Source organism: Halomonas sabkhae (assembly GCF_030409265.1).
Classification (GTDB): Bacteria; Pseudomonadota; Gammaproteobacteria; order Pseudomonadales; family Halomonadaceae; genus Halomonas; species Halomonas halmophila.
Genome location: NZ_JAUFPM010000008.1, coordinates 259,658 through 315,721 on the forward strand (window position 1 = coordinate 259,658; position 56,064 = coordinate 315,721).

Here is a 56,064-nt window from a genome sequence, read left to right on the forward strand (position 1 = left end):
GGCACCGGCCGCTTTTTATATAGCGTCGCATGGATCGCTCAGAGGGTGTTCAGCAACGATTGTGCGCCCTGTGACGTCCTCAGGGACGCAGAACCTGCCGGTCGCTGACGATGGCATCCAGCGGCACGTCCCAGGGCTCGACCGGCAGGCGTTCGACCCGCTGGCACTCATGAGCGACACCGATCAGGCTCGGGCGTGGTCCGGGGCGGCGGGTAAAGGCCAGGGTGCGGTCATAGAAGCCGCCGCCCATGCCGATGCGTTGGCCTTCATCATCGAAACCGACCAGCGGCAGCAGGATGGCATTCAATGTCCAGGCCGGCTGGCGATGGGCCCGATGGGCGGCGTAGCGTCGGTCCGGCTCGGAAATGCCGAAGCGGTTGGTCACCATGGGTGTGTCGGCATGGTAATGCACGAACCACAGGCTATTGCTGGCCAGCGGACGCAGGACCGGCAGATAGGCGTTGGCGCCGCGCCGGGCGAGCCAGGGCAGCAGGGGCGTGGGGTCGATTTCCCCGTCATTGGGGAGATACAGGGCGACGCGACGGGCCCGGAAGAGTTCCGGCAGCTGTCGCAGGCCATGGCAGAGGCGTCGGGCGGCAAGCTGTTGCTGGCGCGAATCCAGCTGGCGTCGGCGACGGCGGAGTTCTCGCCGTAGTGTGCGTCGATTGGTGGGTGCGACGGTATCCGACATGCTGTTCATGATGGATGAAGTTCCCCAGAGTGCCGCTGTCATTCTGGCCCTTGAACCCACAGGTTCAAGGTGGGTGGCCGCAGCCGAGCCGTCAGGCTTTCCGTCTCACGGACATGCACACGGGCCCGGCTAGCAATTGGCCCCCTGGGTAATGCGCATAGGCTCGAGGGACGATAATGACTGGCGAACACCCCAGGGAACGTCTCCATCCTAGCAGAGGCAGGCGCCTGGCCAAAGCCGGGAACCAGAGAATTCATGTTCGAATACCCAGAGTCGTGAAACATTCGGCGCCTCACCGGCTCGTACCCGTTATTCGCTATTGCCTTCACGCTTGCCGGGGGCGTGATTCAGCGCCTTGTCCAGGCGCTCGCCCAGTTCGCTCAGGCTCTGCTCGCCGGCACGCTGATGGTCCTGGGTCTCGAGCAGTTCGTTGGCGATGTTCAGGGCCGCCATGATGGCGACCCTTTCGCGATCCATGACCTTGCCCTGGGCGTGTATGCCCTGCATGGCACGATCGAGGTAGCGAGCGGCTCGCTCGAGCTTGTCTTCTTCCTCCGGCGGGCAGGCAATGGTGTACTGCCGCTCCAGCAGGGTGATGTCGATGGTAGGCCTAGAAGAGTCGCTCATGGGTGCTCCGGCGGGCCGAGGGCGCGTCTTGGGGGGACGATGCGTTAACATCGGGCATGCATACGAATTTCAGTCACTATAAGAGAGCCGCTCAAGCGCGGTCAACGCGCACGATTGCTCCAGGATCGCGACATGTCACTGATCAACGAACGCCAGGACTTCTCCACCATCGCCGATATCTTCCTGCTGCATGGCAGCATGCAGGCCCCGTCGTTTCTCGATGGCCGCCTGTGTGCCTCCCTGGCCCTGCACGATCTGGATGCCGAGGGCTGGCTGCAGATGGTCTGTTACAACCTGGGAGTCGAACAACCCCGGGATGCAACCTCCGCTGAACACCTTCTGGGCTGGCGCCGCCAGACGCTGGAGGCCCTCTCGGCGGCGGAAATGAATTACGAGCCTCTGTTGCCGGATGAGCTGTTTTCGCTGGGAGAGCGCGCTCAGGGCCTGCAGGACTGGACGCTGGGCTTTCTCGAGGTGGTCCGGGATGCCGGCGAGGAGCCGCGCAAACAGTGGTCCGAGGCCCTGCGTGAGGCCATCGATGACCTGGCAGGACTGACCGACATCGAGACCGACATCGACGACAGCACCGAAAACGAGAACGATCTCTTCGCGCTGACCGAGCATGCCCGGATGGCGGCCATGATGCTGTATACCGAGCAGCACCCCGGCCAGCCCCAGGTCGAGCAGACCGAACAGCAGGGCCCCGCCCACTGAGTCGCGTCGGCCCTGCCGTTGCCGCGCCCGAGGATGATGGCCCCGGCACATGCCGGGTGCGGCCCGACCGGGTGGCGGACAAGATGCCGCCACTGCGCTACGCTTATCGGAGTGTCACGGGCCGCACGCCTCGAGCTGGGGCGTGGTACGGGGATGATGGGCAATACCTGTGTTGCCGTCGCTGTGTGCTTGCCCTGCCGGCCTGTGACGCGGCAGCACGGCGGCCGCCGGCACTCCTCTGTCAGTGCGACAGCATTCCGCGTGCCCTGCCGGGTAACGAGCCGTCTGCTTCCAATCTGCACGAATCCCATTGATGTCCCGAGCCGACTGGCCGCCCCGACGGCCAGTGCTTGGCTCGTGGGTGGGTGGCATCCATCGGGGAGCGCGATGGATGTCGAGGCAAAGGCGCCGATACATGAGTTCCACCGGGCTGTATCGGCAGGGTGGATGATCAATAATTGACCACTTCCGAGATGCGTGAAGCATGCTTTATGTAATGTACATTATGGAATTACGGGGTGCCGCATGAGTCATTCCTCCTCCCGCACGGCGCCGCAACAGGCGGATGTCGTGATCATCGGCGGCGGGCTGGTCGGCGCCAGCCTGGGCGTGGCGCTGGCGCCCGCGATGCAGGAGCATGGGCTCAGGGTGGCGGTGGTCGAAGCGGCCCCCTTGCCCGCGGACCTGGAGACTCCCTGGCAGCCCAGCTTCGATGCGCGGGCCAGTGCCATTTCCCGGGGCACGGCCAACCACTTCGCCGGCCTGGGCGTGTGGGACGCAATGGCTGAACGCGGCGCGCCGATTCGCCGCATTCATGTCAGTGAGCAGGGCCGCCTGGGGGCGACGCGATTGCGTGCCGAAGAGTTCGGCGACGACGCCCTGGGCTATGTCATGCCCAATGCCTGGATGGGCCGGGTACTGCATCATCAACTCGCCGAACTGCCGCTGGACTGGCACTGCCCGGCCAAGGTGGAGGCGATTGACGCCACCGATGCCGGCCATCGTTTGACGCTCTCCACTGGCGAGTGCCTCGAGGCCGGCCTGACCGTGCTGGCCGATGGCGGTCGCTCCGGCCTCAAGGAACGGCTGGGGATCGAGAGCCGGGAATCGCCCTACGAACAGGTCGCGGTGATTGCCAGTGTGGAAGTCGACCGTGATCATCGTGGAACGGCCTATGAGCGCTTCAGCCATTCGGGCCCGATCGCCCTGTTGCCCATGGACGGCCAACGCATGGAGCTGGTCTGGACCTTCGCCGCAGGGTCCGAAGAGGAAGCCCTGGCGCTGAGCGATGCCGACTTTCTGGCGCGCCTCCAGCGCAGCTTCGGGGATCGGGCGGGGCGTTTCCGGCGCCTCGGCAAGCGGCATGCCTATCCGCTGTCTCTGGTCACGGCCAGCGAGAGCATTCGTCCCGGGCTGGCGGTGATGGGCAATGCGGCGCATGCGTTGCATCCGGTGGCCGGTCAGGGCTTCAATCTGGCCCTGCGTGGGGTGATGGACCTGGTGGCGGCCATCGAGGCCGGCCGCGTGCGAGGGGATGCCCCGGGCGCGATGGCCACGCTGAATGATTTCGAGGCGCGTCGCCGTGGCGATCGGGATAACGTGATTCGCTTCAGCGATGGGCTGGTGCGCCTCTTCGGCCGCGACCACCCCGTGTTGTCTCACGCGCGAGCGGCGGGGCTGATCGGACTCAACCTGGTCGGCCCGTTGCGGCGCACCCTGGGCCGGCGGGCCATGGGCCTGGAACGTTGAGCGCGAATACCGAAATATATCCTTGGAGAGGGTGTTTACAAAAGTCACGAGCGACGGCCAGGCCAGGCGAAATCAGCCGACAAATCGTCAGGATTGACGATTTGGACAGCTTTGCTGCTCGAAGAGCGAGTGACAAGGATGTCACGAGTCAGAAAGCGGAGTTTACGAGCTGGTAAATGAGCATTTTGAGGCTGATTTCAACGCCGCATGGGCGAGCGCAGTAGTTTGTAAACATCCTCTGAGCGAGAGTAAGGAAAGCAGATGAAGCCCGAGGCGGCAGAGAGTGATGTCATCATCGTCGGTGCGGGCATGGTCGGCACTGCCCTGGCGTGCCTGCTGGGACAGGCGGGCGTGAGCGTCAGACTGGTGGATGCCCGCAGCGGCCCCGTGGAGGCCGACACGGCCGGGCGTGGCGCGGCCGATCGGCGTGTCAGTGCCCTGACCCCTGTCTCGCAACGCCTGCTGGAAGGCCTGGGTGTCTGGGAGCGGATGCAGCAGCGCCGGGTCACGCCCTATCACCACATGCAGGTCTGGGATGGTGAAGGGTCCGGTGAGGTGAGCTTCTCGGCCGATCAGGCGGGCCTGCCGGTGCTCGGTCATATCGTCGAGAATGACGTGGTGGTCGCGGCACTGGAGGCTCGGCTCTCGGAGTTGCCCAGCGTGCAGTGTCACTTTGCGGCTAGAGTGGCCGGCCTGGAGCGGCGCTCGGGGGCATCGGTGCTGACGCTGGAGGAGGGCGGCCGCCTCGTGGCCCCGCTGGTGGTGGCCGCCGACGGGGCGCGCTCGCCGCTGCGCGAGCTGGCCGGAATTGCGACGCAGTGCGGTGAAACCGGTCAGGTGGCGGTGGTCACCTCGGTGCGCAGCGAGCGGCCCCATGGTGGAGTGGCGCGGCAAGCCTTCCTGGCCGATGGGCCCCTGGCCTTTCTGCCGTTGACGCTGCAGGGAGATGCCCGGCACTGCTCGATTGTCTGGTCGACCTCGCCGGCGCACGCCGAGCATCTGGTGGCGCTGTCCCCGCAGGCACTGGGTGCGGAGCTGGAAGCCGGCATCGGCGGCCGTCTGGGCGCGGTCACGCCGACCGATCGGGCCGTGAGCTTTCCCCTGACCCAGCGCCATGCCGAGCGATATACCCAGCCCGGGCTGGCGCTGGTCGGTGATGCGGCCCACAGCATTCACCCGCTGGCGGGCCAGGGGGCCAATCTGGGCCTGATGGACGTGGCCGTGCTGGCCGAAGAGCTGCTGACGGCCCGCCGTCGGGGGCTGGCGCTGAGCGATGAAGCCTGGTTGGCGCGCTATGCACGCCGGCGGCGCGGTGACAATGCCGTGATGCTGCGCCTGATGGATGCCTTTCGGGTACTGTTCGGTACCCGGCAGCCGGCACTGACGCTGGCGCGCAACCTGGGCTTATCGAGCGTCGATCGCCTCGGACCGCTCAAGCGTCTGCTGATGCAGCAGGCGGCCGGGCGCCGTGGCCGCCTGCCCGCCAGCTGTCGGTGAACGGCCTCAGCGCTTGCGCTTCTCGAGAACGTTGAGTGCCTTGAGCAGGTTCAGCGCCTCGCCGAGCTGATAGTCATCGCGCAGACGAGCATTCAGCTGGCTGGCGTCGTCGTCATCGCCGTTGCCGGTCAAATGGCCCTCCAGGTCGGCCTCACGGACCTGCAGGCCATTGTCCTGGGCCACCTCGAGGCGACCCCGCACCACCCTGACATCCGGCTCGATGCCCTGGGCCTGGATGGAGCGGCCATTGGGAGTGAAGTAGCGCGCCGTGGTCAGCTTGAGGGCTTCGCTGTCGCCGAGGGGCATGATCTGCTGCACGGATCCCTTGCCGAAGCTCTGGGTGCCCATCACTACACCCCGCCGCTGATCCTGGAGAGCGCCGGCGACGATTTCCGCGGCCGAGGCGCTGCCGCCATTGATCAGGATGACCAGCGGCACGTCCGGGGCCGCGGTTTCACTGCCGGCCGAGAAGCTGAGCTCGCTGTCGGGCAGCCGGCCTTCGGTATAGACGATGCGGCCGCTCTCGAGGAAGGCGTCGGCGACATCGACCGCGGCCTGCAGCACGCCGCCGGGATTGTTGCGCAGGTCGAGCACCAGCCCCTGCAGTGGTTGCTCGTCGGTCAGTTCGTTGAGGGCATTGAGGACCTGGTCGCCGGTGCGGGTCTGGAACTGGCTGATGCGCAGGTAGCCGTAACCCGGTGACAGGATGTCGTGCTTGACGCTCTGGGTGCGGATGATCTCGCGCTCCAGGGTGATATTGCGTGGTGCATCCTCGCCGGTCCGCAGGATGGTCAGACGAATCTGTGTGCCCGGCTCGCCGCGCATCAGCTCGACGGCATCCTGCAGCGACAGGCCCTCGGTGGGCGTGTCATCGATGCGCAGGATGCTGTCTTGGGCCTGCAGGCCGGCCGCGGAAGCGGGCGTGTCATCGATGGGCGTGATCACGGTGAGCTGGCCGTCGCGCTTGCCGACCTCGATGCCCACGCCGCCGAACTCGCCCTGGGTCGACTCGCGCAGGTTGTCGTAGGCCTCGTTGTCCAGGTAGGTGGAGTGCGGGTCGAGCTCACTCAGCATGCCCCGCATGGCATTGCGCAACAGGGTCGCGTCGTCGACATCCTCGACATAGGCGCGCTTGATGCGCTCGAACACTTCGGCAAAGGCCTGGATCTCGGCCACCGGGAGGTCGTCGTCCTCTGGCTGGGCCTCCGGCGCCGCCACGGTGGTCAGCGGGGCCAACAGCAGGCAGACGGGGAGCCAGATCGTGATCAGGCGGTGCCATACAGGGGATTGGCCAGCGGGGCGTAAGGACATGCGGTCTCTCGCAGTTCGTTAGGATGGGGCCAGCATAGCGTGGCCATGGTGGCCAGGAAAACACTCGCCGCGGTTTCCCGGCGCTTCGATCCGGCTCAGCGGCTGGCGATCCAGCTCTGCGGATCGATGGGCTCGCCGGCACGGCGGACCTCGAAATACAGCCCCGGCGATGCCTGGCCACCGGAGACGCCGACCTCGCCGATGGCCTGACCGGCCTCGACCGCCGCGCCCACTTCGGCCTGGAACCGGCGCAGGTGGGCGTGGAGCGTCATCACGCCATCGCCGTGGTCGATGATCAAGAGGTTGCCGAAGCCGCGCATCCAGTCGGCGAACACGACCCGGCCGGCATGCACGGCTTCCACGGCGGTGCCGGCCGTCGTACGGATCATCATGCCGTTGCGGTGCACGCCGCGATCCTGATGAAAGCCGGAAGTGAGCTGCCCCTGCACCGGCCAGGGCAGGTCGCCTCGGGTTTCGCCGATCGCCGTGGAGGGCGGTGGCTGCTCCAGTCGGGCCACACGCTCCTGGACTTCCTGCAGGACCCGTTCGGCCTGATCCTGCTCCTCGTCGAGCGCCGAGAGGCGTGCCTCCTTGGAGTCGTAGCGCTCATTGAGGTCGGCGACCAGGGCCTCGCGTTCGTCCATCTGGCTGGCCAGGTCGGCCGAGCGTTCCTTCAGCTCGGCGGCCAGCTTGTCGAGCTTGCGACCGCGTTCGTCGAGCTGCTGCTGGTTGTCGTCGAGGGCCGTGTCCAGCTTGTCGAGCTCCTCGAGACGCTGATTACGGGCCTCGGCCAGGTAGTTGAGATAGGTCTGCAGGCGATCGAGGCGGCCGGGGTCGTCCTGGTTGAGCAACAGCTTGAGCTGAGGCGTCAGGCCCAGTCGGTAGAGGGCGTCCATCTGCTGTTCGAGGGCGGCCAGCTGCTGCTTGCGCTCGGTTTGCAGCTGCTCGCGCCGTTCCTCGAGCGCCACGACTTCGTCACGCAGGTCGCGCCGTCGGGCCTGGATGTCGTCCAGGCGCCGGTGTGTCTCGGCCAGCCGGGTCTCGATCCGGCGCAGTTCCTCGCTGGCCTCGTCGCGCGCCTGCTGGGTGGCGTCGAGCTCGCGGGTGACGTCCTGAATGCGTTCGCCGATGGCATCGAGGCGCTGCTGCGCCTCGCGCTCGTCGGTGGCCGCCAGCGCGGATGGCAGCCCGAGCAGCGTCACGGCCAGCACCAGGACACGCCACCTGGCCGGCACTCGGGGGCGCCGGCCAGGGTCGGGGGAGCGTGGCGAGACGGTCCGGCTCACCGGGGGGCAAGCAGAATCCGGCCGGTCATCTCGTCGGGCACCGGCTGGTCCATCATCGCCAGCAGCGTCGGTGCGAGGTCGCACAGGCTGCCGTCGTCGTGTAGTTGCAGCGCGCGCTGGCCGACGTAGACCAGCGGCACCTGGAAGGTGGTATGGGCGGTCTGGGGCGCGCCGGTCCGCGGGTGGACCATCTGTTCGGCATTGCCGTGGTCGGCGGTGATCAGGCAGGCGCCACCGGCCTTCTCGATGGCCTCGACCACGCGCCCGACACAGGCATCCACGGCTTCGATGGCCGCCACGGCGGCGTCGAAGTCGCCGGTATGGCCGACCATGTCGCCATTGGCATAGTTGCAGACCATCAGGTCGAAGGTGCCGGACTCGATGGCCTCGACCAGGTGGTCGGTGACCTCGACGGCGCTCATCTCCGGCTTCTCGTCGTAGGTCCTCACGTCCTGGGGCGAGGGCACCAGGATACGCGTTTCGCCCTTGAATTCGGCCTCGCGACCGCCGGAAAAGAAGAAGGTGACATGGGCATACTTCTCGGTCTCGGCGATGCGCAGCTGGGTGAGCTCGCGCTGCTCCATGACCTCGCCCAGGGTGTTGGGCAGGTCGGTGGGCGGAAAGGCCGCCGGGGCCGGAATGTCGGCGGCATACTGGGTCATGGTGACCAGGCTGCCGTTGGCCGGCCGAGGCCGGGTAGGGCGCTGGAAGCCGTCGAAGTCGTCCAGCACGAAGGCGCGGGTCAGTTCGCGGGCCCGGTCGGCGCGGAAGTTCATGAACAGGGCGGCATCGCCGTCCTGCAGCGCCACGGGCGAGCCGGTCGGGGCGATGGCGGTGGCGCTGACGAATTCGTCGGTCTCGCCGCGCTCGTAGGCCGCCTGTAGGCCGGCCTCGGCACTCTCGGCTTGATGCGCGGCATGGCCCTCGGTGATCAGGCGATAGGCCTGTTCGACGCGATCCCAGCGGTTGTCGCGGTCCAGCGCGAAGTAGCGGCCGATCAGCGAGGCCACAAAGCCATTGCCGGCGCCGACCAGCTCGGCCAGCCGGGCGTTGGTGCGTTCGATGGAGGCATGGGCGCTCTTGGGCGCGGTGTCGCGGCCATCCAGGAAGGCATGCAGGTAGATGCGTCTGGCGCCGCGCTGGGCGGCCAGCTCGGCCATGGCCAGGATGTGGTCTTCATGGCTGTGCACGCCACCCGGCGACAGCAGTCCCAGCAGGTGGACGGCTCGATCGGCGCCCACGGCGGCATCGATGGCATCGGTAAGCACCGCGTTGGTGGCCAGCTCGTTGTCTTCGATGGCCTTGGTGATGCGCGTGAAGTCCTGGTAGACGATACGTCCGGCGCCGAGGTTCATGTGGCCGACTTCCGAGTTGCCCATCTGACCGTCCGGCAGGCCGACATGGCGGCCGTCGGTATTCAGCAGCGCATGCGGGCGCTCGGCCCACAGACGGTCCATGTTGGGGGTGCGGGCCGCCTGCACGGCATTGTGCTCGGCATCCGGGTTATGGCCGTAGCCATCGAGGATAATCAGCGCTACCGGGCGGGGCGTCGGGGTCGAAGTATCGGTCATCGAAGGGCCTCGTTGTGAAGAAGCGATGGGCGCATCACCCTGGGCAATGTCCAGAAGCTGGGAGTGGCACTGGGTCGGCGAGCCCTGCGCGTGTTACCGGGGTCGCGACTTGCCACTGCATACGGCATCATAGCGCACGGGCTGGCCGGGCGTCATTTGGGGCGTCCTCGCAGACCCCTTGCATCATGTATACTGGGCGCCGCCGGCAAGCGGCCGGCCCGTTCACCGTGCACCCGACGAAGAGTTACCCCAAGCCATGATCGATCAGCTGTTTGAATTTGTGCAGAACCATCCGTTGCTGGTGGGCGCCTTCCTGCTGGTGCTGCTCGCCTGGATCCTTTACGAGGTCCGCAACAGCGGTGCCCATGGTGTGACGACCAGCGAAGCCACCCAGCTGGTCAATCGTGAGGATGCCGTGGTGGTCGACATCCGCGAGTCGAAGGATTTCAAGGCGGGCCACATTGCCGGTGCGCGCAATATTCCCCAGGGCAGCATCGATGACCGCATGGGCGAGCTCGACAAGCACAAGAGCAAGCCGGTCATCGTCGTCTGCAAGCATGGCCAGAGCTCCGGCGCCGTCCAGGGCAAGCTGGCCAAGGCCGGCTTCGAGCGTGCGCTCAAGCTCAAGGGTGGCATGACGCAGTGGCAGTCCGACGGCCTGCCGCTGGTCAAGAAGTGATACACCGGCCTCTCTTTTTCTCGATTCATTAACGCAAAGGACGTATTCCCATGGCGGAAGACAACAATCAGGGCAGTGGCGTCAACGGCCAGGCCGCCGATCAGCAGGACAAGCCGCAGGTTCAGTTCGCGCTGCAGCGCATCTATGTCAAGGACCTGTCCTTCGAGGCACCGAACTCCCCGGCGGTGTTCCAGCAGCCGTTCAAGCCCAAGGTCGGCCTGGATCTGGACACCAGCCACCAGAAGATCGACGAGGACCTCTACGAAGTGGTGGTCAAGGTCACGGCTCAGGTGACTCACAGCGAGGAAGGCACTACCTCCTTCCTGGCGGAAGTCGAGCAGGCGGGCATGTTCCGTATCGGCGGCCTCGAGGGGACTCAGCTGGATCATACCCTGGGCGCCTTCTGCCCCAATGTGCTCTTCCCCTATGCCCGTGAGTGCATCGACAGCCTGGTCAATCGTGGCGGTTTCCCGCCGCTGATGCTGGCGCCTGTCAACTTCGAGGCGATCTACGCCCAGCGCAAGCAGCGCGAGGCCGAGCAACAGCAGGGCGAACAGGCCACCCAGTAAGCGACTGACACGAGAGATGAGCGCCGGGGCAAGGCGGGCGAGGGTCCTACGCCAGGGGTGAGGAGCACCGCTCCGAACGGGCTGGCCATGGATGGCCAGCACCGGCCCTGCAAGCGGAGCAGGAGGCGGGAGCGCCGCATGGTGTCGGTAGCGCCCAAGGAAGGGTTCACAGCGCCCTCGCAGAGCCTTGCCCGCGGAAAAGCTCATCGTCTTGACCGAACAACCGCAGAGCCCTCCCATTCATGGCGATCAAAGCCCCCCGCATTCATGTCGCCGCCGAACTCTCGCTCGGTGGCGACATCGTGCTGCCGGAAGGCCAGGCGCGCCATCTGAGCCGTGTCCTGCGGCTCGGTGTCGGCGCGGCCGTGGTGCTGTTCGATGGCCGGGGCCACGAGGCCGAGGCCGTGCTCACCGAGGCCGACCGCAAGCGTGTGGTGGCGCGTATCGAGCATATCGGCGCCGGGCGTGGCGAGTCGCCGTTGGCGGTGCATCTGGGTCAGGCGATCTCCAAGGGGGATCGCATGGACTACGCCATCCAGAAGGCGGTGGAGCTCGGCGTCACGGCCATCACGCCGCTGTACACCGAGCATGGTGACGTGCGCCTCAAGGGCGAGCGCGAGGCGAAGAAGCTGGCCCACTGGCAGGCCGTGGCCGCCAGTGCCTGCGAACAGTGTGGCCGCGCCACCCTGCCCGCGGTTCACCCGCCACGCAGCCTGGCCGAGTGGTTGGCCGAACGCGACGAACCGCTGCGGTTGGCCCTGCATCCGGGCACGCCCGGGGTGCTCGATCGCCGCGATGCGCCCGATCGCGCCGCCCTGTTGATCGGCCCGGAAGGCGGCCTCTCGGACAGCGAGATGGCCTCGGCCAGCCAGGCCGGCTTCGAGGCCCTGACCCTCGGCCCGCGCATCCTGCGCACCGAGACCGCCCCCGTGGTCGCGCTGACCCTGCTGCAGGATCGCTTCGGGGACCTATAGCCGGGCGGTGAACCCTTGCGGCATGCTTCCTGCCTGTCTCCTTTCCCCTATCACTGCTGTCACCACGCCCTGCGTTGCCTGTCAGGCCTTGTCACCCAGTGCGGCGATGTGCTCTGGCAGGCGATCATGGTTGCCGTACATGAAGTGGTTCTGCATGCGTTCGGCAAATTGCGCGCCCTGCGGTTCACGACCCACGGCCATGGCCACCTCACGCACATGCATCGGCGAGGCACCGCAGCAGACGCCGAGGTAGTTGACCCCCTGGGCATGCACGTCGCGGGCGAAGCTGCCCAGTTCGTAGCGATTGCAGAACAAGGGGTCCAGCGCGGTCGGGAAGGGACGCCCGTGGGGAGACGGGCAGCTGCACCCCTGGTGGTCGGAGAGGTTGAAGAAGGTGGGCTCCTGCTCGGTGGTGCGGTAGGTCACCGGCAGTGCCGCCACATGGCAGTCCACGGCCGCGCGAATCTGCTCGATCCATGGCTGCATGGTATCCGGCCCCCTGAAGCAGTTCAGGCCGACCACGCTGGCGCCGTTGCGCTCGAGTGCGACACAGGTTTCGACAATGCCCGGGCCATCGATCATGCGGTTTTCGGCCATCGGCGCCAGGGTGATCACGGCCGGCAGCCCCTTGGCCTTGATCGCTTCCAGGGCGGCCTGGGCTTCGCCGGCATAGTAGAAGGTTTCGCCGATGATGAAGTCGGCGCCTTCCTCGACGGCCCATTGCACCATTTCATCGAACATGGCGCGCACGCTGTGTTGCGACTCGGGGTCGTCCGGATCCCAGACGTTGCTGTTGGAGATGTTGCCGGCCATCAGGTTGCCGGGCTGTTCATCGGCCACCTTGCGGGCAATCTGCAGGGCCGCGCGGTTCAGCGGCTCGAGCAGTTCTTCCTTGCCGATCACGCGCATTTTTTCGCGGTGGCCATTGTAGGTGAAGGCCTGAACAATGTCGGAGCCGGCATGCTGGAAATCACGGTGCAGGGCTTCCAGCGCGTCCGGACGCAGCAGCGCCACTTCGGGCACGAACTCGCCGGCCGAGAGATAACCGCGCCGCTCGAGCTCGAACAGAAAGCCTTCGGCACAGATGAGGGGGCCCTGGTCGAGCCGCTGGGTGATCAGGTCGTGTGCCATGGATGAGTGTCTCCCCGGTGGTTGGTGTCGGCAATGTGAGGGTATTCTGGCAGCCCTTTAACCATGAAAACCAATGAAGGTTTCTCCCGTCCAAAGTGAATGAAATTCATCTTGTGGGCGGTCGAGGCGCCACGACGCCATGCATTGCCGGCGCCGGCGGCTTTTGCTGGCGACGCCTTCGCGAGACAATGCGCTGACACTCCTCGATCGGTATGCCCGTCATGTCTGACTCTCGCCATCGTCCAGCCTCGCGCGCCGGCCACACCCGCCGCGAGCCCATGCGCCGTTCCCGGGAACCCCGGGCGAACCTCGGCGATGTGGCCTACCTGCCGGTGGTCACGGTCAATGAGACAGGGGCCTTCCTCGACTGGGGGCATTCCCGTGATCTGTTGCTGCCCTATGGCGAGCAGCGTTTTCGTCCCAGTGTCGGGCGGCGTGTGCTGGTCAAGATCTATGAAGATCAGCAGGGGCGCCCGGTGGCCAGCCAGCGCCTGGATCGGCATGTCGCGGATGTGGCGGAAGGCCTGAGTGCCGGGGATGAGGTGGCGCTGGTCATCGCCGAGACGACGGATCTGGGCTACAAGGCCGTGGTCGAGCGGCGTTTCTGGGGGCTGCTGTATGGCGATGAGGTCAATCGGCCCCTGCGCCGGGGGCAAGGTGTCACCGGCTATGTGAAGCGGGTACGCGACGACGGCCGCCTGGACCTGTCGTTGCTGCCGAGCGGCTCGGCGCGCCTCGATGTGGTCGGCGAGTCGGTGCTCAAGGCCCTGCGCGAGAGTGGCGGCTATCTGCCGCTGGGCGACAAGAGCTCGGCGGCGGAGATCAAGGCGCGCCTGGGCGTCAGCAAGAATGCCTTCAAGCAGGCCATCGGCCGCCTCTACAAGCAGGGTGTCATCCGCCTGGAGCCGACCGGCATCCGCCTGGTGCCAGGACAAGGATGATGCCCGAGGTCGATGCCGGGTAGCGCGGCGTATCCGATGATAGGCCTATGAGGGGCCCCACGGCGGCTCAGGGTAAAGCGCGCCGGGGGCAGGCCGGAAAGGAGGTCATTTGCCATGGGCGAGGCGGAAGGAGAAGCACATCCAGTGGATGTGCTTCCCGCCGAGCGGGTTGGCCACGGATGGCCAACCCAGGTCCTGCAAGCGGCGCAGGATGCTTTAGCGCCGCAGGGCAAATGTAGCGCCCAGGGATGGGTTCACAGCGCCTCCTTGCAGGCCTGCCGACGGATCAGCGCTTGGCGATAGCGCCTCGATGCCTGGCCTTGGTGCCCCTGTCGCCCATGCGGCATACTGGGCGTCTTCTTCCCTCGATGCCGGAAACCGATGCGATGAGCCAAGCTCCCCTCAAGGTAGGCGTGGTGATGGATCCCATCGCCGATCTCAGCTACAAGAAAGACACCAGCCTGGCGATGCTCTGGGCCGCCCAGGATCGCGGCTGGTCGCTGTATTACATGGAACAGGAAGATCTCTTCCTGCAGGACGGCCGGGCCCATGCCCGCTGGCAGGAACTGGAGGTCTTCCGTGACCCCGAGCACTGGTATGCGCTGGGCGAGTCGCGGGTGGCGCCCCTCGCCGAGCTCGACGTGGTGCTGATGCGCAAGGACCCGCCGGTGGACGGCCGTTTCCTGGACGCCGTGCACCTGCTGGGCTTCGCCGAGCGCGAGGGCGTGCTGGTGGTCAATCCCACCCGGGCGCTGCTGGAGTGCAATGAAAAGCTCTTCGCCCAACAGTTCCCGCAATGCTGCGCGCCGACCCTGGTCGCCTGCCGTGATGCCGAGATCCGTCGTTTCCATGCCGAGCATGGCGACATCATTCTCAAGCCGCTGGACGGCATGGGCGGCAGCGGCATCTTTCACATCGGCCCCGAGGGCCGCAATCTCGGCTCGGTGATCGAGCTGCTCACCGAACGCGGCCAGCGTCAGGCCATGGCGCAGCGCTATCTCCCGGAGATCAAGGACGGCGATACGCGCATCCTGCTGATCGAGGGCGAGCCGGTGCCCTACGGACTGGCGCGGGTACCCTCGGCCGGTGAGACCCGGGGCAACCTGGCCGCCGGAGGGCGGGGCGTCAGCCGCGAGCTCACCGACCGCGATTACTGGCTGGTCGAACAGGTCAAGCCGATGATCCGCGACAAGGGGCTGATGTTCGTGGGGCTCGATGTCATCGGTGATTACGTGACCGAGATCAATGTGACCAGCCCGACCTGTGTGCGCGAGATCGACGACCAGCGCGGCACCGACATCGCCGGATCACTGATGGATGCCATCGCTCGGCGTATGGCCGGGTAGAGGTGATACAATCCTCGGGTAATGCCGAAGGGTCGGCGAGGGACGGCAGGCTCGACGCTACCGCGCCCCGTCGGCCGCATGATTCGGCGAAGGTAAACTGACGGCGCTCAACAGGACCGCCGGGGAGTCTCATGCAAAGTCTGAAAAATCACTTCCTGATGGCGATGCCGCACCTGGAAGATTCCAATTTCGCCGGCTCGCTGACCTATCTGTGCGACTACGACGAAAAGGGCACCATGGGCGTCATCGTCAACAAGCCCCTGGAGCTGACCCTGGATTCGCTCTTCGATCAGCTCGAACTCGAGGGCAACGAAAGCCCGTACCGCAACGAGCCGGTCTACTATGGTGGCCCGACCCACAAGGATCGCGGCTTCATCCTCCACGAGGGCAGCAGCGACGCCTGGGATTCGAGCCTGCAGGTCACCGATGACATCGCCCTGACCACCTCCATGGATATTCTGCAGGCCCTGGCCAATGGTGTCGGGCCGAAGCGCTTCCTGGTGTGTCTCGGCTGCGCCGGCTGGGAGTCCGGCCAGCTCGAGTCCGAGCTCAAGGACAATGCCTGGCTCACCGTGGAAGGGCGTTCCGATATCCTCTTCGAGGTCGAACCCGAGCAGCGCCTGACCGCCAGTGCCGGTGTGCTGGGTGTCGACCTCAACCTGATGACCCGCGAAGCGGGACATGGCTGAGATGCCGGCTCGTCATGGCCTGTGGCGTCGGCGGGCAGGTGTCGGCTGCGGCAAGCCCGCCGCCGTAGGTGCTGGCCGCGGGGATAAGGCGTGACCAGGCCGCGCCTGATTCTGGGTTTCGACTTCGGCACACGGCGCATCGGCGTGGCGGTGGGCAACGAGCTGACTGCCAGCGCCCGGGCGCTGGATCCGCTGCCGGCGCGGGACGGCATTCCCGACTGGCACCAGGTGTCGCGCCTGATCGAGGAGTGGCAGCCCGACCTGTTCGTGGTCGGCCTGCCGCTCAACATGGACGACACCGAAAGCGTCATGAGCACCCGGGCGCGCAAGTTCGGCAAGCGCCTCTTCGGCCGCTATGGCATCCCCTGCGAGATGGCCGACGAGCGTGGCTCCACCCGTGAGGCCAAGACCATCGCCCGTGACGCCGGGCATCGCGGCAACTATCGTGACGACGGCGTCGACGGCCTGGCCGCGGTGCTGATTGTCGAAGGCTGGCTGGCCGATCAGGAAGGCCTGCCGCGCTGAGCGGACGCCTCATCTCCACGCACCGCCAGGCCACCCGGCCGTTGTCCCCTCGCCCGAACCCCGGGCAGGCTCATCCCGGGGCCGCATCCGTTGCCTGCGGCTGTGCCTGCTCGTCCTCGTCCCGGTACTTGGCCACGAAATCGCCGACCTCGAGGCAGGTGAAGCGCTCGATGAAGAAGGCCAGGGTCGCCGGGCGCTGAAAGCGCCGCACGAATTGCTCGGCCGCTTCCCCCTGGCCACGTATCACTCGTGCCCGGTAGTGGTCGCCCTTATGGGTGATACGGACACTGGCGGGGCGTGGCACCTGCTGACGGTCCACCTCCAGCTCCTGCTGCTTTTCGAGCAGTGCCGCCAGGGCCTGACCACCCTGGCGCTCGTCGGGGGTGGCCCACAGGTCCTGGTCGCGCTGGCCATAGTGGAACAGCAGCAGGGCCGAGGGGGCGGTGAAAACCAGGCCGGCCAGCAGCCAGGTAAGCTCGCCGCTGGAGGGGGAGGCGCTGACGACCAGCCACAGCTGGGCCAGCATGCTGAGCACCAGCAGGCCGGCGAAGGGACGCCAGGTGCGGCAGTTCATGACCGGCCGCCCGAGGAAGTAGCCCCACAGCCCGGCAATGGCCACGCAGCCCAGCGCCAGCTGAAAGAGGGCCAGTGGCGGGCCGCCGCCCAGTATCATGGCCAGGATGCCCAGGCCGAGCAGCCCCGTGTAGAAGATTGCCAGCAGGATATAGGCGCGTTGCAGATTCATGGGCTCGCCTCCCCGGTTGCCGTTGCGGATCTGCGTCATCGGTTCCGTTATCAGCTTAGGCGAAACTCGCCGATCGGGCCCGACCGATGGTGTCAGCGCTCCACGTCGTTGACGCCGAAGGTCTTCGGCACGAACCAGCCCACATCGCGCATGTCCCGCTCGACCAGGTCCTCGACCTGCAGCAGGGTAGCGAAGATCGCCATGCGCATGGGGATGCCATTGTCGGTCTGGCGAAAGATCGCCAGCCGTGGATCGGCGTTGAGGTCCACGTCCAGGTCATTGGCATCCGGGCGGCTGTCGCGCGGCAGCGGGTGCATGACGATGGTGTGGTCGTTGACGCGCTGGTCCATGAAGGCCTTGTCCACGGTGTAGTCCCGGGACAGGCTGAAGCCCTCGCTCATCTCGGCGGTGAAGCGCTCCTTCTGGATACGCGTGGTATAGACCATGTCCACGTCCGAGTAGTCGGCGGCCAGGCTTTCGCGAGTCTCGACCCGGTGGCCACGGGAGGCGACCAGCTCGACCAGGTGCTGCGGCATCTCGAGTCCCGGCGGTGAGACCAGGCTGATGCGCATCGGTTCGTAGAGCGACAGTAGCTTGATCAGCGAGTGCACGGTGCGGCCGTACTTGAGGTCACCGGTGAGCAGGATATGGGCGCCGGCCAGCGACTTGCCACGCAGCGCGAATTCCTTGTCGATGGTGTAGATGTCGAGCAGCGCCTGGCTGGGGTGCTCGCCGGGGCCGTCGCCACCGTTGATCACCGGCACATTGGTGGCCTCGGCAAACTCGGCCACCGAGCCCTGGTCGGGGTGGCGCATGACGATGGCGTCACAGTAGCCGCTCATCACGCGGCTGGTGTCATACAGCGATTCGCCCTTGGCCATGGAGGAGAACGTGAAGCCGGTGGTATCGCAGACGCTGCCACCCAGGCGGCAGAAGGCCGCATGAAAGCTGACCCGCGTGCGCGTACTGGCCTCGAAGAAGAGGTTGCCGAGCACCGCTCCCTCCAGCACCCGGGTGACCTTGCGCCGCTGGGCGATCGGCTCCATGCGGGAAGCGACGCGAATCAGGTGGTCCACATCATCGCGTGACAGGGAATCGACGGAAAGCAGGTGGGAACTCATGCAGGCCTCGGCTGACGGTGGAGATGGCGAGCCCAGTGTAACGCCACGGCGAAGCGGCTTCACTTATTCAGGGCCCATGGTGTGCGCCGCGAGTTCACCGACGCGACGAATGGCGGCCTCGAGCGAGGCGGTAGGGCGCTCGGCGTAATTGAGGCGCAGGCAGTGGCGATACTTGCCCGAGGCGGAGAACATGGGTCCCGGTGCCACGTGCAGTCGTTCGGCGGCGAGGCGTTCATTGAGTCGGGGCGTATCGACGCTGTCGGGCAGCTCCAGCCACAGCAGGAAACCGCCTTGCGGCTGGCTGATGCGAGTGCCGGCCGGGAAGTATTCGCCGACCCAGTCGATCATGATATCCCGTTGGCGCTGGTAACGGCGTGTGATCGCGCGCAGGTGGCGCTGGTAATGGCCCTTTTCGATGAAGGCGGCGACGGCGCGCTGGGGCTGAGTCGCCGAGGCGCCGGTGGAGATGTATTTCTCGTGCAGTGCTCGGTCGCGGTAGCGCCCCGGCGCGATCCAGCCGACCCTCAGCCCCGGCATCAGGCTCTTCGACACCCCGCTGCAGAGTAATACCCGACCCTCGTCGTCGAAGGCCTTGATGGCCCTGGGTCGGGGCGTGTCGAAGGCCAGATCGCCGTAGATATCATCCTCGATGACCGCCACGTCGTAGCGCCGGGCCAGCTCGAGCAGTTCACGCTTGTGCGACTCGGGCATGGAATAGCCGAGCGGGTTGTTGCAGGTCGGCGTGACCTGAATGGCGCGGATCGGCCACTGGTCCAGCGCCAGCTCCAGCGCCTCGAGGCTGATGCCGCGGCGCGGGTCGGTGGGGATCTCCATTGCCTTGAGGCCATGGGCCTCGAGAATCTGCATGGCGCCGTAGAAGCTGGGAGAGTCCACGGCGACCACGTCGCCGGGAGTGGCGAGCATGCGAAGGGAGATCGCCAGGGCCTCCTGGCAGCCGGTGGTGATGACCACATCGTCGGGGTGCAGCAGGCAGCCGGATGTGGTGGCCAGGCGCGCCACCTGCTGACGCAGCGGCGGGTGGCCGGCCAGGCTGTCGTAGCCGAGGTCGCGAGGATCCGGGTCGCGGTGCAGGCCGGCCAGCAGGCGGCCAAGCGACTTGAGGGTCGTGGCATCCAGGGCCGGTGTGCCGGCGCCCAGGCGTCGTGGTTGATCGGCACTCGGGCCCGATCCAACCATGGTCAGCACCTGGTCCCATTGTGCCACCTCGAGCGGTCGCTGGGCGGGGCGCGAAACCGTCGGCAGGGCCCGGGGGCGGGGGCGCGGCAGCACATAATGGCCCGAGCGAGGGCGCGCGCTGGCAAGTCCCATTTCCTCGAGTCGCGCATAGGCGCTCTGCGCGGTGGTGACACTGATGCCCTGTTCGCGACACAGGGCGCGAATCGAGGGCAGCCGGTCGCCGACCGGGTAGATGCCCTGGTCGATGCGTCGGGCGAGCAGGTCGGCAATGTCGTCGTAGCGTGTCGCGGCTGTCATCGTGATATGCATCCGAAGCGGTACAGATGAGCGCAAGGCGCTCGGTACAGTCAGGCTGACAGCACAACTGTAGCCCATAAAAACGCTAAAGCTGAATCTGTATCGCTTGCGGGGCTGAGCTTAACCTGTCGAGACACCTCTAGGGGCTGCGACAGGAGGCTCATGATGCGGGATCGTTTGACTGGCTGGAGACAGACCTGGCGCCGCCAGCGGCAGCGACATCACACGCGCCGTCGGCTTCGCGATCTCGACGCGCGGTTGCTCGATGATATCGGGATCAGTGCGGCCCGCGCCGAGCGCGAGGCCCGCAAGCCATTCTGGCGACGTTGAGCAGCGGCGGGTCGGCGCCAGGAACGCTATGCTGTAGGCCTGCGAACACCATTCGACACGGGAGATCTCATGACAGCGTCATTGCTGCGCTATTACCTGCTGGATGTCTTCACCGCCACGCCCCTGGCGGGCAACCCGTTGGCCGTTTTCCTGGCCAGCGAGGGTCTGGACGGGACGCGAATGCAGGCGATCGCCAACGAACTGAACCTGGCGGAGACGGTCTTCGTCGGCCGTCGCCAGGGCGACAACGACTTCCCGATTCGCATCTTCACGCCAAGCCGCGAGCTGCCGTTCGCCGGTCACCCGACCATCGGTACGGCCCATCTGTTGGCGGCCCAAGGCCTGATCGACACGGCCGAGCCACTGACTCTGCGGGCGCCGGTGGGGCCCATAGAAGTGCGCTTCGAGGGGGAGCTGGCGCGCTTCAGCGCGGCGGTGCCGGCCGAGGTCGGGGCGAGTTCGCTGGGCCGTTCGGCGGCGGCCAGTCTGCTGGGCCTGGCGCCCGAGGCGATCGTCGATGACCCGATTCAGGCCTCCTGTGGCCTGCCCTTTCATCTGGTGCCCCTGGACAGCGAGGCGTCGCTGTCGAAGGTGATGCCGGACATCGGCCAGTGGTTGCAGCACATTTCGCCGAGCGGCGTCGAGCAGGTCTATCTCTACGTGGCGAACGGTGAGGCCCTGGCGACGCGCACCTTCATTCGCGCCTTTGCCGGCCTCAAGGAGGACCCGGCCACCGGCAGAGCGGCGGCGGCCCTGGCCGGCTATCTGGGCACCCGGACGCGCCGCGGCGGCGGTAGCTGGCGCATCCGCCAGGGCGTCGACATGGGGCGTCCCAGCGAGATTCAGGTGAGGGCGCGCCGCGAGGATGACCAGGTCTGGGTCGAGGTCGGCGGCGCCGCCGTGCTGGTCGGCGAGGGCGGCTTCTATCCACAGGGCTGAGTTATCCACAACACCTATGTTGCCTTCCACGATCAGCCTCAAACGGCATCCGGCTGCTCGCCGGGGGCGGCCCGCTGGAAGGCGTCCAGGGCCCGGGCGTTGTCGGCGATCCGCATGATCCTCGGGTAGGCCGAGAGGTCGCAGGCGAAGCGTTCGGCATTGAAGACCTGGGGCACCAGGCAGACATCCGCCAGGCTCGGCGTATCGCCATGACAGAAGTCGCCGCTGCCGGCCTCGCGCGTCAGCATGGTCTCCAGGGCGGCGAAGCCGCGGTGGACCCAGTGCTGGTACCAGGCCAGCTTGGCGTCGTCACCGGCCTCGAGGTCCTTCACCAGGTATTGCAGCACCCTCAGGTTGTTCAAGGGATGAATGTCGCTGGCGATGGCCTGGCACAGCGCCCTGACCCGGGCACGCGACTCGGCGTCGTCGGGCAGCAGGGCGGGCGTCGGATAACGTTCCTCGAGATACTCGCAGATCGCCAACGACTGGGTCAGCTGGCGGCCGTTATCGGTGACCAGCATCGGCACCAGGCCCTGGGGGTTGTGGGCGCGGTAGGCGTCGTTGTGCTGCTCGCCCCGGGCCAGGTTGACCGCGACCTGCTCATGCGCCACGCCCTTCAGATGGAGGGCGATGCGCACCCGGTAGGCGGCGGACGAGCGGTAATAGCTGTAGAGCGTGGTCATGCGGCAGTGGTCTCCTCGAGGCTCAGGGTGCGTGATAGGCCACGACCTGCTGGTCGATGGCGCCAAAGATGCTCTGGCCGTCGCGGTTGAACATCTCGAGGCGCACCCGGTCGCCGAAGCGCAGGAAGGGGGTTCGGCTTTCACCGTACAGGATCTTCTCGACCATTCGCACCTCGGCCAGACAACTGTAGCCGACGCCGCCGTCACCGACCGGCTTGCCGGGGCCGCCATCCGGGCCCGGATTGGAGACGGTGCCCGAGCCGATGATGGCACCGGCGCCCAGGTGCCGGGTGCGGGCGGCATGGGCGACGAGCTCGGCAAAGCCGAAGATCATGTCGGGGCCGGCCTCGGGCTGGCCGAATGTCTCGCCATTGAGGTGCACGGTCAGCGGCAGGTGGACGCGGCTGTCCTGCCAGGCGTCGCCCAGTTCGTCCGGTGTCACGCAGATCGGCGAGAAGCTGGAGGCCGGCTTGGCCTGGAAGAAGCCGAAGCCCTTGGCCAGCTCGCCGGGGATCAGACCGCGCAGACTGACGTCGTTGACCAGCATGACGAGCTTGATGTGCTCGGCGGCGGCCGCGGCGTCGACGCCCATGGGCACGTCGTCGGTGATCACCGCCAGTTCGCCCTCGAAGTCGATGCCGTGCTCCTCGCTGACGGCCTCGATGTCTTCGGTGGGGGCGATGAAAGCGTCGCCGCCGCCCTGGTACATCAGCGGGTCGTGCCAGAAGCTGTCGGGCATCTCGGCATTGCGTGCCTGGCGCACCAACTGCACATGGTTGAGGTAGGCCGAGCCGTCGGCCCAGTTGTAAGTGCGCGGCAAGGGGGAATGCAGGGCGCTCTGATCGAGATCGAAGGCGCCCTCGGCGCGGCCATCGTTGAGCTGGGCGTAGCGCTGCTCGAGGCGTGGCGCCAGCGTTTCCCAGTGCTCGATGGCGGCCTGCAGGGTCGGGGCGATATCAGTGGCGGGCACGGCGCGGGTCAGATCGCGAGAGACCACGACCAGTTCGCCGTCGCGGCCCTGGTTGAGAGAGGCAAGTTTCATGGGTGTCTGTCCTGTGCTGTCAGAGGGAGTGTGGATGTCGATTGCTGGAAAGTGATGAGCTTTTCCGTCGACAAGACTCCGCGCGGGCGCTGTAAACCCATCCCGGGGCGCTACTTTTGCCCTGCGGCGCTAAAGCATCCTGCGCCGCTTGCAGGGCCTGGGTTGGCCATCCGTGGCCAACCCGCTCGGCGGGAAGCACATCCACTGGATGTGCTTCTCCTTCCGCCTCGCCATGGCAAAAGACCTCGCTGCGTCTTGTCCCCGGCGCTCATCACCGCCGTCAGTAGGAGCCTGTCGGACTTAACGCTGATCTGCTACGAAGCCCGGGCTTTCGGCCAATTTCATTCGATCTGATTCGTTAAATAGCGGGCTATTCGCCTCATCAGATCGATAAACTTGTCGCGAAATCCGTGATTCTCGCGACGATCGGTCAAATCCGACAGGCTCCTAGCGCGTCGTCGGGTCGAAGTGGCGGCGCAGCGTCGACCACACATCCACGTAGTCGCGCTGGCGGAAGTCGGCATCCAGCGCGGCTTTGGTGGGGTGGAAGACGTAGCGGCTCTCGAACATGAAGGCCAGGGTATTGCCCAGGTACTGAGGCGTCAGCTCCGCCGTCGAGGCCTTCTCGAAGGTATCGGCATCCGGGCCATGGGGCGACATGCAGTTGTGCAGGCTGGCGCCCCCGGGGCGGAAGCCCTCGGCCTTGGCGTCATAGGCGCCGTGCACCAGCCCCATGAACTCGCTCATCAGGTTGCGGTGGAACCAGGGCGGCCGGAAGCTGTGTTCGGCGACCATCCAGCGTGGCGGAAAGATGACGAAGTCCAGGTTGGCGGTGCCCGGGGTCTCCGAGGGTGAGGTCAGCACCGTGAAGATCGACGGGTCCGGGTGGTCGAAGCTCACCGTGTTGATGGTGTTGAAGCATGCCAGGTCGTACTTGCAGGGCGCGTAGTTGCCGTGCCAGGCCACCACGTCCAGCGGTGAGTGGTCCAGGTGCGTGACCCAGAAGCGACCGGCGAATTTGGCCACCAGCGCGATGTCACCCTCGACCTCCTCATAGGCGGCCACCGGGCTCTGGAAGTCGCGTGGGTTGGCCAGGCCATTGGCGCCGATCGGCCCCAGCTCGGGCAGCTCCAGCGGTTGGCCATGGTTCTCGGCGACATAGCCGCGAGCCGCCTCGCTGCCGTTGGCCAGGCGCACCTGAAACTTGATGCCGCGCGGGATCAGGGCGATCTCGCCCGGTGTGACCTCGAGCTCACCGAGCTCGGTGCGCAGGAGCAGGTCGCCCTGCTGGGGTACGATCAACAGCTCGCCGTCGGCGTCATAGAAGAAACGCTCGGTCATGTCGCGGTTGCAGGCATAGAGGTGCACCGCACAGCCCTGCTGAGCATCGGCATTGCCGTTGACGGCCACCGTCAGCAGGCCATCCAGGAAGTCGGTCGCGGCCTCCGGCAGCGGGACCGGGTCCCAGCGCATCTGGTTGGGGTCGGCGGCGGGCTGGTCGAGCGGCGCGGTGGCCACTCTGGGCATGGCCAACGGCGCATAGGCGCTCTGCACCACCGAGGGGCGAATGCGATACAGCCAGCTGCGCAGGTTGCGATGACGTGGCGCGGTAAAGGCGGAACCGGAGAGCTGTTCGGCATATAGGCCGTAGGGGCAACGCTGGGGCGAGTTCTGGCCGGTGGGCAGCGCGCCGGGCAAGGCCTCGCTGCTGAAATGATTGCGGAAGCCGGGCTGATAGTCGAGGGCTGTTGTCATTGTGATGACCTGTCGGGCTTGGTTTCAAATGAAACTATATAGAGAAGAGTAGCCGTATATGGTTTCATGTGCAACTATTTGGCTGGGCCACATGATCCGCCCGTGCCGATGGCATCATCCGGCGCCTCATCCAAGATTGACACCGTTGCGGGACTTCCCTCATGGCCGAACACAGATCGTCAGTGGACTTCGACCTGGAACACTTTCTGCCCTATCGCCTGGACCGACTGGCGGATCGCGTCAGTGAGGCACTGGCACGCCTGTACGAGCATGAACATGGCTTGAACGTGGCGCAGTGGCGGGTGCTGGCCTGGTTGCACCACCAGCCGCAAATGACCGCCAAGCAGATCCGTGATGCGACGCGCATGGACAAGGCGCGGGTCTCGCGCGCGGTGCAGGCGCTGGAGGGCAGGGGGCTGGTGTGGCGTCGGCCGTCGCCGCATGACCAGCGCTGGCATGATCTACGCCTCAGCGAGGCGGGCCAGCAGCTGATGACCGAGCTGATTCCCCGGGTGCGCGAGCGCGAAGCGCAATTGCTGGCCCCCCTTACAGCGCAGGAGCGTCAGCAGTTGCTGGACATGATGGCGCGCCTGGAGCGGCCGTTGCAGGAAGACTGAGCGCCGGGCCCTGGCTCAGCTCGGTACTTCGTCCGCCGCCGGGACCCGCCCGCCGAGGCGGGCCGTGATGTCGTGAGCGGTTTCACGCACCAGCTCGCCCAGCTCCAGCAGGCGCGGTTCGGGAATGCGCGCCATGGGCCCGGACACCGAAATGGCCGCCAGCGGCGTGCCGTGTTCGTTGTGAATGCAGGCCGCCACGCAATGCAGGCCCACGGCATGTTCTTCGCGATCACAGGCATAACCGCGTTGCCGTACCTCGGCCAGGCTGGCGTAGAGGGCCGCGGTGTCATTCAGCGTGCAGTTGGTGATGCTCGCCAGGCCCTGTTCCTCAAGGATGCGTTCGATCTCGTCCTCCGGCAGCCAGGCCATCAGGGCCTTGCCCACGCCGGAGGCATGCAGGGGCGCGCGGGAGCCCAGGCGGGTGATCATGCGCATCATCTGGGGTGACTCGCACTGGGCCAGGAAGACCGCCGTGCCGCCATCGCGGATGCCCAGGTTGGAGGTCTCGCCGGTCTGCGCGGTCAGGCGGCGCAGGAAGGGCCGGCTGGTGCCGATGAAGTCGCGGGCTTCGAGGAAGCTGTTGCCGATGCGAAAGGTCTTGACGTCGACCTTCCACACGCCCAGTTCGTTGTCCTGGGTCACGTAACCCTGGCTCTGCAGGGCCTGCAACAGCCGGTGAGTGGTCGATGGTGCAAGGCCCGACTCCTCGGCCACCTCCGAGAGGGCCAGCCCGTTGGGGCTGCCGGCCAGCAGTTCGAGCAGGTTCAGCCCGCGCACCAGCGACTGGCTGTGCCCGCCGCTGGTTTTGCCGGTTGCCGGTCGTCCTGCTGATCGTCGCTTGCCTTCGCTCACCTGAATCCCCGTTTGTTCGTCGCCTCGGCTATCGAGCCGCCAGCATACCTTGTCGACCCGGCGCTGTCTTGCCGGCGGAAATGGTTTCCAGACTCATCTTTGGTGGCAGACGTGCCCGCTATGCCTCTAGTTGACGTACCATCGAGTGAGTGTTCGCGTCCTTATTGAGAGTGGGTGGCGATGTCAGAGCAAGATCAAGGGACTGATGAGGGTTCTCGCCCGGATGAACTGACCGGGCTGCTGGCCCGGGCCGCCGTCCTGGTGATCGATGATGAACCCGGGATGCGCAATTTCCTGGTGAAGACGCTGCGCCTGTACTGCCGCGAGGTCGTCGAGGCCGCGGATGTGGATCAGGCCGAGGCGTGCATTCAGCAGACAAGCTTCGATGTCGTGCTCCTCGACAATGTCATGCCCGGACGCAACGGCATCGAGTGGCTGGCCGAACGGCATCGCCAGGGATCCATCGCGGATACGATTGTCGTGACGGCCTATGCGGATCTGGATACGGCCATTGAAGCCATGCGCGCCGGAGCGCGCGACTTCATCCTCAAGCCGGTGCGTTCCAACCAGGTGTTGAATGCCGTGCGTCGCTGTATCGAGCTCGGTCAGCTCAAGCGCGAAAATGCCCTGTTGCGCCATGAATTGCAGAGTACCGATATCTGGCGACGACGTCGTAGTGAACTGGTCGGTGACTCCGAGGAGGTCGAACAAGTACGGCGTACCCTGGGTCGGGTTGCCAACATGCCGACGCCGATCCTGATATGTGGCGAGTCAGGTACCGGCAAGGAAGTGGCGGCACGCCATCTGCATGCTCTATCCGAGAGAGCGGCAAGGCCCTTTGTGGCCGTGAATTGCGCGGCGATTCCGGCCGACATGCTGGAAGTCGAGCTCTTTGGTCACACGCGCCACGCTTTCGCCGGTGCCGAGGAAGGACGTGAGGGACTGCTGGTGTCTGCCCAGGGCGGCACGGTTTTCCTGGATGAGATCGGTGAACTGTCGTCTGCAGCGCAGCTGGCATTGACGCGTGTGCTCGAGGACAGGGCCGTGAGGCCAGTGGGTGGTGAGCTGGAGGTGCCGCTGGATCTGCGTTTCGTGTGCGCGACCTCCAAGGATCTGGCGGGTGAGGTCGCGGCAGGACGCTTTCGAGAAGACCTCTACTTTCGTGTCAATGTCATCGAGATCAGGATGCCGCCCTTGCGGCGGCGTGGCGCGGATACCCTGGCGCTGGCCGAGTTGTTCATGTCCGAGATCGCGCGACATCTGGGCCTGGCCCGTCTGGAGATCGACGCCTCTACGCGGGCGGCCATCCTGCGTCATCGCTGGCCGGGTAATATCCGCGAACTCCTCAATTTCATCGAACGCTCGCTGATCTTCGGTCGTTTTCCACTCGAAACCCTGGCGCCACCGCCCGAGGATGAGATCGAGACGCTCGAGACGGTTGAGCGGCGTCAGATCCTCGACGCGCTGGAAGCGACTCACGGCAACCGTGCCGAAGCTGCCAGACGGCTGGGCGTGTCACGCAAGACCGTGGACCGCAAGTGTTCCGCCTGGGGGATCTGACGTGAGTCGGAGGTTGCCGAACTGGGTTCGGTCGGTGCGCGTGCGCCTGCTCGTCATCGCCCTTCTGCCGATGCTGGTGTTGCTGCCGGTGCTGTTGGGGACGGCGGTATGGCGTTGGTCCGGCAAGGTAGACGACCTGCTGACGGTAAAGGTCAACGGCGACTTGACCATGGCGCATCAGTATATGGCGCGGTTGCGCGAGAACTCGGGGGATCGCATCGAGTCGCTGGGCGCGTCCGTCGCCTTTGCAGAGGGCATGGCGAAGTCGGGAACGGCGTCGGCTTTTCTCGAGCGTCGCCGCCGTGCGCTCGGGTTCGACTTCCTGTACGTGGTCACGCGCAACGGGCGCATCATTCCATCCGATACGCCGGCCTCGCTGGATTTCACGGCCCGTGACTGGCCGGTGGTGCGTGCGGCACTCGATGGCACGACCCGAAGTGCGGTCGATGTCTTCGATCATGAGCAGTTGATGGGGTTGTCGCCATCCCTGGCCGAGCAGGCGAGGGTGCCGGTCGTGCCGACACGTGCGGCGGTGCCCACCTCCCGCAGTGTGGTAGAGAGCGGCATGATGCTGCACGCGGCGGCGCCGGTCAGGCTGCCGGACGGCCAGCGGGCGGCCCTGGTCGGCGGGCAATTGCTGAACCGCAATCTCGACTTCATCGATACCATCAATGACCTGGTGTATCGCGAGCGGAGCCTTCCCGAAGGGAGTCAGGGCACGGCCACGCTATTCCTCGATGATGTCCGGGTGTCGACCAACGTGCGTCTGTTCGAGGGCGAACGTGCCCTGGGAACCCGAGTGTCGGCGGAGGTCCGCTCGCAGGTGCTGGAACGGGGCGAGGTCTGGCTCGATCGTGCCTTCGTGGTCAACGATTGGTATATCTCGGCTTACGAGCCCATCGTCGACAGTCACGGCGAACGGGTTGGCATGCTCTATGTCGGTTTCCTCGAGGCACCGTTTCGTGAGGCTCGAACCACCAGCATCATTCTGATCGCGGTGATCTTCCTGGCGATTACTGCCATCTCGGTGCCGATTTTCCTCGTATGGGCCCAACGCATCTTTCGGCCGCTGGAACACATGAACGATACGATCGCGCGTGTCGAGTCGGGCGATCTGGGGGCGCGGATCGGGCAGCAGGGCGGTCGCGGCGAAATCAACAGAGTCGCTCGACATCTCGATGACCTGCTTGACCAGGTACAGGAACGGGATCGTCGCCTGCGTGACTGGGCGAGCGAACTTAACGACAAGGTCGAAGAGCGCACCCGGGACCTTCAGGACGCCAATCAGCGATTGGAGCGCACCACCGAGCAGTTGGTGATGTCGGAAAAACTCGCTGCGGTCGGCGAGATCACGGCTGGCGTGGCCCACGAGGTCAATAATCCCGTGGCTGTCATCCAGGGGAATCTGGACGTCGCCCGACAGACACTGGGTGCGCGTGCCGACGAAGTCGCCACGGAGTTCGAGCTGATCGATGATCAGGTGCATCGCATTTCGGCGATCATCTCCAAGTTGTTGCAATTCGCGCGTCCCGGCGAATTCTCCGGTTCGGCCAATCAGTTGCTGCCTGCCGAGGTGATCGAGGACTGTCTGGTCCTGACGCGTCACCTTTCCAGCAAGGCAGAGATTCATGTCGAGCGGGATGATCGGAGCACGCGGACGATCATGGTCGAGCGAACCGAGCTTCAGCAGGTCATCATCAACTTGCTGGTGAACGCCATTCACGCCATGCCCGCGGGAGGCACCCTGACCCTGGAAACCGAGGATCGTGACACGGAAAGTGGGGAGGGTGTCGCGATCATCGTCTCGGATACCGGGCGCGGCATGGCACCCGAAGTGCTCAAGCGCATTTTCGACCCCTTCTTCTCCACCAAGCAGGCTCAGGGCACCGGGCTCGGGTTATCGATCAGCCAGACACTCGTGACGCGGGCCGGTGGTTGGGTCGAGGCGCTGAGCGAGGAAGGGAACGGCAGCCGATTTACGGTCTGGCTCCCGGTAGGCCACCCATAAGGTCAATATGTCCCATTTGGTGTGATGATGCGTCATGCCCAGAGACAGCTTGACCACTTCGGCATGCTGTGTGACACATCCTGATGACATATTGTCAATTCATCTATTTGATATTGAAGGATTTTTGTTTGACCCTGGAGAGGCTTGGACCCATTCTTCCGTGGGTGTAGCAGTTTGTCGCATCACGACCTGAACGCGCTCCGAGCGGGGCGTGCTGTCAACACGGGAGACATTACAATAATGAGCAACGCCAACTCGCGCGGCATGTTTTCCTTCCTGATGAAGGAAAACATCGTCGCCAAGCCCGGTTTCAATCGCTGGCTGGTGCCGCTGGCCTCCATCGCTATCCACATGTGCATCGGCTCGGTCTATGCCTGGTCCGTGTTCAATCCAGCTCTGACGCATCAGATCGGCGTAGTAGCACCCTCTGCCGGAGACTGGAATCTATCGTCTGTCGTCTGGATCTTTTCCGTGGCGATTTTTACGCTCGGTCTGGCGGCGGCATTCGGGGGCAAGTGGCTCGAGGAAGTCGGGCCCCGAATGGTCGGTGTGGTGTCAGCCTTTTGTTGGGGCGGTGGTTTTCTTGTCGGCTCTATAGGTATCGTCAGTCACCAGTTGTGGCTGATCTATCTGGGCTATGGTGTCATCGGCGGCTGTGGACTGGGTCTGGCCTATGTCTCGCCCGTCTCGACCCTGATCCGCTGGTTCCCTGACCGTCGGGGCATGGCGACCGGCATGGCGATCATGGGGTTTGGCGGTGGTGCCATGATCGGTGCGCCCTTGATTGGTTATCTGCTGAACACCTTTGCCGAAGCACCGACTTATCTGGGGGCTGCGGACTCGGTGGAACTGATGACCGAGGCGGGTCGTCGCTTCGCCGAGACGGCCAATGGTCAGGTCGAGGTGGTGGTCGCCTCGGCGGCGCAGGCTGCCGAGTTGCCGCACGGCGGTGAAGCGGGTGTTTACGCCGTGGGCACAGGTGATACCGGGGCGGCCGGGACCTTCGTCACCCTCGGCGTCGTCTATTTCGTGATCATGATGCTCGCGTCTTTCAGTTACCGAGTACCACCGGCCGACTGGAAGCCGGAGGGGTGGACACCACCCGACGAGAACGACAGCCAGTCGATGATTACTCGCCACCATGTGCACATCAATCAATCATTGAAGACACCGCAGTTCTGGCAGATGTGGGTCATGCTGTGCTTCAACGTGACGGCGGGTATCGGTGTCATCGGCGTGGCCAAGACCATGATGACCGAGATATTCGGCTCGACGATGCCGGGGATCGTCACGGCGTCCTTCGCATCCGCCTATGTGCTCATGATTTCGGTCTTCAACATGGTCGGACGCTTCTTCTGGGCGTCGACATCGGACTACCTGGGTCGCAAGAACACCTATCACTGCTTCTTTGTGCTCGGGACTCTGCTTTACATGTCGATCCCCTTCCTGGCCTCGGCGGTCAGCAGCAACCCGAATGTCATCTACCTGTCCGGATTCTATGCGGCGACCATGGTGATCTTCACCATGTACGGAGGCGGTTTTGCGACCATTCCGGCTTATCTGGCTGATGTGTTCGGCACCTTGCACGTGGGGGGCATCCATGGCCGTATCCTGACTGCCTGGTCGACGGCCGGCGTGCTTGGCCCATTTGCCATCACGTATCTGCGGGACATGTCGCGTCACAATGCCATCACCGATCTGGCCGCCAAGGTCGAGCCGTCGGCATTTCGCGATGCTTTTGGCGCGCCTCTGGCCCAGCTGGATGCCCTGGTTGAAGCGAATACGGTAACCATCGCGCGGTTGATGGAGATCGCCCCGCCGGGGACTGTGGACCCCACCTCCAGCCTCTATAACACAACCATGTACGCCATGGCCGGGCTGCTGGCGATTGCCTTTTTCGTCAATCTGTTCATGCGACCTGTGGGTGAACAGCATCACGTTGATAATACCCATCCTGAGGCGGCGCCGGCGCAATAGCTGCGCTAGAGGAGCTGACGTAAGCGGGGCCTCACAGGCGTGAGGCCCCAATGTCGTCATGGCCGGCGCCCCTGCTTTCCAGCCACGACAAGGCCTGGTGGACGGGCGCGGGTCGAGGCGTGACCTACTCGCCCTTCATCTGCCTGGGGTCGCGGCCCAGCGGGTGGGGTTCGCCGCGCTGCTTGGCGAGCTCGATCTGTTTCTGGCGTTCGCGGGCGGCGGCGCGGGTCTTGTCCGGCAGGGCGTCGAAGCAGTGCGGGCAGCTGACGCCGGGTTCATAGGTGTCGGCCTGCTGGTCCTCGGCGGAAATCGGCATGCGACAGGCGTGGCACTGGTCGTACTCGCCCTCGCTGAGGTCGTGGCGCACGGTCACCCGGTTGTCGAAGACGAAGCAGTCGCCGTGCCACAGGGAGTCCTGCTCGGGGACCTGCTTCAGGTAGTTGAGGATGCCGCCCTTGAGGTGGTAGACCTCCTCGAAGCCCTGGTTGAGCATGAAGCTGGAGGCTTTCTCGCAGCGGATGCCGCCGGTGCAGAACATGGCCACCTTCTTGTGCTGGCTCGGGTCGTAGTGGGCCTTGACGTACTCCGGGAATTCGCGAAACGACTTGGTCTGCGGGTCGATGGCGCCCTCGAAGGAGCCGATGGCGACCTCGTAGTCGTTGCGGGTATCGATCACCAGGACCTCCGGGTCGGCGATGACGTCGTTCCACTGTTCGGGGTCGACATAGGTGCCGGCCTGAGTATTGGGATCGACATCGGGCACGCCCATGGTCACGATCTCGCGCTTGAGCTTGACCTTGGTGCGGTAGAAGGGGTGATCGTCGCAGAGGGATTCCTTGTGATCGACGTCCGCCAGGCGCGGGTCGCGGGCCAGCCAGGCCAATAGGGCGTCGATGCCCTCGCGGGTGGCCGAAACGGTGCCATTGATGCCCTCGCGGGCCAGCAGCAGGGTGCCTTTCACGTCATGCTCGAGCATGGCCTGGCGCAATGGTTCGCGCAGCGCTTCGTGGTCATCGAGGGTGACGAACTTGTACAGGGCGGCCACGACGATGCGCCCCGGGTCTTGAGGTGTGGACATGCGGATCTCCTGGTTGTCGTCCTCGCAAAGGACGGACCGGGGTTGGTGTGGCGCGTATTCTACCCATCCCGCGCGGTGTTCGCACTTCGGGGCGGCGCAGCCCTGACGCAACGACCCCGGCACGGGGCCGGGGTCGTCGGGAACGGCACAGGAGGCGCCGGGTTCAGTCGAAGCTGGCTTCCGAGTACAGCACGCGCACGCGGCGGGTGTGCGCAACCTTGCTCAAGGCCTCCAGCGCGCGGGGGCCGTACTCCTTGTCCACGTCGACGACCACATAGCCGATGCTGGCATTGGTCTGCAGATACTGGCCGAGGATGTTGATGTCCTCCTCGGAGAGCACGCGGTTGATCTCGGACATCACGCCGGGCACGTTCTCGTGGATGTGCAGCAGGCGGTGCTTGCCGGGGTGCGAGGGCAGTGCCACCTCGGGGAAGTTGACCGAGGTGATGGTGGTGCCGTTGTCGGAGAAGGTGATCAGCTTCTCGGATACCTCGATGCCGATGTTCTCCTGGGCTTCCAGCGTCGAGCCGCCGATGTGCGGCGTCAGGATGACGTTGTTGAGGCCGCGCAGCGGGCTGACGAACTCTTCATTGTTGCCCTTGGGCTCGACCGGGAACACATCGATGGCCGCACCGTGCAGGCGTCCGGCCTGAAGCGCCTCGGCCAGTGCCTCGATGACCACCACGCTGCCGCGCGAGGCATTGATCAGAATGCTGCCCGGCTTCATCAGGTTGATCTGCGCCTCGCCGATCATCCAGCGGGTCGAGGGCACATCCGGCACGTGCAGGCTGACGATGTCGGCCCGGGCCAGCAGCTCCTCGAGGCTGCCGACCTGTCGCGCATTGCCCATGCCGAGCTTGGTCACCACGTCGTAGTAGATGACGTCGAAGCCCAGGGATTCGGCGAGTACCGAGAGCTGGGCGCCGATGCTGCCATAGCCGACGATACCCAGCGTCTTGCCGCGGGCCTCGTGTGCATTGCGGGCGGACTTGAGCCAGCCGCCCTGGTGGGCACTGGCGCTCTTCTCGGGAATGCCGCGCAGCAGCATGATGGACTCGGCCACCACCAGCTCGGCCACCGAGCGAGTGTTCGAGTAGGGCGCATTGAACACCGGAATGCCGCGCACCAGGGCCGCGTCCAGGTCGACCTGGTTGGTGCCGATGCAGAAGCAGCCGACGGCCACGAGCTTCTCCGCGGCGGCGAAGACACGCTCATTGAGCTGGGTACGCGAGCGAATGCCGATGAAATGGACGTCACGGATCCGGTCGATCAGCGTTTCCTCGTCCAGTGAGGTCGGCAGGTGCTCGATGTTGGTGTACCCGGCATTCAGGAAATTGTCCACCGCGCTCTGGTGGACGCCCTCGAGCAGCAGGATCTTGATCTTGCTCTTGTCCAGGGACGTTTTGGCCATGGTCGAATCAACCTCTGTCTTTGGTGCGCGCCGCTTGCGATTGCGTGTCAGGTAGGTGATGCCCGAGGCAGCCGAGGGAGGCCAGGGCCGCAAAAGGCTCGAAACGAGGGGGCACATCCTACCACAAACGCCACCGATGCGGATGAAAAAGCCTCCGTCGCGGGATGAGCGGGCTGCATCCTGCATCGTGGGCGGGGCAGACGACCCCCCGGGGGATGCGTGTATACTGGCGGCCTCAAAGTAAATGGCTGAGAGGGTAGCCATGGCGGGACAGGACAAGCATCAAGAGGACAAGGACGCGACAGCGCCGACGGATTTCGCGGCGACCGTCGAGCGTCTGGAGGCCCTGGTGGAAAGACTGGAGTCCGGCGAGCTGTCGCTGGAGGACTCGTTGACCGCCTTCGAGCAGGGGGTGCGCCTGACCCGGGATGCCCAACGCCAGCTCGATGAAGCCGAGCTCAAGGTGCGCAGCCTCACCGAGGGCGAGAACGGCGGGGTCGACCTCAAGCCCTTCGCCCCACCCGAGGAGGATGGCGGTGGACATTGAACGCTTGATGGCCGATGACCGCAGTCGGGTCGATGCACGGCTGGATGCCCTCTTCATGCGCGCCGAGGCGCCGTCGCCGCGTCTCGACGCCGCCATGCGGCATGGCGTCATGGTCGGCGGCAAGCGCCTGCGGCCGGTGCTGGCGTATGCCGCCGGCCGCGCGCTGGGCGCCAGCGACACGGCGCTGGACGGGCCGGCCATGGCCGTCGAGCTGATACATGCCTATTCCCTGGTGCACGACGACCTGCCGGCCATGGACGACGATGATGTCCGCCGTGGCCAGGCCACGGTACACCGTGCCTATGACGAGGCGACGGCCATTCTGGCGGGCGACGCCCTGCAGACGCTGGCCTTCGAGGTACTGGCCGATACCGCTCATCCGCGCCTGCCGGCGATGGTCACGAGCCTGGCGCGTGCTGCCGGCCGGGATGGCATGGCGGCCGGCCAGGCGCTGGATCTCGATGCCGTGGGTGGCCATCCCGACCTGACGGCGCTGGCTACCATGCATCGCCACAAGACCGGTGCGCTGATCCATGCCGCCGTGCGCCTGGGCGGGCTGGTGGCCGTGGCCGAGGATGACGAGCGCCTGCTGGCGCTGGAGCAATATGCCGCGGCCATCGGGTTGGCCTTCCAGATTCGCGACGATGTGCTCGATGTAACCGGGGACACCGCCGTGCTGGGCAAGGCCTCGGGCGCCGATGCCGCCCGCGAGAAGCCGACCTATCCCACCCTGCTCGGGCTCGAGGGTGCCGATGCCAAGGCCAGCGCCCTGGTTGACGAGGCCGTGACGGCTCTGGCACCGCTGGGCGAGGCAGGTCATGTGCTGGCCAGCCTGGCCCGCTACATGATCGAGCGTGACCACTGAACCACAGGGCCAACATGAAGCTGTTCGATGATATTCCGGTCGAGCGTCCGGCCACGCCGGTGCTCGATACTCTGGAGACCCCGGCCGCCCTGCGCGCCATGAATGACACCCAGTTGACGCAGCTGGCCGATGAGCTGCGTGCCTACCTGCTGTACAGCGTGGGCGTGTCCGGCGGCCACTTCGGCGCCGGCCTGGGGGTCGTGGAGCTGACGGTCGCTCTGCATCATGCCCTGGAGACGCCCCGTGACCGCCTGGTCTGGGACGTCGGGCATCAGGCCTATCCGCACAAGATCCTGACCGGTCGCCGCGAGGCCATGCAGCACATTCGCCAGTTCGGCGGGCTGGCCGCCTTCCCGCGACGCAGCGAATCCGAGTACGACACCTTCGGCGTGGGACACTCCAGCACCTCGGTGTCGGCGGCGCTGGGCATGGCTCTGGCCGCCCGTGCGCGTGGCGAGCAGCGCCGGGTGTGCGCGGTGATCGGCGATGGCGCCCTCTCGGCGGGCATGGCCTTCGAGGCGCTGGCGCATGCCGGCCATGTGGATGCCAACCTGCTGGTGATCCTCAACGACAACGAGATGTCGATCTCCGAGAACGTCGGCGGCATGGCCAGCTATCTGGCCCGCATCATGTCGAGCAAGCCCTATACCAGCATGCGCGAGAACGGCAAGCGGGTACTGTCCCACCTGCCGGGCGCCCTGGAACTGGCGCGGCGCACCGAAGAGCACATGAAGGGCATGGTCAGCCCGGCCACGCTGTTCGAGGAAATGGGCTTCAACTATATCGGCCCGCTGGATGGCCATGACCTGCCGACCCTGGTGCAGACCCTGCGCAACATGCGCGACATGGAAGGCCCGCAGTTCCTGCACGTGAAGACGCGCAAGGGGCGCGGCTTCCTGCCGGCCGAAGCCGACCCCATCGGCTATCACGCCATCACCAAGCTGGAAAAGGCCGATGCCGGCCAGACGCCGCCGCCGCTCAAGCCGGTCGACCCCCTGGCCCCCAAGCCGCGCAAGTACTGCAACGTCTTCGGCGACTGGCTGTGCGACATGGCGGCCGCCGATGAGCGCTTGATCGGCATTACGCCGGCGATGCGCGAGGGCTCGGATCTGGTGCGGTTCTCCCGGGAGTATCCCGAGCGCTACTACGATGTGGCGATCGCCGAGCAGCATGCGGTGACCTTGGCCGCCGGCATTGCCTGCGAGGCGATGAAGCCGGTGGTGGCGATCTACTCCACCTTCCTGCAGCGCGGTTACGACCAGCTGATTCATGACGTGGCGGTGCAGCATCTGGACGTGACCTTTGCCATCGACCGGGCCGGCGTGGTCGGCGAGGACGGCCCCACGCACCACGGCGCGCTGGACCTCAGCTATCTGCGCTGTGTGCCCGGCATGGTGGTGCTGGCGCCGGCGGATGAAGCCGAATGCCGCGCCATGCTCAGTGCCGCCTACCAGCATGCCGGGCCGGCGGCCGTGCGCTATCCGCGTGGTACCGGCCCGGGCGCCGAGGTGCCCGAACACCTCGAAGCGTTGCCCATCGGTCAGGCGGAGTGCCGCCGCCGGGCGGGCGGCGACGGGCCCCGGGTGGCCCTGCTGGCCTTCGGCAGCCTGAATGTGCCGGCCGCCGAGGTCGCCGAGCGGCTCGATGCGAGCCACCTCAACATGCGTTCGGTCAAGCCGCTGGATCGTGAGGCGGTGCTGGCGGCGGCCGACGAGCACGACCTGCTGGTAACGCTGGAAGAGAACGTGGTGGCCGGTGGTGCCGGCAGTGGGGTCGCCGAGCTGCTGGCCGCCGAGGGACGTGCCTCGGTGCTGCTGCAGCTGGGCCTGCCGGATGGCTTCGTCGAACATGGCAAGCCGGCCGAGTTGCTCGCCGAGTGCGGTCTGGATGCCGATGGCATCGAGGCCTCGATCCGACAGCGCCTGGGCGACTGACCCGGCGGCCGGGCGCGCATCGCTCCCCGGCATGCCGGGATGCTATGCTCGTCGCCAAGTTTGCGAGAGATGCTTCAAGGAGTCGACATGCTGGCCATGGTGCTGATTGGTGGGTTGCTGGGGTTTCTGATCGGCGGCCCTGTGGGTCTGCTGATCGGCGGCGGGCTGGGCTATTGGCTGGTGCGGCGCGTGCGTCGCAGCATGCTGGGCCGCCTGGCCGCCGTTCAAAAGCAGTTTCTCGAATCGACCTTCGCGGTCATGGGCTGCATGTGCAAGGCCGATGGCCAGGTAAGCGAGGCGGAACTCGAGGCCTCGCGCCAGCTGTGGGACCGCCTGCGCCTGGGCGAGGAGCAGCGGGCCAAGGCACGTGAAGACTTCACCCGTGGCAAGAGCGATGACTTCGATCTGGACGCGGAACTGGCCAAGCTGAAGCCGATCATCGGCAGCCAGCCAGCACTGCGTCAGGTGTTCCTGCAGGTCCAGCTGGCGGCCATCGCCGCCGATGGCGAACTGCACTCCGCCGAGCACGAGATGCTGATGCGGGTGGTGCGCGGCCTGGGGTGCTCCGAGGCCGAAATCGCGCAGATCGAGGCCATGCTGCGCGGGGCGGCCGAGGGCGGTGGCGCCGCGCAGCATGAAGTCTCGCTGGAAGACGCCTACCAGGTGCTGGGCGTGTCCTCGGATGCCAGCGACGCCGAGATCAAGCGCCAGTACCGCCGTCTGATGAGCGAGAACCATCCCGACAAGCTGGCGGCCAAGGGCCTGCCCGACAACATGCGGGAAGTGGCCAAGGAGCGCACCAGCGAGATCGGCAACGCCTATGACCGCATTCGCAAGGCGCGCTCCGCCGACGCGGCCTGAAGCACTGAAAACGCCTGGTCGGGCGCGTGGGCTTGCGCCACTCCGGCCGGGTTTTTCCGGAATGTGACATTTCGGTTGCTGCCCCCGCCTTGCCCCCTTAGTATGCGCATCGCCCTGCCGGACCGGCAGGGTATGGCAGTGCCTCGCCGGTTGAGCCGCGAGGCGTTCCGGCGGTGATCGACAATAATTCCAAGGAGAAACCGAGATGTCCTTCGGTGCGCTTTCCCTCCTGCCACCCGTGCTGGCCATCGTGCTGGCGCTGGTGACGCGCAATGTGATTCCGGCGCTGTTCTGTGGCGTCTGGCTGGGTGCGACCATGCTCAGCGGCGGCAACCCGGCGGCCGGGCTCTACAGCAGCTTCAACGACTTCATCATCCCCAGTGTCGGCGACGAGTGGAGCGTCACCGTGCTGATCTACTGCGGCCTGTTCGGCGTGCTGATCACGGTACTGCAGCGCACCGGTGGCGCCCAGGCCATCGCCCGGGCCATCTCGGGCCGTGTGGCCTCGCCGCGCGGCGCCCAGGGCGCGACCTTCGGGCTCGGCGTGCTGATCTTCTTCGAGGACTACTTCAATGCCCTGACCGTGGGCAGCGTGATGCGGCCGATCACCGATCGCATGAAGGTCTCTCGGGAAAAACTGGCGTATATCGTCGATTCGACCTCGGCGCCGATGTGTCTGCTGGGCCCGGTTTCCACCTGGGTGGTCTTCGTGATGGGGCTGATCGGCACCCAGCTGACCGAGATGAACATCAGCGGCTCCGAGTACCTGATCTATCTGGCATCGATTCCGTTGAACTTCTATGCCTGGCTGGCGCTGGGGCTGATCGCCTTCGTGGTCTTCACCCAGTGGGATTTCGGCCCCATGGCGCGAGCCGAGCGTCGTGCGCGCAAGACCGGCGAGGTGCTGGCCCCGGATGCCACGCCGCCGTCCGACCGCGAAGTGGCCGAGATGGAAGTGGTGCCCGAGGCCCAGGCGCGCAAGCGCAACATGCTGGTGCCCATCGGCGTGCTGGTGCTGATGATTCCGCCGATGTTCCTGTGGACCGGCAACTATCCCGACAATGACCTGGTCACCGCCGTGGGCGAGGCCAATGGCGGCCTGTCGATCCTGACCGCCACCTTCGTGGCAGTGGTGGTCGGCCTGACCATGGGCATGCAGCAGCGGCTGTTCGATTTCCGCGAGTCCATGGATCTGGTGGTTGCCGGCATCAAGAGCATGACGCTGGTCTACATCATCCTGACGCTGGCCTGGTCGATCGGCAGCGTGACCTCCGAACTGGGCACGGCCGACTTCCTGGTGACCCTGGCCGAGGCCAGTATTGCGCCCAGCCTGGTGCCGGTCCTGCTGTTCCTGATCGGGGCCCTGGTGGCCTTCACCACCGGCACCTCCTACGGCACCTTCGCCATCATGATTCCGATCGCCATGCCGGTCGCCGAGGCCATGGGGCTGCCCATGCCGCTGGCCATCGCGGCGGTGCTCAGCGGGGGGATCTTCGGCGATCACTGCTCGCCGATTTCCGATACCACCATCCTGTCCTCGGCGGGGTCTTCCTGTGATCATATCGACCATGTGCGGACCCAGCTGCCCTATGCACTGTGTGCCGGTATGGCCGGCATCCTGGCCTTCTTTGTCGCCGGCCTCGCCAATAGCGCGCTGATGGGGGCGCTGGCGGGGATAGCCGCGCTGCTGGCGGCCGCCATGCTGATGCGGATCTTCTGGGGTAGCGGCGGGTCGCGCAGCGAGCAGCAGACAGGCTGAGCGGGTAGCCGCAAAAAGGCCCCTCGCGAGGGGCCTTGTCGTGTCAGGAAGGTGCCGGTTGGCCCTGGTCCTGATCAGGTGGTGGCTTCACGCGCCGGTTGCAGCGGGTCATTGCTGACCGCGATATCGGTCTCATGCTGCTGCTTGGCGCGCAGCTCGGCACGGGCCTGGGCCATGGCAGCGCTGCCACCGCCGGCGACCAGGTCGGACTCGACATCGGCCTCCACCTGAGCGCTCGCCGCATGCTGGCTGATGGCGGAAAGCGGCTCGTTGAGCTGCTGGGTCCGTTCGGAGGCCTGGCCCGCCTGGGCGGCCAGCGGCAGTGCGGTGAGCAGCAGGGTAGTGGTCATCAGTGCGGTTTTCATCGTGTCATCCTCGTTTGCGACGTTTGATGCCACACACTTTATTAGCCTGCTAAATTTAACGATACCGAAACATTTTGATCGAGCCGATTGAAAGAGGCTATTTGCCTGCCGCCGGGCGGCTTCAAGGCTTGCGTTCCGTGTCCACGTCGCTTGCCGCAGTGAAATCGCCCAGCGCCATCATGTGCCCCAGCTTTCCGGCCTTGGTACTCAGATAATGCTCGTTGTGGGGGTTGAGGCCGGTGGTCAGGCCCACCCGTTCGGTAACCTCGACCCCCACACGGGTCAGAGCCTCGACCTTGCGCGGGTTGTTGGTCATCAGCTGGAGCGCGTCGATGCCCAGGTGTTTGAGCATCGGCAGGCACAGGTCGTAGCGGCGCAGGTCGGCAGAAAAGCCCAGTTGCTCGTTGGCCTCGACGGTATCGGCGCCCTGGTCCTGCAGGTGGTAGGCGCGAATCTTGTTGAGCAGGCCGATGCCGCGACCCTCCTGACGCAGATACAGCAGCACGCCGCGCCCGGTCTCGGCGATGCGTTTGAGGGCTTCCTGTAGCTGGTAGCCGCAGTCGCAGCGCATGGAAAACAGGGCGTCGCCGGTCAGGCACTCGGAGTGCACACGGCCCAGCACCGGCTGGCCGTCGGCGACATCGCCCAGGGTCAGCGCGATATGGTCCTTGCCGGTGGCCTCGTCTTCGAAGCCGTGCATGGTGAAGGTGGCCCAGGGAGTGGGAAGCCGGGAAGAGGCGATATAGCGAATCGTCACGATGTACCTCGATGAAGGACCGGGCATGGTCGTCAGGATGATCTCATTCTATCAGGAAGGTGGCGCCGGCTCACGGTGGCGCTGGATGGGTTACAATGGCCGCCACATTTTCCGTGGATGAGCCAACGCATGGAACTCGACAACGACCGCTTGCTGCGTGCCCTGGCGCGCCAGCCCGTTGACCGGACGCCGGTCTGGATGATGCGCCAGGCGGGCCGCTACCTGCCGGAATACCGCGAGGTGCGTGCTCAGGCGGGCAGCTTCATGAACCTCTGCCAGGACCGTGATTGGGCCTGCGAGGTGACCCTTCAGCCACTGGAGCGTTACCCGCTGGATGCGGCCATCCTGTTCTCGGACATCCTGACCATCCCCGATGCCATGGGGCTGGGCCTTTATTTCGAGACGGGCGAGGGGCCCAAGTTCCGCAAGCCCGTGCGTACCCCGGAGGCCGTGGACGCCCTGACGCTGCCGGACACCGAGCGCGACCTGGGTTATGTGATGAATGCCGTCTCGAGCGTGCGCCGCGAGCTGAACGGTCGGGTGCCGTTGATCGGCTTCACCGGCAGTCCCTGGACGCTGGCCACCTACATGGTGGAAGGCGCGTCCAGCAAGGACTTCCGCCATGTGAAGGCCATGCTCTATGACACCCCGCAGACCATGCATCGCCTGCTCGACGTCCTGGCGCGTGCCGTGACGGACTACCTCAACGCCCAGATCCGCGCCGGTGCCCAGGTGGTGCAGATCTTCGATACCTGGGGCGGTGCACTGTCGACGCCGGCCTATGAGGCGTTTTCGCTGCGCTACATGCAACAGATCGTCGACGGCCTGATCCGCGAGCACGACGGGCGCCGCGTGCCGGTGATCCTGTTCACCAAGAACGGCGGGCAATGGCTCGAGGCCATGGCCGACAGCGGCGCGGATGCCCTGGGCCTCGACTGGAGCACCGAACTCTCCGATGCCCGGGCAAGGGTCGGTCAGCGGGTGGCGCTACAGGGCAATCTCGACCCCAATGTGCTGTTCGCCAACCCCAGCGCGATTCGCGCCGAGGTGGCGCGCATTCTGGAAAGCTACGGCAGCGGGCCCGGCCACATCTTCAACCTAGGGCATGGCATCAGCCAGTTTACCGATCCCGACAGCGTCACCGCCTTCCTGGACGCCCTGCACGAGCTCAGCCCGGCGTATCATCGTTCGTGACGGCTGCGCCGCGCGGTCGGCTGGCCGACTGAGTGACCCGTGCACTGCCGACCGCCTCTTCGTCCATGGCAAATGCGCTGGTCCGGGACGTCCAGGCGCGCTGCTCGTCGTGCACGGCCGGGCGCCGCTCGTAGGAGCGGGTGATCATGTCACCCGCCGCCAGGCCCTGGCGCTGGGAGCGTGCCAGATGGTAGGGCAGCAGGCCCAGCTCGAGGATCAGGCGGGTGAGCAGCATGGCCAGGAGCCAGGCGGCACTCCCCGGCAGCAGGGTGGGCCAGGCGGCCTGCCAGGAGGTGTCGGCGAGCCAGGGCGTCAGCGGCAGCAGCCACAGCAGGGTGGCCGTCAGCAGGCCGAGCTGGATGAGAAAATGGCAGCACAACAGCGTGCCGCGCCTGAGCGGGGCGCGTGGCAACAGGAATTGTTGCATGTCGAGTCCTCCGATTGACGTCGATCGAGGCGACCGAGGTTGCACCGGCGCTCCCTGCCGGCAGGCCCCCATCCTAGCCGAGATGGGGGCGCTCAGGCAGTGTCGAAAAAGACCGACGCCCCCACGCAGGCTCGATGAAGTCAGCGCCGGGTCATCGTCAGCTCAAGATCAAGAATAGTAGGGCAGGTCGATCTGATCACTGCTGCGGATGCCCTCCGTCATGTGTCGACATTGCTTGAGAAACTCGCGCATGCCGATGGCCAGATACTTGTGGCGATGCCAGATGAAGGAGAACTGACGGCTCAGATCGAGTTCCGGCGTCGGAATCTGCACCAGGCTGCCGCGGCGGAAGGCATCGCGCAACGCCAGCTTGGAGACACAGCCGATTCCCAGGCCCGACTCCACGGCTCGCTTGATCCCCTCGGTATGCTCCAGCTCGAGCAGGGTGTTGAAGCGCCCGCGGCGATGACGCGCCGCCTGCTCCAGCGTCAGGCGCGTGCCCGAGCCCTGCTCGCGCATGATCCAGGCTTCCCGCAGTAGCCGGTCCAGCTCGACGGGCCCCTGGTGCGCCAGGGGGTGGCTCGGCGCACAGAACACCGCCAGTTCATCCTCCACCCAGGGCTGGGTGATGATGTCGTCCTCCTCGCATTGCCCCTCGATCAAGCCGAGGTCCAGCTCGTGCTGGCGTACCTCTTCGACGATGGTGCGCGTGTTGCGCACCTGCAACTGTACGCGACTGCCGGGATGACGCTGCATGAAATCACCGATCAGCAGGGTCGCCAGATAGTTGCCGATGGTCAGGGTGGCGCCCACATCCAGGGTGCCGATGCCCTGCTGGCCGCGCAGCAGCTCCTCCACCTCCTCGGCGCGATCGAGCAGGGCCACCGCCTTGGGCAACAGCTGAAAGCCCAGGGCATTCAGCTTGAGACGCTTGCCGATGCGGTCCAGCAGGCGGCAATCGAACTGGCGTTCGAGCTCGGCCAGGGCGGTACTGGCCGCGGACTGCGAGAGCGCCAGGGCCCGCGCGGCGCGGGAAACGCTCTCGTATTGCGCCACGGCGACGAACACTTCGAGCTGACGCAGGGTATAGCGCATGGCTTTGTCTCCGACTCATATATCCAGATTATAGATAAGCTTTATCCATACAATCCATTTAACAGATATTCTGACCTTGCTTAGAATTCATTGCAAAGATCGAGTGGCGCGCATATGCGCTCATGGAATATGAGGGTGACAAGATGGGCAAGTTTGCCGAAGAAGAAGTTCTCAGTGTTCACCATTGGAACGACACGCTGTTCAGCTTTCGCACCACGCGGGAGCGCAGCCTGCGCTTCAAGAATGGCCAGTTCGTGATGATCGGCCTGGAGGTCGACGGTAAGCCGCTGATGCGTGCTTATTCGGTGGCCAGTCCCAACTACGAGGATCACCTCGAGTTCTTCAGCATCAAGGTGCCGGATGGCCCGCTGACCTCGCGACTCCAGCACCTTCAGGTCGGCGACACGGTCAAGGTCAGCCGCAAGCCCACCGGCACCCTGGTGACCGATGATCTGTTGCCCGGCCGCAACCTCTACCTCCTCTCGACGGGCACCGGCCTGGCGCCCTTCCTGAGCCTGATCCAGGACCCCGAGGCCTACGAGCGCTTCGAGAAGATCGTGCTGGTCCACGGCGTGCGCAGCGTCAGCGAGCTGGCCTACAGCGACTTCATTTCCAGTGAGCTGCCGGCTCACGAGTACCTGGGCGAGGAAATCAGCGAGAAGCTGGTCTATCACCCGACCGTGACCCGGGAAGACTTCCACACCACCGGCCGCCTGACCGACCATATCCGCAGCGGCAAGCTGTTCGACGACCATGGCCTGCCGGTCATCGACCCCAAGCAGGACCGCGCCATGATCTGCGGCAGCCCGGCGATGCTCGACGAGACCAGCGCCCTGCTCGACGAACTCGGCTTCAACATCTCGCCGCGTATGGGCGACCCCGGCGACTACGTCATCGAACGCGCCTTCGTCGAGAAATGACCCGGCCCCGGGCTACCCGGGCTGCGCCCGGAGCTATAAGCCGTAAGCTTTAAGCTGGAAGAAAACCCTGCCGGGCAGCGCCCGGAGCTATAAGCTGAAAGAACGCCCGGACGTTGTCCGGGCGGGAAGTCTGAAGAACGCGGCTGCGCCGCTGAGAGAGGGAAGAAAACCCTAGGAACTCAAGGTTGTGGGGTTGAGCCTGGCTTACCTCTTACCTCTTACCTCTTACCTGAGATTACACCGCGTCCTTGTCGGTTTCGCCGGTGCGGATGCGGATGACCTGTTCGAGCGGGGTGACGAAGATCTTGCCGTCGCCGATCTTGCCGGTATTGGCCACCTGGGTGATGGCGTCGATGACCTGGTCGGTCATGTCCTCGTCGACGGCGACCTCGAGCTTGACCTTGGGCAGGAAGTCGACCACGTATTCGGCACCACGGTAGAGCTCGGTGTGGCCCTTTTGACGGCCAAAGCCCTTGACCTCGGTGACGGTGATGCCCTGGACGCCGATCTCGGAGAGGGATTCACGGACGTCGTCGAGCTTGAACGGCTTGATGATAGCGGTCACCAGTTTCATGGTCTTGTCCTCGCGTGGTTCGTGTGCCCACGGCGCTGCACGCCGTGCTTGCAGGCTTCATTGTGACAGAGCATACACCTGCAGCGAACAGAATAAAAAAGACCCCCTTGGCAGGGGGTCTTGAGTGCACTTTCCTGTGGCAGTGCGGCGTCACTTCTTGGTGACGTTGAACTCGGGGTAGGCCTCGAGACCACACTCGGCCAGGTCGACACCCTCGTACTCTTCTTCTTCACTGACGCGGACACCCATAGCGGCCTTGATGATCAGCCAGACGATCAGGCTGGCCACGAAGACCCAGGTGAAGATGCCGAAGATGCCGATGAGCTGGGCGCCGAAGTTGGCGCTGCTGTTGGATAGCGGCACCGCCAGCACCCCCCAGACGCCGACCACGCCGTGGGCCGAGATGGCACCCACCGGATCATCCAGCTTGAGCTTGTCGAGGGTCACGATGGAGGCCACCACCAGCAGGCCACCGAAGCCGCCGATCAGGGTGGCGCCCAGGGCGCTCGGCGACAGCGGGTCGGCGGTGATCGACACCAGACCGGCAATGGCACCATTGAGCGCCATGGTCAGGTCGGCCTTGCGGAACCAGACCTTGGCCAGGACCAATGCCGCGATCACGCCACCGGCCGCCGCCGCATTGGTGTTGACCAGCACCTGGGCCATGTTGTTGGCCGAGGCCACGTCGGAGACCTTCAGCTCGGAACCGCCGTTGAAGCCGAACCAGCCCAGCCACAGCACGAAGGTACCCAGGGTCGCCAGCGGCATGTTGGCACCGGGGATGGCGTAGATCGTCCCGTTCTTGCCGTACTTGCCCTTGCGTGGGCCGAGCACCAGCACGCCGGCCAGGGCCGCGGCCGCACCGGCCATGTGCACGATGCCGGAACCGGCATAGTCGGAGAAGCCGACCTCGGCCAGCCAGCCGCCGCCCCAGGTCCAGTAGCCGGAGACCGGGTAGATGAAGCCGGTCATGATCACGCTGAAGACCAGGAAGGCCCACAGCTTCATGCGCTCGGCCACGGCGCCGGAGACGATGGACATGGCGGTGGCCACGAACACCACCTGGAAGAAGAAGTCGGCGCGGGCCGAGTAGTAGGGCGCCCCATCGCCGCCGGCGGTGACCGCTTCCACGGTGTTTTCGCCGCCCAGCAGGAAGCCGAGGCTCGGGATGACACCACCGGCTCCGCTGGAATACATCAGGTAGTAGCCCACCAGCAGGTACATGGTGCAGGCAATGGCGAACAGGGAAATGTTCTTGGTCAGGATCTCGGCGGTGTTCTTGGACCGCACCAGGCCGGCCTCGAGCATCGAGAAACCGGCGGCCATCCACATGACCAGGGCGCCGCAGACCAGGAAGTAGAAGGTATCGAGTGCATAGGCGAGTTCAGTCATGACAAGCGTCTCCGTATCGGGAACAGGCAGGAAGCTGGGAGGCGATCAAACGGCGTCGCCGCCACGCTCACCGGTTCGAATGCGAATGACGTCCTCGAGAGGCGTCACAAAGACCTTGCCATCGCCGATCTTGCCGCTGTTGGCGGCATTGCAGATGGCCTCCAGCACGGTATCCAGGCGGTCATCGTCCACGGCGATCTCCACCTTGACCTTGGGCAGGAAGTCGACGACGTACTCGGCGCCGCGATACAGCTCTGTATGCCCCTTCTGGCGCCCGAAGCCCTTGACCTCGGTGACCGTGATGCCCTGAACGCCATTGTCGGCGAGGGCCTCACGAACGTCGTCGAGCTTGAAGGGCTTGATGACGGCGGTAATCAGTTTCATACCGGTGTTCCCCTTGTGATTATCGAAGTGTGAGGCGCGATGCCGCACGGTGCATGTTTTGCAAGGCAGTAGCGCAAACCATGCCAGTAAGGGGATAACGCTTTATTTTCAGGTGTATGCGAGCGAAATGAGCCGGCTGGATGGATGCCGGGCGACACGCATGCCGGCGCCATCGCACTACTTTGGTGCCGGCTTTCTGGTGCAGCGCACCATGGGCGAGCGTCTGGCGCATGGTGCGTGCATGGAGAGAAGAATGCGCGGCGCGGGCGCCTTGCGTATCCTGTCAGGAGGATCCCCATACGTCGTTCAGGAGACACAAGATGGTCAGTCAGGATCGCATCGGCCGTTTGGCCCAGCAGATTGGTGAGCGCCTGCAGGGTGCCTCCCAGGCACCGGAAGACGTCCAGAAAGGCGTGCACCAGGTCGTCAAGGGCGCCTTCGACCGCCTCGAGCTGGTCTCGCGGGAAGACTTCGACATCCTGATGGATGTGCTGCAACGCACCCGCGGCCGCGTCGAAGCCCTTGAACAGCAGGTCGCCGCCCTGGAAGACGCCCTCGACGCCTCGGTGGCCGCCAGCGACCCCGACGCCGAGGAAGTCAGCGAGCCCGCGCTGGAGGCAGGCACCGCCGAGACTCCGCACCCGGGCACTACCGAGGCGAGTCCCGAGCAAGCTGGCAACCAGGGTGCCGACGACACGGAATCGGCACACCGCTGAATCGCGGGCAGGCGTCCCGCCACTGGTCTAGCCTGACAGTCAACGCAAGGATGACTCACGGACTGGTGGCGCGAGGGAACGCCGATGACGCTGGCGATAATTCGCACCCGGGCGGGCCTCGGCCTGGAGGCGCCCGAGGTGCTGGTGGAGGTCCACCTTTCGAATGGCTTGCCGGGCATCACCCTGGTGGGCCTGCCGGAGGCGGCGGTCAAGGAGAGTCGCGAGCGGGTACGCAGTGCCCTGGTCAACGCGGGGTTCGAGTTTCCGCTGCGGCGTATCACCCTCAATCTGGCGCCGGCCGACCTGCCCAAGGAGGGCGGCCGCTTCGATCTGCCGATTGCCCTGGGGTTGCTGGTGGCCTCCGGGCAGATTCCGCCCGAGGCCCTGGCGGGGCTGGAATGCGTCGGCGAGCTGGCACTGGATGGCAGCCTGCGCCCGGCGAGTGGTGTGCTGCCGCTGGCCATGGCGTCGCGTCAGGCCGGCCGCTCACTGGTCGTGCCGCGCGCCAATGCCGATGAGGCGGCGCTCGCCGGGGATCTGGAGGTGCTGCCGGCAGAGCATCTGCTCGAGGTGGTGGCCCATCTGCTGGGTCAGGAAAAGCTCCCGGTGCACCAGCTGCAGGCGCCTCCGCGGCGTGATACGCCGCAGCCGGATCTGTGCGAGGTACGCGGCCAGCACCAGGCGCGACGTGCCCTGGAAGTGGCGGCGGCCGGCGGCCACAACCTGTTGTTCGCCGGACCGCCGGGTACCGGCAAGACCATGCTGGCCAGCCGCCTGCCCGGCATACTGCCGCCACTGAGTGATGACGAGGCCCTGGAAGTGGCGGCGGTGCGCTCGGTCAGCGGCCTGCCGCTGGCCGAACAGTGGGGCTGTCGGCCGTTCCGGGGGCCGCATCACACGGCCAGTGCCGTGGCGCTGGTGGGCGGCGGGTCGCGTCCCAGGCCGGGCGAGATTTCGCTGGCGCACCACGGCGTGCTGTTTCTCGACGAGCTGCCGGAGTTCTCGCGCCATGTGCTGGAAGTCATGCGCGAGCCCATGGAGAACGGGAGGTGGTATAGTCAAACAATATGAATGGCATGAGCACCCTGATCATGAACAAGGCAATCGCATACGTTCGCTACTCGTCAGCCGTCCAAGCAACGGGCGACAGCATAGAGAGGCAGAGAAGCCCGCTGGAAGCATTTGAAAGCCGTTTCCAGGTCAAGATCGAAGAAATCTTCACAGACGAAGGGGTGTCATCCTTTCGAGGCGATAACATCAAAAAAGGAAAGTTTTCGGAAATACTTGAAAAGATTGAAAGCGAGGAAATCAAAAAAGGTGATTTTCTTGTTATAGAGAGTATTGACAGGATAAGCAGACAGGCACTCAACAAAACTGCAACGACACTGTATGGAATACTTGAGAAAGGAGTCAAGATATACACAACTAACGACGAGAGGCTTTATTCATTAGAAGATAAAAGCAAAGATCTAGAAAACTACTTAATGATAGGTCTCATTGCAAAGAGAGCAAACGAAGAAAGTGAGACGAAAAGCAAACGTCGCCGTTCAGCATGGAACAAATCAAAGAGGTTGGCGGAAGAAGGGAAAGTATTCAACGGCTCAAACAATACACCCTATGGAATAGAGGTCGTTGATGGGAAGTTCAGGGTTGTCGAAGACGAAGCGGAAGAAATAAGGTATATATTTAATAATCTGAAATATAAAGGTGTTACTGCGACTATACGAGAAGTTAATGAGTGGAGCAAGAGGAAGTGGCGGAACCGTCATGTAGACCTAATGGTGAAAAACAAATATCCCGCTGGCTATTATATGGCACAAAAAAGGGAGAATGGTAAAAAAGTTTTTGATAAATATATACCTAACTACTACCCTGCTATAATAAGCGAGACCGTTTATTTTGAAGCAGTTGATGCGATGAGGAAGCGGAGAAACAAAAAGGAGTATGGCAACGAGAGCACTGGTAGCTTGAATATTTTTAGGCACTGTGTCAAATGTGGCGAGTGCGGTAGCACGATGATTTTTACAAGGAATAAAAACCCGCAAGGGAAAATATATAATTACTTGAAGTGTGCCAAACATAAAGAGCAGAAGGAAAAATGTCCGAATCACTCAATCAGGTTTGAGTATTGCCTTGCTGTATTCATCTCTTTTGTAGAAAAAATCCTACAATTTGATGACGTTGAAGGTGTTCATTTCGGAGAAGTTGACAAAATAAAGCGACTTCTCACAGAAAGGAATGAGGCTGAGTCAAAGAAGGAGAGGGAAGAAGTCGTTGAGAGTTTGAATAAAGAGCGAAACGTTTTAGAAAATCTTGAAAAATCCATTGAAGGCGAAACCTTTATACCTAAAATAATAATCAAGAAGCTTCAGGAAGCAGAAGAAAAAGTTGAAAATCTTGAAAGCGAGGTCAAGAGGCTAGAAGCTAAACAGTCCGAAAGTCTTGAAGTTAAAAATATAGATGAGCTCTTGAGACTCATCTACAAAGAAGATGGAAGGCTAAAGGTCAACAAGTTTTTTAAAGAAAATGGCATCTCATTTACTTTTGATAGTGAAAAAGATGAGTCGGTGAAGTCTGTCGTTATGATAGTGTCAGCAGAAAAAGAACAGGAGTTTGGAGGGTTCCCTTTCGTTGGAAGCTTCAAGCTAAGGAATAACGAAATATTAAAAAAATATAAAATCGAGGACTTTGGTGTTTACAGTTGAAGTCCAGTCATTTCCTTCTTCAATAACTAGGTGGCGAAGCCACCGCATAGGATTAAAAACAAAAAAGAGCCGAAGGCTTCATGTGGTTTTCAACAAAAAAATACATCGGTTGAACAAGCAATAAGCAAAGATTTTGTGTCATATGTGCAGCACTTTTACTGTATAAAAAAAACACCAGTTGAGTATATGCTCAACTTTAGTTGCCCATATACTCAACTCTTTGAGCATATACTCAACTCTATTCCTGAAAAGTTGATTATATGCTCAACTTAAAATGCCAGCTATACAAAAAAAGTTAACAAAATGCAAGTTTAAAGTTGCATATTTGTTAACTTTATGATAATATAAACCTTCGGCCGCAAACCGGTAGGAAAATAACAATTCAACAGGAGTTCATTATACCATGGATAATAAAAAAATCAAGATATATGGTGCAAGTTTTTTAGGTAGCCTGGGAAGTGATGGAGGCTTTAAAGGGCTTTTCAACAAGATTGTCAATAGGCACGACACCATAGATAAGAAAATAAACACAATAAAAAAGGGGAAAGATATGGGGCGAGAAGAAAAGACACTATATAACCAGCTTAGCAAAATGAAACTTGGCGGTTCTGATTATTTGGTTTTTTTGTGTTTGCTAGGTCATCTTGACTACCACAACAGAATTACTATAAAGCAAAAAGATATTGCCGAGCTTTGCAGAATGTCCCGTCCCCAAGTCAGCAGGTCTATAAAGAAGCTTAAAGAAGTGGGTTTTTTGGAAGATACCAAGGAGTTGATTATTCACTTTGACTTGTTGTTTAGAGGAAGAAGTAGTGAATATGAGAATCAGAAAAATCAACTTATGATGCAGTCCAATAACTTTAAGAATATTGTCAGGGGTGATAATTGGGGTGGGGATTTTGTTGACCGCCACAGAGAGATCGAAAGACAGCAGGCACAAGCGGAGCTTATGGATGAAGACGTATAGGTTTGAAGCTTTCAAATGATTAAGTCTACAGTGCTGGCACAAGTTGAATACCTGAACTCTAAGTCAGAACAAGATAGAAAAGAGATAGGCCAGTATTTCACAGGAGCTCCTGTTTCTAATTACATGGCTTCGCTCTTTGATGGCGGGGCTATGCCTGAAGAAGTGAGTATACTTGATGCAGGTGCGGGAGCCGGCATTCTCACTATATCAACTGCTCTTTATTGTGTCGATAATGGGAATAAATCAGTTCATGCGGTTTTGTATGAGATTGATGAGAATGCCCTTGATGTGTTGAACCGTAGTATGGAAGACCTAAAAGGCTTCATCGAAGTCCAAGATGGGACATTTACCTACGAGATCCGCAACAAGGACTTTGTGCTTGACCGCCCTGACTTGAAAGGCGAAAGATACGACATTTCATGTATAAACCCGCCGTATTTTAAATACAATTCAAAAACATCACCTTATGCCGTAGCTACCACGGACCTCTATAAGGGAAATCCGAACATCTATGCTTCGTTCATGGCTGTAGTCATCAATGCCTTGAAGCCACAAGGCCAGATGGTAGCTATCGTGCCACGGAGCTACTTGAATGGCCTTTACTTTAAGGGCTTCAGGCAATACCTGTTCAAAAATACCAGTCTCAACAAGGTTCACATCTTCCGCTCACGGAACCAAGTGTTCAAAGAGCTTGCTGTTCTTCAAGAGAACATCATTTGTCACTATTCAAAAGAACGGCAGGGCGAGAAGGTGAGAGTGTCCGTTTCTAACGGCCATGCTGACTTTGAGCATACGGATACTAACTATTACCCGACAAGCATTGTTATTGATGAAACGAATGATGCTGGCTTCATTCGAGTGCCAGACAGCAGAGAAGATGCTGAGCTTCTTGAATTCGTTGAGCATATGGAGTCCAGTTTTACATGTAACGGCTACATTATCAGCACGGGTCCTGTTGTCTCGCATCGTGCGACTCAGCATATTGCCGAGAAAGACGACTTTAACAACACCGTTCCGCTCTTGAAGATGCACAATGTCAAGCTGTTTAAGACAGAGTGGACAGGTGCTAACAAAAAGGACAGCAGGCTTCGCCTATTTGACGGTCACAGCAAGATAACGACTAGAAACCAGCGGTTCATCGTTCTCAAGCGGTTCACATCCAAGGAAGAGGCTAGAAGGCTTGTAGCGGGCATACACAGCCCGAAGTTCATCACAGGTGAGGTGGTGGCCTTTGAGAACCATCTAAACCTTGTCAGTCATCACACAGACGAGCTTTCAGAGCTTGAAGCCAATGGGTTGGCCTTGCTCTTCAACTCAACCCTTATTGACCGCTATTTTCGCTGTATCTCAGGGAACACCCAGGTCAATGCCACAGAAATCCGCTTGCTGAAGATGCCATCCAGGGTAGACATTCGCAAAATCGGGGAACACTATCATGAAGGGGAGGCGATTTCTCAACAGCAGGTCGATGAAATCGTCAACGAGCAATTGAGTTATAAGGTTTAAAAGTGAGTAAAGAGGAAAAGCTTGAAGAGGCTAGAACCTTGCTGAAAGCACTTGGTTTGCCTAAAAAGCAATATAACAACCGTTCTTCATGGACATTTCTGGCATTGGCAGGCATAGCACCAGATAGCGACTGGAGTGAAGCACATGTTCGCTATCTTCCTATAGTTGATATTATGGCTTTCGTTAGAGAGCACTATAGGGATTATGCCCCTAATTCAAGGGAGTCTTTTAGAAAGCAGACCTTGCACCAGTTCGAGCAAGCAAGAATCGTTGATCGTAACATAGAAGATCTTGGGCGAGCTACGAATAGTAAAGACAATAGATATTCACTTTCAGAACCCATGATGGAAATACTGAAAGAGTTTCCAAATGGTGACTGGGAGGTGAAGATCGAGGAATATAAAGAGAATATTCATAATCTTCAAGAGCTTTACAGAAAGGAGCTTGAGCTTCACAAGATTCCTGTGAGGCTTCCTGATGGCACAGAGATAAAGCTTTCACCTGGAGCCCACAATCAACTTCATGCGGACATAGTGCATGAGTTCTGCCCTCGCTTTATAGGTGGTAATGGCGGTATAGTGCTCTATATCGGTGATACGGCCAGCAGTAGGGATGAAGGTGGTAAGCTCATGGTGCTAGACACTGAGAGGCTTGAAGACCTTGGTGTTCCTCCTATGTCTCACGACAAGCTTCCCGATGTGGTGGTGTATGATGAGAGCCGGAAATGGCTGTTTCTGATTGAAGCCGTCACTAGCCATGGGCCTGTATCGCCTAAGCGGTGGTTGGAGCTGGAAGAGGCACTAAAAGACTGTAAGGTGGGCAGAGTCTATGTCACCGCTTTCCCTGAAAAAGATGAGTTCCGCAAAAATGCGAGTGAGCTGGCTTGGGAAACTGAGGTATGGATAGCTGACGAGCCAGATCATATGATTCACTTCAATGGGGATCGTTTTTTAGGTCCGCACTAATATGGTTAGTGAAATATAACGATTCTTGAAAGCAAGAATGAGCTATTGAAAGCGGAAATGCTTAATATGAGGGGTGAATGATACCCCTCTTACATTGAAAAGCTTTGGTCGCTTTTTAGGCTTTTCTTTTTAGTTTTTTGTTGATTGTGAAACTTTTCTATTTTCGCTGAAAGCTTGCCAGCTATTCTTCTATTAACCTCATCAACAATTTTTCTAATGATTCCGTTTTTTCCTGAATATTCATTGATATATCGTTTTCTAAGTTGCTCTGCTTTTCCAAGAGAATCTTCTGATTTTTGAAAGCTTGCTGTATCTTCTCTTTCATTGTTATTTGGCTTTCTATTATCTTGTCGAGGTCTTCCTTCAACGACTTGTTCTCTTGTTCTAGTTTCGCCAATTTCTCTTCTTGGCTCGCTATGAAGTTTGAAATCATTTCTTTGATGTGCTGTTCCATTGTTAATCTCCTTATTATACCTTTTGATTAAGTCTTTCTTTTTATCGTCCATTAAGTTTTTGTATTGCTCTTTTTGTTTTTTAATTTTCTCAAGCCTTTCTTCTTCGTATCGCTTCATAAGCTCATTTCTGTAATCTTCACTTGAAAAGTGCTTGTAATCCGCTCCTTCTTCGAAAATCGCCCCTGTGAGTCTTGTGGGTTTGCCTGTTTCGGGATTTATAACTGAAATAGAATTTTTCGTGACCCTCGAAACCTTATATTCTGCTGTGTTTAGCGAGTCGATAAGTTCTTCCCTGTTTTTGTAAAACCCGTCTTCAACAAGTTGAGCAAGATGTTCGGTCAAAGCCTTCTTGAAATGCCTTCTGTTGTGTTCTTGGCTGACCCCCTCAATCTGCTTGTATTCATTAAAGAACTCGGGTGTAGAAGCTCTTTTCTTGTCGGGGGTGTCGGGGTCGCTCAACTTGTATTCGTGGTTTATTATGTCTTTGAAAGCATTTATTCTTGGCAAATCTTCTTTGTGAAAATACGGATTCAACCTTTTCCCACCTCGAAGCTCTTCTTTTGAAAACAGAAAGTTTAATTCAATGTTGCTTTTATCTTCGTGAAGAATCCAAACACCGCAATACTGGTCTTTGTCGAGACCTGGGAAAAGAGTTTCTTCAAACCTTTCCATTACATCTTTTAGCATCTTGTCCACTGCCTGACTACTTCCGTGCTTCTCTATTAGCTGTTCTCTTGTTTCTTCAAAATACAAACCTCCGCTTGTATATTGACCGGCTTTATTACCGAACCCCACAATCTGCTCAAATTCTTCAGGTGAACCATCTAGCAGAAGGGGCTTAAAAGCTCGCTCACGGCCTTTATGATCTTTATTGCCTAACAGGTAGCCCGTGGCTCCTTTCGCAGCTCTAAGCGGGTTTTTGGGCACACCTCGCTTTTGCTTTCTAAACTTAACTATCATTGGCTATCTCCCTGTGCTTTTCTTTCAGTTCCGCTGTTTCTGCTCTTATGTTGTGAAGCACATCAATGAGTTCTAGGATGTTAATCGTATCGCCAGATTTAGCCGTGCTGTTAACTTGTTTAGCAATTTGATTTAAGTTGTTGCCTATCCTTGCTATACCTCTAACTAGGGCTGGATCTGCTCTTTGTGTTGAGCGACCCCCTTTGTGTGTCTTTGAAACAGTTAAGGCTGACTCCCTGAAAATGTCAGCCATAGGCTTACCGTATAGGTAAGCCAGTTCTTTAATTTTTTTATACTCAATACCATTCACACGAACCTTCATTTCAATGGTTCGCTTTAGTTGGTTTTTGTTTTCTTCAATAACGTCCATGTCATTTCTCCTTTATTATTTTTTTTGGTTTTGATTTTGGGGGATTGAAGGGGGCTTGCCCCCTCACCAGCAGTGTAGTCCCCGGAGGGGACGGAACGGTGTGCTGGCTTAAAACCACCTTTCAATATCTCTATTATAACATAAAACTAATATTTAGATTGAATTGAGTTTAAATAATCAGTTGCCAACATTCGGTTATGAACAAGCCACCTTCTGAAATGTGACAAAACCCCCTACCATTCGAGTCCGGGCAAATCCATATCGCCCGGGCGAGTCACGAGCGGCGCTATCCGGCGCGGTTTCAGCTAGTGGCCGCCATGAACCCCTGCCCCTGTGGCCATCTGGGTGATCCGCGCCAGGCCTGCTACTGCACGGCGGCGCAGATACAGCGCTATCAGGCGCGGCTGTCCGGGCCGCTGCTCGATCGTATCGAC

52 protein-coding genes, 1 other RNA gene and 2 pseudogenes (1 of these 55 running past the window's edge) are annotated in these 56,064 nt (G+C 62.5%); 30 read left to right on the plus strand and 25 right to left on the minus strand.

Going from position 1 to position 56,064, the window contains the following annotated elements; all coding sequences use genetic code 11:
- Positions 1-79: 79 nt before the first annotated feature.
- The 3 genes from QWY79_RS07115 to QWY79_RS07125 form a co-directional block, all read right to left on the minus strand.
- A complete protein-coding gene (locus QWY79_RS07115; protein WP_290271290.1) occupies positions 80-700 on the minus strand; it encodes a 5-formyltetrahydrofolate cyclo-ligase in 621 nt (206 codons plus the stop codon).
- An 8-nt stretch (positions 701-708) separates the two neighbouring features.
- Positions 709-893, minus strand: a non-coding RNA gene (gene ssrS, locus QWY79_RS07120) — 6S RNA.
- Between the two features lie 107 nt (positions 894-1,000).
- Positions 1,001-1,318, minus strand: coding sequence for a cell division protein ZapA (locus tag QWY79_RS07125; protein ID WP_290271292.1), 318 nt, complete (start codon positions 1,316-1,318; stop codon positions 1,001-1,003).
- A gap of 132 nt (positions 1,319-1,450) precedes the next feature.
- Between QWY79_RS07125 and QWY79_RS07130 the strand changes: the two genes are divergently transcribed.
- From QWY79_RS07130 to QWY79_RS07140, 3 genes are all read left to right on the plus strand, one after another.
- On the plus strand, positions 1,451-2,032 hold the full coding sequence (locus QWY79_RS07130; protein WP_290271294.1) for a UPF0149 family protein: 582 nt from the start codon (positions 1,451-1,453) through the stop codon (positions 2,030-2,032).
- Between the two features lie 525 nt (positions 2,033-2,557).
- Positions 2,558-3,781, plus strand: a complete 1,224-nt coding sequence (ubiH, locus tag QWY79_RS07135) for a 2-octaprenyl-6-methoxyphenyl hydroxylase (protein ID WP_290271296.1) — start codon at positions 2,558-2,560, stop codon at positions 3,779-3,781.
- A 261-nt stretch (positions 3,782-4,042) separates the two neighbouring features.
- Positions 4,043-5,278 (plus strand): UbiH/UbiF/VisC/COQ6 family ubiquinone biosynthesis hydroxylase, encoded by a 1,236-nt coding sequence (locus QWY79_RS07140; RefSeq protein ID WP_290271298.1) that lies wholly within the window; start codon positions 4,043-4,045, stop codon positions 5,276-5,278.
- 6 nt (positions 5,279-5,284) lie between these two features.
- On the opposite strand, the gene QWY79_RS07145 is transcribed toward QWY79_RS07140, so the two are convergent.
- The 3 genes from QWY79_RS07145 to gpmI form a co-directional block, all read right to left on the minus strand.
- Positions 5,285-6,589, minus strand: a complete 1,305-nt coding sequence (locus QWY79_RS07145; protein WP_290271300.1) for a S41 family peptidase — start codon at positions 6,587-6,589, stop codon at positions 5,285-5,287.
- Between the two features lie 95 nt (positions 6,590-6,684).
- Complete coding sequence (locus QWY79_RS07150) at positions 6,685-7,824, minus strand: murein hydrolase activator EnvC family protein (protein ID WP_290271302.1); 1,140 nt, start codon at positions 7,822-7,824, stop codon at positions 6,685-6,687.
- Positions 7,825-7,871: 47 nt separating this feature from the next.
- On the minus strand, positions 7,872-9,446 hold the full coding sequence (gene gpmI, locus QWY79_RS07155) for a 2,3-bisphosphoglycerate-independent phosphoglycerate mutase (protein WP_290271304.1): 1,575 nt from the start codon (positions 9,444-9,446) through the stop codon (positions 7,872-7,874).
- A 256-nt stretch (positions 9,447-9,702) separates the two neighbouring features.
- On the opposite strand from gpmI, the gene QWY79_RS07160 reads away from it, so the two are divergent.
- From QWY79_RS07160 to QWY79_RS07170, 3 genes are all read left to right on the plus strand, one after another.
- Entirely contained in the window at positions 9,703-10,125 is a 423-nt protein-coding gene (locus QWY79_RS07160; RefSeq protein ID WP_290271306.1) for a rhodanese-like domain-containing protein, read from the plus strand.
- A gap of 50 nt (positions 10,126-10,175) precedes the next feature.
- On the plus strand, positions 10,176-10,694 hold the full coding sequence (gene secB / locus QWY79_RS07165) for a protein-export chaperone SecB (RefSeq protein ID WP_290271307.1): 519 nt from the start codon (positions 10,176-10,178) through the stop codon (positions 10,692-10,694).
- 242 nt (positions 10,695-10,936) lie between these two features.
- Positions 10,937-11,668 carry a 16S rRNA (uracil(1498)-N(3))-methyltransferase gene (locus QWY79_RS07170; RefSeq protein ID WP_290271309.1) on the plus strand — a complete coding sequence of 244 codons (732 nt, stop codon included), beginning with the start codon at positions 10,937-10,939 and terminating at the stop codon, positions 11,666-11,668.
- An 81-nt stretch (positions 11,669-11,749) separates the two neighbouring features.
- On the opposite strand, the gene QWY79_RS07175 is transcribed toward QWY79_RS07170, so the two are convergent.
- The gene (locus tag QWY79_RS07175; RefSeq protein WP_141319543.1) at positions 11,750-12,799 is read right to left on the minus strand and encodes a homocysteine S-methyltransferase family protein; all 1,050 of its coding nucleotides are present in this window, start codon (positions 12,797-12,799) and stop codon (positions 11,750-11,752) included.
- Between the two features lie 221 nt (positions 12,800-13,020).
- Between QWY79_RS07175 and QWY79_RS07180 the strand changes: the two genes are divergently transcribed.
- The 4 genes from QWY79_RS07180 (at position 13,021) to ruvX (ending at position 16,300) form a co-directional block, all read left to right on the plus strand.
- Positions 13,021-13,740, plus strand: coding sequence for a CvfB family protein (locus QWY79_RS07180; RefSeq protein WP_435389768.1), 720 nt, complete (start codon positions 13,021-13,023; stop codon positions 13,738-13,740).
- A 386-nt stretch (positions 13,741-14,126) separates the two neighbouring features.
- Positions 14,127-15,086: a glutathione synthase gene (gene gshB, locus QWY79_RS07185; RefSeq protein ID WP_290271312.1), complete on the plus strand. Its 960-nt coding sequence runs from the start codon at positions 14,127-14,129 to the stop codon at positions 15,084-15,086.
- Between the two features lie 131 nt (positions 15,087-15,217).
- Positions 15,218-15,775, plus strand: coding sequence for a YqgE/AlgH family protein (locus tag QWY79_RS07190; RefSeq protein ID WP_290271313.1), 558 nt, complete (start codon positions 15,218-15,220; stop codon positions 15,773-15,775).
- Positions 15,776-15,865: 90 nt separating this feature from the next.
- On the plus strand, positions 15,866-16,300 hold the full coding sequence (gene ruvX / locus QWY79_RS07195; RefSeq protein WP_290271316.1) for a Holliday junction resolvase RuvX: 435 nt from the start codon (positions 15,866-15,868) through the stop codon (positions 16,298-16,300).
- Between the two features lie 70 nt (positions 16,301-16,370).
- Here the strand turns inward: ruvX and QWY79_RS07200 are convergent, their stop codons facing one another.
- The 3 genes from QWY79_RS07200 to QWY79_RS07210 form a co-directional block, all read right to left on the minus strand.
- Positions 16,371-17,045: a hypothetical protein gene (locus QWY79_RS07200; protein ID WP_290271318.1), complete on the minus strand. Its 675-nt coding sequence runs from the start codon at positions 17,043-17,045 to the stop codon at positions 16,371-16,373.
- A gap of 92 nt (positions 17,046-17,137) precedes the next feature.
- Entirely contained in the window at positions 17,138-18,166 is a 1,029-nt protein-coding gene (gene pyrB / locus QWY79_RS07205) for an aspartate carbamoyltransferase (RefSeq protein WP_290271320.1), read from the minus strand.
- A 63-nt stretch (positions 18,167-18,229) separates the two neighbouring features.
- Positions 18,230-19,660, minus strand: coding sequence for an aminotransferase-like domain-containing protein (locus QWY79_RS07210; RefSeq protein ID WP_290271324.1), 1,431 nt, complete (start codon positions 19,658-19,660; stop codon positions 18,230-18,232).
- A gap of 165 nt (positions 19,661-19,825) precedes the next feature.
- Between QWY79_RS07210 and QWY79_RS07215 the strand changes: the two genes are divergently transcribed.
- Both QWY79_RS07215 and QWY79_RS07220 read left to right on the plus strand, forming a co-directional pair.
- Positions 19,826-19,990, plus strand: coding sequence for a YjiS-like domain-containing protein (locus QWY79_RS07215; RefSeq protein ID WP_290271326.1), 165 nt, complete (start codon positions 19,826-19,828; stop codon positions 19,988-19,990).
- A 69-nt stretch (positions 19,991-20,059) separates the two neighbouring features.
- The gene (locus QWY79_RS07220) at positions 20,060-20,929 is read left to right on the plus strand and encodes a PhzF family phenazine biosynthesis protein (RefSeq protein ID WP_290271328.1); all 870 of its coding nucleotides are present in this window, start codon (positions 20,060-20,062) and stop codon (positions 20,927-20,929) included.
- 38 nt (positions 20,930-20,967) lie between these two features.
- Here the strand turns inward: QWY79_RS07220 and maiA are convergent, their stop codons facing one another.
- The 3 genes from maiA to hmgA all read right to left on the minus strand — a co-directional run bounded on the left by maiA (position 20,968) and on the right by hmgA (position 24,409).
- Entirely contained in the window at positions 20,968-21,612 is a 645-nt protein-coding gene (gene maiA, locus QWY79_RS07225) for a maleylacetoacetate isomerase (protein WP_290271331.1), read from the minus strand.
- 22 nt (positions 21,613-21,634) lie between these two features.
- On the minus strand, positions 21,635-22,654 hold the full coding sequence (locus tag QWY79_RS07230) for a fumarylacetoacetate hydrolase family protein (RefSeq protein ID WP_290271333.1): 1,020 nt from the start codon (positions 22,652-22,654) through the stop codon (positions 21,635-21,637).
- 447 nt (positions 22,655-23,101) lie between these two features.
- Positions 23,102-24,409: a homogentisate 1,2-dioxygenase gene (hmgA, locus tag QWY79_RS07235; RefSeq protein WP_290271335.1), complete on the minus strand. Its 1,308-nt coding sequence runs from the start codon at positions 24,407-24,409 to the stop codon at positions 23,102-23,104.
- 161 nt (positions 24,410-24,570) lie between these two features.
- Between hmgA and QWY79_RS07240 the strand changes: the two genes are divergently transcribed.
- Positions 24,571-25,026, plus strand: coding sequence for a MarR family winged helix-turn-helix transcriptional regulator (locus tag QWY79_RS07240; RefSeq protein ID WP_290271337.1), 456 nt, complete (start codon positions 24,571-24,573; stop codon positions 25,024-25,026).
- 15 nt (positions 25,027-25,041) lie between these two features.
- Here the strand turns inward: QWY79_RS07240 and QWY79_RS07245 are convergent, their stop codons facing one another.
- The gene (locus tag QWY79_RS07245) at positions 25,042-25,878 is read right to left on the minus strand and encodes an IclR family transcriptional regulator (RefSeq protein WP_290271339.1); all 837 of its coding nucleotides are present in this window, start codon (positions 25,876-25,878) and stop codon (positions 25,042-25,044) included.
- Positions 25,879-26,058: 180 nt separating this feature from the next.
- On the opposite strand from QWY79_RS07245, the gene QWY79_RS07250 reads away from it, so the two are divergent.
- The 3 genes from QWY79_RS07250 (at position 26,059) to QWY79_RS07260 (ending at position 31,423) form a co-directional block, all read left to right on the plus strand.
- A complete protein-coding gene (locus QWY79_RS07250; RefSeq protein WP_290271341.1) occupies positions 26,059-27,438 on the plus strand; it encodes a sigma-54-dependent transcriptional regulator in 1,380 nt (459 codons plus the stop codon).
- A gap of 1 nt (position 27,439) precedes the next feature.
- Positions 27,440-29,446: a sensor histidine kinase gene (locus QWY79_RS07255; RefSeq protein ID WP_290271343.1), complete on the plus strand. Its 2,007-nt coding sequence runs from the start codon at positions 27,440-27,442 to the stop codon at positions 29,444-29,446.
- A 240-nt stretch (positions 29,447-29,686) separates the two neighbouring features.
- The gene (locus QWY79_RS07260; protein WP_290271345.1) at positions 29,687-31,423 is read left to right on the plus strand and encodes an OFA family MFS transporter; all 1,737 of its coding nucleotides are present in this window, start codon (positions 29,687-29,689) and stop codon (positions 31,421-31,423) included.
- A 124-nt stretch (positions 31,424-31,547) separates the two neighbouring features.
- On the opposite strand, the gene trhO is transcribed toward QWY79_RS07260, so the two are convergent.
- Both trhO and serA read right to left on the minus strand, forming a co-directional pair.
- The gene (gene trhO / locus QWY79_RS07265; RefSeq protein WP_290271346.1) at positions 31,548-32,501 is read right to left on the minus strand and encodes an oxygen-dependent tRNA uridine(34) hydroxylase TrhO; all 954 of its coding nucleotides are present in this window, start codon (positions 32,499-32,501) and stop codon (positions 31,548-31,550) included.
- Between the two features lie 163 nt (positions 32,502-32,664).
- Complete coding sequence (gene serA, locus QWY79_RS07270; protein WP_290271347.1) at positions 32,665-33,912, minus strand: phosphoglycerate dehydrogenase; 1,248 nt, start codon at positions 33,910-33,912, stop codon at positions 32,665-32,667.
- Positions 33,913-34,174: 262 nt separating this feature from the next.
- Here serA and QWY79_RS07275 point away from each other — a divergent pair, with 262 nt between their 5' ends.
- From QWY79_RS07275 to QWY79_RS07295, 5 genes are all read left to right on the plus strand, one after another.
- Positions 34,175-34,459 (plus strand): exodeoxyribonuclease VII small subunit, encoded by a 285-nt coding sequence (locus QWY79_RS07275; RefSeq protein ID WP_141319511.1) that lies wholly within the window; start codon positions 34,175-34,177, stop codon positions 34,457-34,459.
- Complete coding sequence (locus QWY79_RS07280) at positions 34,443-35,324, plus strand: farnesyl diphosphate synthase (protein WP_290271349.1); 882 nt, start codon at positions 34,443-34,445, stop codon at positions 35,322-35,324. The genes QWY79_RS07275 and QWY79_RS07280 overlap by 17 nt, the downstream gene beginning before the upstream one ends.
- A gap of 14 nt (positions 35,325-35,338) precedes the next feature.
- Positions 35,339-37,258 carry a 1-deoxy-D-xylulose-5-phosphate synthase gene (gene dxs / locus QWY79_RS07285; protein ID WP_290271350.1) on the plus strand — a complete coding sequence of 640 codons (1,920 nt, stop codon included), beginning with the start codon at positions 35,339-35,341 and terminating at the stop codon, positions 37,256-37,258.
- A gap of 87 nt (positions 37,259-37,345) precedes the next feature.
- The gene (gene djlA / locus QWY79_RS07290; protein ID WP_290271352.1) at positions 37,346-38,119 is read left to right on the plus strand and encodes a co-chaperone DjlA; all 774 of its coding nucleotides are present in this window, start codon (positions 37,346-37,348) and stop codon (positions 38,117-38,119) included.
- A gap of 205 nt (positions 38,120-38,324) precedes the next feature.
- Positions 38,325-39,878, plus strand: a complete 1,554-nt coding sequence (locus QWY79_RS07295) for a Na+/H+ antiporter NhaC family protein (protein ID WP_290271354.1) — start codon at positions 38,325-38,327, stop codon at positions 39,876-39,878.
- A 74-nt stretch (positions 39,879-39,952) separates the two neighbouring features.
- Here the strand turns inward: QWY79_RS07295 and QWY79_RS07300 are convergent, their stop codons facing one another.
- Together QWY79_RS07300 and ribA are read right to left on the minus strand one after the other, a co-directional pair.
- On the minus strand, positions 39,953-40,243 hold the full coding sequence (locus tag QWY79_RS07300) for a hypothetical protein (protein ID WP_290271356.1): 291 nt from the start codon (positions 40,241-40,243) through the stop codon (positions 39,953-39,955).
- Positions 40,244-40,364: 121 nt separating this feature from the next.
- Positions 40,365-41,000 (minus strand): GTP cyclohydrolase II, encoded by a 636-nt coding sequence (ribA, locus tag QWY79_RS07305; protein WP_290271358.1) that lies wholly within the window; start codon positions 40,998-41,000, stop codon positions 40,365-40,367.
- Between the two features lie 129 nt (positions 41,001-41,129).
- On the opposite strand from ribA, the gene hemE reads away from it, so the two are divergent.
- The gene (gene hemE / locus QWY79_RS07310) at positions 41,130-42,194 is read left to right on the plus strand and encodes a uroporphyrinogen decarboxylase (RefSeq protein WP_290271360.1); all 1,065 of its coding nucleotides are present in this window, start codon (positions 41,130-41,132) and stop codon (positions 42,192-42,194) included.
- On the opposite strand, the gene QWY79_RS07315 is transcribed toward hemE, so the two are convergent.
- A complete protein-coding gene (locus QWY79_RS07315; RefSeq protein ID WP_290271362.1) occupies positions 42,169-42,621 on the minus strand; it encodes a hypothetical protein in 453 nt (150 codons plus the stop codon). The genes hemE and QWY79_RS07315 overlap by 26 nt on opposite strands.
- Before the next feature lie 168 nt (positions 42,622-42,789).
- Positions 42,790-43,716, minus strand: coding sequence for a LysR family transcriptional regulator (locus tag QWY79_RS07320; RefSeq protein WP_141319493.1), 927 nt, complete (start codon positions 43,714-43,716; stop codon positions 42,790-42,792).
- 143 nt (positions 43,717-43,859) lie between these two features.
- Here QWY79_RS07320 and QWY79_RS07325 point away from each other — a divergent pair, with 143 nt between their 5' ends.
- Positions 43,860-44,636, plus strand: coding sequence for a ferredoxin--NADP reductase (locus tag QWY79_RS07325; RefSeq protein WP_141319491.1), 777 nt, complete (start codon positions 43,860-43,862; stop codon positions 44,634-44,636).
- A 235-nt stretch (positions 44,637-44,871) separates the two neighbouring features.
- On the opposite strand, the gene glnK is transcribed toward QWY79_RS07325, so the two are convergent.
- The 3 genes from glnK to QWY79_RS07340 form a co-directional block, all read right to left on the minus strand.
- Positions 44,872-45,210 (minus strand): P-II family nitrogen regulator, encoded by a 339-nt coding sequence (glnK, locus tag QWY79_RS07330; RefSeq protein WP_141319489.1) that lies wholly within the window; start codon positions 45,208-45,210, stop codon positions 44,872-44,874.
- 150 nt (positions 45,211-45,360) lie between these two features.
- Positions 45,361-46,602: an ammonium transporter gene (locus tag QWY79_RS07335; protein ID WP_290271370.1), complete on the minus strand. Its 1,242-nt coding sequence runs from the start codon at positions 46,600-46,602 to the stop codon at positions 45,361-45,363.
- A gap of 45 nt (positions 46,603-46,647) precedes the next feature.
- The gene (locus QWY79_RS07340; RefSeq protein ID WP_141319485.1) at positions 46,648-46,986 is read right to left on the minus strand and encodes a P-II family nitrogen regulator; all 339 of its coding nucleotides are present in this window, start codon (positions 46,984-46,986) and stop codon (positions 46,648-46,650) included.
- Positions 46,987-47,306: 320 nt separating this feature from the next.
- Between QWY79_RS07340 and QWY79_RS07345 the strand changes: the two genes are divergently transcribed.
- The 6 genes and pseudogenes from QWY79_RS07345 to QWY79_RS07370 all read left to right on the plus strand — a co-directional run bounded on the left by QWY79_RS07345 (position 47,307) and on the right by QWY79_RS07370 (position 53,845).
- Positions 47,307-47,702 carry an accessory factor UbiK family protein gene (locus QWY79_RS07345; RefSeq protein WP_290271373.1) on the plus strand — a complete coding sequence of 132 codons (396 nt, stop codon included), beginning with the start codon at positions 47,307-47,309 and terminating at the stop codon, positions 47,700-47,702.
- Between the two features lie 84 nt (positions 47,703-47,786).
- A pseudogene (locus tag QWY79_RS07350) lies at positions 47,787-48,749 on the plus strand (YifB family Mg chelatase-like AAA ATPase); the annotation flags it as partial.
- Between the two features lie 44 nt (positions 48,750-48,793).
- Positions 48,794-50,407, plus strand: a complete 1,614-nt coding sequence (locus QWY79_RS07355; RefSeq protein ID WP_290271375.1) for a recombinase family protein — start codon at positions 48,794-48,796, stop codon at positions 50,405-50,407.
- A gap of 403 nt (positions 50,408-50,810) precedes the next feature.
- A complete protein-coding gene (locus QWY79_RS07360; RefSeq protein WP_290271377.1) occupies positions 50,811-51,374 on the plus strand; it encodes a MarR family transcriptional regulator in 564 nt (187 codons plus the stop codon).
- 15 nt (positions 51,375-51,389) lie between these two features.
- On the plus strand, positions 51,390-52,880 hold the full coding sequence (locus QWY79_RS07365) for an Eco57I restriction-modification methylase domain-containing protein (RefSeq protein WP_290271380.1): 1,491 nt from the start codon (positions 51,390-51,392) through the stop codon (positions 52,878-52,880).
- A 2-nt stretch (positions 52,881-52,882) separates the two neighbouring features.
- Positions 52,883-53,845 carry a BsuBI/PstI family type II restriction endonuclease gene (locus QWY79_RS07370; RefSeq protein WP_290271382.1) on the plus strand — a complete coding sequence of 321 codons (963 nt, stop codon included), beginning with the start codon at positions 52,883-52,885 and terminating at the stop codon, positions 53,843-53,845.
- An 89-nt stretch (positions 53,846-53,934) separates the two neighbouring features.
- Here the strand turns inward: QWY79_RS07370 and QWY79_RS07375 are convergent, their stop codons facing one another.
- Positions 53,935-55,260 carry a relaxase family protein gene (locus QWY79_RS07375; protein ID WP_290271383.1) on the minus strand — a complete coding sequence of 442 codons (1,326 nt, stop codon included), beginning with the start codon at positions 55,258-55,260 and terminating at the stop codon, positions 53,935-53,937.
- Complete coding sequence (locus tag QWY79_RS07380; protein ID WP_290271385.1) at positions 55,250-55,630, minus strand: plasmid mobilization protein; 381 nt, start codon at positions 55,628-55,630, stop codon at positions 55,250-55,252. The genes QWY79_RS07375 and QWY79_RS07380 overlap by 11 nt, the downstream gene beginning before the upstream one ends.
- 236 nt (positions 55,631-55,866) lie before the next feature.
- On the opposite strand from QWY79_RS07380, the pseudogene QWY79_RS07385 reads away from it, so the two are divergent.
- Positions 55,867-56,064 (plus strand): annotated as a pseudogene (locus QWY79_RS07385) (magnesium chelatase subunit ChlI family protein); its annotated part runs 360 nt beyond the window's last position; the annotation flags it as partial.

Coding starts and splice junctions, on each gene's coding strand:
- QWY79_RS07360 (WP_290271377.1), top strand. CDS start 50,811: ATGGATAATAAAAAAATCAAGATATATGGTGCAAGTTTTTTAGGTAGC.
- QWY79_RS07210 (WP_290271324.1), bottom strand. CDS start 19,660: ATGACAGCCGCGACACGCTACGACGACATTGCCGACCTGCTCGCCCGA.
- QWY79_RS07300 (WP_290271356.1), bottom strand. CDS start 40,243: ATGAAAACCGCACTGATGACCACTACCCTGCTGCTCACCGCACTGCCG.
- secB (WP_290271307.1), top strand. CDS start 10,176: ATGGCGGAAGACAACAATCAGGGCAGTGGCGTCAACGGCCAGGCCGCC.
- QWY79_RS07315 (WP_290271362.1), bottom strand. CDS start 42,621: ATGCAACAATTCCTGTTGCCACGCGCCCCGCTCAGGCGCGGCACGCTG.
- QWY79_RS07125 (WP_290271292.1), bottom strand. CDS start 1,318: ATGAGCGACTCTTCTAGGCCTACCATCGACATCACCCTGCTGGAGCGG.
- QWY79_RS07140 (WP_290271298.1), top strand. CDS start 4,043: ATGAAGCCCGAGGCGGCAGAGAGTGATGTCATCATCGTCGGTGCGGGC.
- ubiH (WP_290271296.1), top strand. CDS start 2,558: ATGAGTCATTCCTCCTCCCGCACGGCGCCGCAACAGGCGGATGTCGTG.
- QWY79_RS07340 (WP_141319485.1), bottom strand. CDS start 46,986: ATGAAACTGATTACCGCCGTCATCAAGCCCTTCAAGCTCGACGACGTT.
- QWY79_RS07130 (WP_290271294.1), top strand. CDS start 1,451: ATGTCACTGATCAACGAACGCCAGGACTTCTCCACCATCGCCGATATC.
- gpmI (WP_290271304.1), bottom strand. CDS start 9,446: ATGACCGATACTTCGACCCCGACGCCCCGCCCGGTAGCGCTGATTATC.
- QWY79_RS07260 (WP_290271345.1), top strand. CDS start 29,687: ATGAGCAACGCCAACTCGCGCGGCATGTTTTCCTTCCTGATGAAGGAA.
- QWY79_RS07115 (WP_290271290.1), bottom strand. CDS start 700: ATGAACAGCATGTCGGATACCGTCGCACCCACCAATCGACGCACACTA.
- dxs (WP_290271350.1), top strand. CDS start 35,339: ATGAAGCTGTTCGATGATATTCCGGTCGAGCGTCCGGCCACGCCGGTG.
- QWY79_RS07280 (WP_290271349.1), top strand. CDS start 34,443: ATGGCGGTGGACATTGAACGCTTGATGGCCGATGACCGCAGTCGGGTC.
- QWY79_RS07170 (WP_290271309.1), top strand. CDS start 10,937: ATGGCGATCAAAGCCCCCCGCATTCATGTCGCCGCCGAACTCTCGCTC.
- djlA (WP_290271352.1), top strand. CDS start 37,346: ATGCTGGCCATGGTGCTGATTGGTGGGTTGCTGGGGTTTCTGATCGGC.
- QWY79_RS07200 (WP_290271318.1), bottom strand. CDS start 17,045: ATGAATCTGCAACGCGCCTATATCCTGCTGGCAATCTTCTACACGGGG.
- QWY79_RS07240 (WP_290271337.1), top strand. CDS start 24,571: ATGGCCGAACACAGATCGTCAGTGGACTTCGACCTGGAACACTTTCTG.
- QWY79_RS07215 (WP_290271326.1), top strand. CDS start 19,826: ATGCGGGATCGTTTGACTGGCTGGAGACAGACCTGGCGCCGCCAGCGG.
- QWY79_RS07275 (WP_141319511.1), top strand. CDS start 34,175: ATGGCGGGACAGGACAAGCATCAAGAGGACAAGGACGCGACAGCGCCG.
- QWY79_RS07365 (WP_290271380.1), top strand. CDS start 51,390: ATGATTAAGTCTACAGTGCTGGCACAAGTTGAATACCTGAACTCTAAG.
- serA (WP_290271347.1), bottom strand. CDS start 33,912: ATGGCCAAAACGTCCCTGGACAAGAGCAAGATCAAGATCCTGCTGCTC.
- QWY79_RS07380 (WP_290271385.1), bottom strand. CDS start 55,630: ATGGACGTTATTGAAGAAAACAAAAACCAACTAAAGCGAACCATTGAA.
- QWY79_RS07355 (WP_290271375.1), top strand. CDS start 48,794: ATGAACAAGGCAATCGCATACGTTCGCTACTCGTCAGCCGTCCAAGCA.
- QWY79_RS07325 (WP_141319491.1), top strand. CDS start 43,860: ATGGGCAAGTTTGCCGAAGAAGAAGTTCTCAGTGTTCACCATTGGAAC.
- hemE (WP_290271360.1), top strand. CDS start 41,130: ATGGAACTCGACAACGACCGCTTGCTGCGTGCCCTGGCGCGCCAGCCC.
- QWY79_RS07345 (WP_290271373.1), top strand. CDS start 47,307: ATGGTCAGTCAGGATCGCATCGGCCGTTTGGCCCAGCAGATTGGTGAG.
- QWY79_RS07145 (WP_290271300.1), bottom strand. CDS start 6,589: ATGTCCTTACGCCCCGCTGGCCAATCCCCTGTATGGCACCGCCTGATC.
- pyrB (WP_290271320.1), bottom strand. CDS start 18,166: ATGAGTTCCCACCTGCTTTCCGTCGATTCCCTGTCACGCGATGATGTG.
- QWY79_RS07180 (WP_435389768.1), top strand. CDS start 13,021: ATGTCTGACTCTCGCCATCGTCCAGCCTCGCGCGCCGGCCACACCCGC.
- QWY79_RS07220 (WP_290271328.1), top strand. CDS start 20,060: ATGACAGCGTCATTGCTGCGCTATTACCTGCTGGATGTCTTCACCGCC.
- hmgA (WP_290271335.1), bottom strand. CDS start 24,409: ATGACAACAGCCCTCGACTATCAGCCCGGCTTCCGCAATCATTTCAGC.
- QWY79_RS07375 (WP_290271383.1), bottom strand. CDS start 55,260: ATGATAGTTAAGTTTAGAAAGCAAAAGCGAGGTGTGCCCAAAAACCCG.
- QWY79_RS07190 (WP_290271313.1), top strand. CDS start 15,218: ATGCAAAGTCTGAAAAATCACTTCCTGATGGCGATGCCGCACCTGGAA.
- glnK (WP_141319489.1), bottom strand. CDS start 45,210: ATGAAACTGGTGACCGCTATCATCAAGCCGTTCAAGCTCGACGACGTC.
- maiA (WP_290271331.1), bottom strand. CDS start 21,612: ATGACCACGCTCTACAGCTATTACCGCTCGTCCGCCGCCTACCGGGTG.
- QWY79_RS07230 (WP_290271333.1), bottom strand. CDS start 22,654: ATGAAACTTGCCTCTCTCAACCAGGGCCGCGACGGCGAACTGGTCGTG.
- QWY79_RS07250 (WP_290271341.1), top strand. CDS start 26,059: ATGTCAGAGCAAGATCAAGGGACTGATGAGGGTTCTCGCCCGGATGAA.
- QWY79_RS07175 (WP_141319543.1), bottom strand. CDS start 12,799: ATGGCACACGACCTGATCACCCAGCGGCTCGACCAGGGCCCCCTCATC.
- QWY79_RS07320 (WP_141319493.1), bottom strand. CDS start 43,716: ATGCGCTATACCCTGCGTCAGCTCGAAGTGTTCGTCGCCGTGGCGCAA.
- trhO (WP_290271346.1), bottom strand. CDS start 32,501: ATGTCCACACCTCAAGACCCGGGGCGCATCGTCGTGGCCGCCCTGTAC.
- QWY79_RS07335 (WP_290271370.1), bottom strand. CDS start 46,602: ATGACTGAACTCGCCTATGCACTCGATACCTTCTACTTCCTGGTCTGC.
- QWY79_RS07160 (WP_290271306.1), top strand. CDS start 9,703: ATGATCGATCAGCTGTTTGAATTTGTGCAGAACCATCCGTTGCTGGTG.
- gshB (WP_290271312.1), top strand. CDS start 14,127: ATGAGCCAAGCTCCCCTCAAGGTAGGCGTGGTGATGGATCCCATCGCC.
- QWY79_RS07295 (WP_290271354.1), top strand. CDS start 38,325: ATGTCCTTCGGTGCGCTTTCCCTCCTGCCACCCGTGCTGGCCATCGTG.